Below are 57671 nucleotides of genomic sequence, written 5' to 3'. Positions count from 1 at the left end.
ATGCGCTACTGTTGACTACTTTGCGTCAGTGGTATGCTCTTGAGCGCCTACTTGATACTTTAGCAGATAACAATATCGATGAGATTGAAGTCCGCACTACCATTCAAGTGGGGCTAACCCAGCTGTTATATTTGGAAGTGGCTGACCATGCCGCGATTCATGAAACGGTTGAAGCGGTTAAAGAGATTGATTTTGCCCATGCATCCGGCTTAGTTAATGCTATTTTACGTAAAGTCGTTAAGAACACTAACAAATTCCGTAAGAAATGCGATAAAAACCACAGCTTGCCTAATTGGCTCGCCTATCAGCTCAAGCAAGATTGGAGTGAGGAATACTCAGCATTAACTCAAGGATTACGTCAGCCCGCACCGATGTTTTTACGAGTGAATACCACTATTAATACTGTGGACGGCTATCAACAAGCGCTAGAGCAAGCAGATGTTGAAGCCGAATTGGTCGAAGTGGTTAGTGGTTTACAACTGCCAAATCTGACCGATAAAACGGATACTACTATAACAACCCAAGCGTTACGTTTAGAGCAAACTACAGCCGTTAGTGGTCTACCCTCATTTGCGGAAGGTGCTGCTAGTGTGCAAGATATGCATGCCCAGCTTGCTGCACCACTGATTCACCAAGCGCTTATCAATAAGGCAAATGCTGATGCTATTAATGATAACAATGGCGATGCCAACCAAACCAGTAATACCGAGCTGCATATTTTAGATGCTTGCGCTGCTCCTGGTGGTAAGCTTGCCCATTGGTTAGAGCTGTTAAATGCAGACAAGCAGTCCTCATTGTTTCATGTGAAACCTAGTGAAAATGAAAGTGGTGATATAAATAATTCGGTAGAAAGTCGTGCGATTAAACTAACCGCTATTGATAATGAAGCCCCGCGTATTGGTCGCATTCATGAAAATCTAGAGCGTTTACATTTAGAACACTCTGAGCAAATTAAGCTTAATGTCGTCTGTGCTGATGCGACCAGATGGCAGGGCATCCAGGAATCTAAAAAGCAAAAAGTAGATAAAAATGAACCTGTATTTGACGCTATATTACTCGATTCACCTTGTACCGCTACTGGCGTAATTCGTCGCCATCCTGATATCAGTCTTTTACGTACAGAAGAAGACGTGGATCAAACGGCGTCATTACAGGAAGAGATATTAGACAATCTATGGCCACAATTGAAAGTCGGTGGTTATTTGCTTTACGTAACCTGCTCGATATTAAAGCAAGAAAACGTAGAACAGATGCAAGCATTTTTAAACCATCATACCGATGCTACTGCTATCGAATTTACCGAAGATTGTAGTTGGGGTATTGCTCAAGAAATCGGTCGTCAATGTTTGCCAATAGACAGTGAAAGTGGCGACGGCTTTTATTATGCGCTGCTACATAAAACAGCTTAATTTAAGAAAGATACCGTTAAAATAAAATCATTGTAGGTAGGGAAGCGCTATGAAGTATATTAGTACCCGTGGTCAAACTAAGCCAATGGACTTTAGTGATGTGCTGTTAATGGGGCTTGCACCCGATGGTGGCCTAATGCTGCCTGAGCATTATCCGCATATTGATAGGACTGTACTTGACGAATGGCGCACGCTCAGCTATCCAAAGCTAGCGATGGCAATTATGCAACGCTTTGCCACTGATATCCCTGCTGCTGATTTACAAGATATTATTGAACGTACTTATACCACTGAGGTATTTGGCAACGCTGAGATTACCCCTGTTCGCAAGCTTGAAAATGATATTCACATTTTAGGCTTATCTAATGGGCCAACGCTAGCGTTTAAAGATGTCGCAATGCAATTTTTAGGCAATGCCTTTGAATATGTGCTGAAGAAAAAAGAGGCGCGTATTACCATTATTGGCGCGACCAGTGGTGATACCGGCAGTGCGGCGGAATATGCGCTACGCGGTAAAGACAATATTGAAGTTTTTATGCTATCTCCCCATGGCAAGATGAGTGAGTTTCAGCGCGCGCAGATGTATAGCCTGACTGATGATAATATTCATAATATCGCTATTGACGGCATGTTTGATGATTGCCAAGATATTGTCAAAGCTTTGCAGCAAGATGCTGAATTCAAAGCGGCCTACAATTTAGGTACGGTTAACTCTATTAACTGGGGACGCATCCTTGCGCAGATTGTTTACTACTTTAAAGCTTATTTTGCAGTGACCAGCAGTAATGATGAGCAAGTTAGTTTTAGCATTCCATCAGGTAACTTTGGTAATATTTGTGCTGGACATATTGCCCGCGAAATGGGCTTGCCGATTGGACGCTTGATAGTCGCTACCAATGAAAATGATGTGCTCAATGACTTTTTTAATAAAGGGGCCTATCAGCCACGTCCGACTGATCAAACTCATATAACCTCCAGCCCATCCATGGATATCTCTAAAGCGTCCAACTTTGAGCGTTTTGTTTATCTACTGCTAGATAAAGACAGTGCACGGGTTCATGAGTTATTTGAAGGAGTGAAGTCAGGTCAAGGTTTTGATTTGTCTGATCTAATGGAAGCGGTCAATTCTCGTTATGGCTTTGCTGCGGGTAAATCTACCCATACTGACCGTCTACAAACTATAAAAGCACTCTATGAGCAGCATGGTGAGCTGGTTGATCCACATACAGCTGATGGAATTAAAGTGGCGAAAGAATTACAGCAAGACGGCGAGATTATTATCTGTGCAGAGACTGCGCTGCCGGTTAAATTTGCCGAGACTATTATTGAAGCTATTGGTCCGATGGATATTGCGCGTCCAGCGCACACCGAAGGCTTAGAGGATTTGCCTCAGCACGTGGTTATTTTAGATAATAAAGCTGAGCTGGTCGCTGAGCAAATACGTCAGTATGTTAAAGCAAACCCAGCTTAAAGTTAAAAAGCTGTTCTGACAATGAAGACTTAGTTTCACGTGAAACTAAGTCTTCATTAAGTAATAGGTCTAATCTGAGTTAGTTTAAGGTCAAAAACTTGCTGTAATAAAAGTTACGCTTTTGTAAAAAAGTGTTTAATATTGTGCTATTGTTCATATCATCGTAAATTCAAAAAGCAGTAGCTGGCACTTTGGTTCAGATATCGCTGTAAGAACAGGTCCAGATAAAAAAAGCGTTCTATAAATAGTTGATGATGATTGATTACAATCAACTCCAACAGCGCTAGTGCTAACCCTTACCCATTACGGACATGATAATGAAAATAAGTCTAAACGCCATGGCAAAAGCGCTGCTGATGACTGCCTTTAGTAGTGCGCTGCTGTTGACCACTGCCTACGCTAATAATCCGTCACCAACTATCAAAGCGGATGCTCCCAATCGCTATATTGTCAAAAAAGGCGATACCTTGTGGGATATCTCAGGGCGCTACTTAGACAGTGCATGGCGTTGGAAAGAGATTTGGGCGACCAATAAACAAATCAAAAATCCCAACCTCATTTATCCCAACGACATTCTTATCTTATGCGTGATTCAAGGTAAGACTTTGATCGGTGTCGATACGGGAGAAGGCTGCGCAGGGGTAGAAAAACAACTGATTGGTAATGTGGTCACCAGCACCGTAACGGTCACATCCACTGCCAATAGTATTCCTGCCATTCCGATGTCAGCCATTCGGCATTGGTTAGACAAAACAATCATTGTCAATCCAAAAGACTTTAATACCACGCCTTATATCTTAGCCTCCAAAAATCGCAATCTGATTACGGCGAGCGGTGACAAAGTCTATGCTAAGGGCGTACCGCTTATCATTGGTCAGCGTTATGGTGTCTACCGTGAAGGTGAGATGTACGTTGAGCCTAAGACCAAAGAAGTCATCGGTTTAGAAGTGACGCAAGTGGCGACTGGCTTGGTCACTTCTACGGAAAGTAACGGCGTGACCAGCATACAGCTCATCGAATCTTATGGCAAAGAAGTCCGTGAAGGTGATCGGGTATTTGTTGAGCTGGACAACTCGATCCCACCGGTATTTTATCCTACGCCTGCGACTGTCAATCGTGGCGGCATGATTGTGCGAGTAATGGATTCAATCAGCTCAGCGGCGCGTGGTGGTGTGGTCGCTATTAATTTAGGTAGCAGTCACGGTGCCAAACCAGGGGATGTGTTGACGGTATATCAAAAAGGGCCGTTAGTACGCGATATTTTAGATAATGACACGCCAGTACGCTTACCAAGTGAGCCTAGCGGCATGGTGATGGTATTTAATACTTTTGATAATATCAGCTATGCTTATGTACTCAACTCTGAGCTGCCACTTAATGTCGGTGACCAACTGCTACCGCCCCCTTATTTATAGGCGTTTATAAGCTCTAATCTACCAGCTACTAATAAGAGCCAAGCAATACAAGTCAGTAAACACGATTCAGCCAATGAGAGCTAAGCAACTATGACGGCAAACTCAACTCCTATATCCGATAACCAGCGCGCCGTATTGGCGCTGTGGCATGAGGTGAATGCGTCATTATCCGCTTACCATAAGCTGGTTACTACCTTTGGTAGCGCGCAGCAAGCATGGACGGCCAAGGTTGAAGCGTGGCGACAACTGGGTATTCATCCTAGTCATATTAAGCGTCACGAGCAGCAAGAGCAGACTCTAACCAGCATCGATACTATCGAGAAGGCATTAAGAGCTGATAAATACCAGCTGCTTTTTGCTGATCAGCCTGACTATCCTGCGCAGTTGCTACAAATCTATGATCCACCGCCGCTACTATTTTATCGTGGTAATAGTGCGTTGCTACATCAAGCGCAAATCGCTATCGTTGGCAGCCGAAAGCCAAGCACGCATGCGCAAAAAATTACCTTTGATATAGCACAGTATTTGGCGCAAGCTGGCTACATTATCACTAGCGGCTTGGCTATGGGCGTGGATAAACGCGCACATTTCGGCGCTTTAGCTCAAGCTGATCCTGAATACCAAGGTCGCACCGTTGGGGTGATGGGCACCGGTATTAATGTTTGCTACCCCAACCATCATGATCATTTATTTACTCAAATTATTGAGCAAGGTGGCTGTCTAATCAGTGAGCTATTGCCGCACACTCAGCCACATAAGCATACTTTTCCGCGGCGTAACCGCTTGGTTGCTGGTCTCAGTTTGGCAACGATTGTCACTGAAGCAACTATCAAAAGCGGCTCGTTAATTACTGCTCGGCTCACCTCTGACCAAGGCAAACAAGTCTTTGCTATCCCAAGCCATATCGATAATAGTAACGCTGAAGGCTGTCATCATCTGATACGTGAAGGCGCAACTTTGATATATCATCCGCAGCAGGTACTGGATGATGTCAACGTACAACTTAATATTTATCCTAGCGATCTTAAAAGCATCGAACTCAACCAATCAGCAGATACCTCATCCAAATCTAATACTGAGCAGCTTACCAATAAGCAAAAAACCAGTATCGCCTCTAAGGTTGCTATCCCTGAACACTTAAAAGTCGTTTATAAGCAACTTGATTGGCACGGACAAGATTTAGATGCCTTACTGGTATCCACAGAACTAACGGCACCGCAATTAATCGGCCAGCTGATGGAGCTTGAATTATTAGGTGCTATCAGCGAACAAGGTGGACGCTATTTACGCGTTTAGTTATCTATTTAAATAAACTCCTATGTTTGTTTATTTAGTCTTATTGCCACATGTCATTTATTCTTCTCTTTGAAAATTCAACCGTACACTATGAAATCATCCATGCTCCCAGTCACGGCTTTAACGACTAATTCTGTCACTCAAGCTACTCAATGCTTAAAGGTAGGTCAGTTACTTACTTATCCAACCGAAAGCGTGTGGGGCATCGGCTGTGATCCGTTTAATCAGCTAGCAGTACAACAGCTACTTGCTATTAAACAGCGCCCAATGGATAAAGGCATGATTGTAGTGACCGATAGTGCGGCACGTATTGCGCCATTATTAGAGAGCTTAAGTGCTGAACAGCGCCAAACCGTCCTCGACAGTTGGCATATCTCGCCTAATGTTGTAGCCCAGCAAGCGCATACTTGGTTATTACCTTTATCTCAACCCCAATCATCTCAGTCGCTTAGCGTGCCGATTCCATCTTGGATTACCGGTGCTCATGATAGCGTAGCGGTACGTGTTATCGCTCATCCGTTGATTCAACAGCTGTGTGCACAAATGGTTTCAGCAAGCAATCCTTATGGTTTTATTGTTTCGACCAGCTGTAATCCTTCGGGACAACCGCCAGCATTATCGTTAGCACAGGCGCAAGGGTATTTTATAAATAGTGAGTTTGCTCAGCAAGTTGCTTATTTGCAAGGCGATACGTTAGGTTACGAGTTACCTAGCCAAATACATGATGCGCTTACGGGACAAGTCATTAGATAGCATTTCATTTCAATATCCAATACTCTTTTATATTTTAACCCCTACAATTGTACTCTTGTTTTTATAGCACGTTTTTTGTCACACTCAATATAATAACGCTAGAAAATATAAGGATAAGAGATGATGAATATTTTAATCAGTGGTGGATCCGGGTTTTTGGGTAGCGCGTTCAGTGATGAGCTTATAAAACGTTATCTTGCGCAGGATAAGGATTTACACATCACCTGGCTAACACGCGATAGCAGTCAGACGCATCCCAGTACAGTTAGTATGATGACGTATGATGAGCTGACAAAAACGGATAAAAGCTTTGACGTTATCTTAAATCTTGCGGGCGCTGGTATCGCTGATTCGCGTTGGAGCGATGAGCGCAAAGAGGCGCTGCTTGCCAGTCGCATCAAGCCTACAGAGTCGCTACTTGAGTTTATCGCTCGTACTAGCGTTAAGCCTAAGCTATTAGTTAGTGGATCAGCGATTGGTTGGTACGGTACGCAAGGTGATAAGTCGTTAACTGAAAGTAGTCAATCCGAGACTGATTTTTCACACAAGTTGTGTGAGGAGTGGGAGCAGCTCGCGCTAAAAGCCACTGAATATAGTGTGCCTGTTGCTATCGTGCGTACCGGTGTGGTCATGCATCCAGACGGTGGCATGCTCGGTAAACTTCTAACGCCTTTTAAGATGGGTGTTGGTGGTCAACTGGGTGATGGCAAGCAAATCATGAGCTGGGTCAGCCGTGATGACTGGGTAGGGTCAGCTATCTTTATTATTGAGCAGCATCTTGCTGAAGAAACCAACGAGCAGAAGATCAGCAGCTCAAGTACTAATGACAATACTTTAATAACAGAAAATGATACGCCAGCGGTGGTGTATAACCTGACTGCGCCCAATCCTGTGACTAATCGTACTTTCACCAAAGCGCTTGGGTCATGGCTGCATCGCCCGACGTTTTTTACTTTACCAGATTTTTTACTCAAGCTGATGTTTGGTGAGATGTCGACGCTGTTAATTGATGGACAGAAGGTACTGCCACAAGCTTTACTTGATGCTGGTTATGAGTTTAAGCAACCAACGCTTGAGCAAGCGTTAGCAGAGCAGAAATAGTAAGTGGGTAAATCAGTAAAATAGGCATTGTTTCATGTGAAACATAACTAAGGGGCTTGTTTATCAATTATCAATGTCAGAGTAGTTATTATTCAGGTTAATAATACTCAGTGTTAATTATTAAGACTTGTGGAAAATTGATGAAAATACCTAATTGATATAGTGAGCCACAAGGTTTTGGCTTAGGATGTCGCTATCTTCATATGATTAGATTTTATTATGTGGCTCTTTATTATCCTAACCCAGTTATTGGCGTTAATGACCAGCGTCATTCTCTGGTGGCTGATTCAACCAAAGCGCCCTGTTAACAAAACATGCATGATCCTAAGCGTTTTTATCCTTAATAACATTGCACTTATTTATGGGCTGAGTGAATTTTGGCGCGACCGCTTCTATGTTTATTTAGTCGTCAGTATTTTGCAAGGCTTTATGGCTTATGCTGCCTTAATAACTGCAGCTATTGCGCTATTTTATTGTCAGGTACTCAAACAGCAAGCACGTCCCAAGCTTATACGGGCGATTGCTGCTGTGAGTTTTATTGGTATCGTTGGTTTGGCAGTGTTTAATGCGTATTCACCAGTAGTCCATCGTTTGACTGTAACTACGGATAAGCCACTGGATAAACCGATGACCATAGCGTTAGCATCTGATACGCATTTGGGCAGATGGTTTGGCAATCGGCAGTTGGATAAATTAGTCAGTCTCATTAAGGCACAAAATGCTGATGTGGTAGTGCTGGCAGGCGATATTATGAACGACAGTACGGACTATTATGACAAAACCAATATGCATAAGCGCTTGACAAAATTAGATGCGCCGCTTGGCGTTTATGCGGTACTGGGCAATCATGATTATTCAGGCAATCAAGTAGAGATTGCCCGAGCAGTTACGCGTGCTGGGATAAAGGTGATTGATAACCAGAGTGTGTTATTGGATGACTCTGTATGGCTAGTGGGGCGCTCGGATATTACTGACCCTAGGCATCGTCAACCAGCAGTAGATTTATTAGCGCAGGTAGACACAGACAAGCCGATAGTATTTTTGGAACATAGCCTCCCATCAACGAATGAAATAAGTGCTTTACCAATAGATTTACATTTATCAGGGCACACGCATGGCGGGCAGATATTTCCTATGAATACTTATATGCAGTGGGTTAGAAAAATATTAGTGCAGGGTGCCAATCAGATTGACGATACACAGTTTCTAGTGACTTCAGGATATGGGTTTGGTGCTGTGCCTTTTAGGCTGGGCACTCGGGCTGAAATTTGGGTAATTACACTACAGCCTGCTACTTTATAGTCGGCAGATTAAAAATCAGGATCTAATAGCCTTCTAAATCTTATAAATGTAAGAATACGGCAGTAGAATCTCCATAAAAGAACGCTAAGGTTAAGTCATCCTGTTACAGCGGTAGCGTTGTGATTGTTAGTCTCAAGAGACTGTTATAATAGTGACTATAAAGTAGGACAGACCATGCGCTACATATTTTTTACAGTCATTATATTATCGTTACAGCTGTTTAGTTTGGGAGCCGCACTGAGCTTGCAATGGTGGCTACAGCCTTGGGCAACGTCAATATTATTAACAGTGGTATTTGTCGCTGTATTCGTAATCACTAACGGCCTATTATTGCTAAGCGTTAGTAAGCTACTTGCAAATAGCTATCGCTGGGTAAGCGGTTGGATGTTGGTAATGCACTTTATAATACTCACCGCTGTAGCGACTTGGCTATTGTATGGTGGTTATTGGCTAGTAACCTCAGTTTTTGATAGTTCGCTTCTTAGTAGTTCAATTAATGATTCAGAAATGGTCATGTTTTGGATTCGTATATTTGCTGTAATAGTATTTGTGGGGCTATTTTTTTATACGTTATATAGCGCTTATATCCCTGTAGTGCGAAAATTGTCAATCAACATTTATAAGCCCATGCAGGGCCAACTACGTATCGCAGTGGCCAGTGATTTACATCTAGGGCGATTATTTGGTAGCGGCGCTATCGATAGGCTACGGAACCTTGTCACCCAACATCAAGCCGATATACTGCTGATGCCAGGTGATATTATGGATGATAATACGCAAGCGTTTACTGCTTATAATATGCAGGAAAATCTCACCAATCTAATCGCTAGTCTGCCATATGGTAGCTATGCCACCCTTGGTAATCACGACTTATATGGTCATGAGCAGCCAATCAGTGAGTCCTTACGCGCCGCTGGCGTGCAGTTATTAAATGACGAGGTAATGTGCTTAGAGCATCAAGGCCAAGCGATTTGGTTGGTTGGTCGCTTTGATAACCACAAACGTCAGCGGGTGGCGACGACCGAGCTATTATCGCAAGTCAACACCGCTGAGCCAGTAATACTGTTGGATCATAGACCTAGTGATATTGCTGAGCATAGTGAGCTACCGATTGATTTGCAGGTCTCAGGACACACGCACAATGGGCAAATATTTCCAGCCAATTTCATTGTCAAAGCCCTCAATCGTTTGGGCTACGGTTATGAAGCTATTGGCCGTGGACATTTTGTAGTGTCATCTGGCTACGGATTTTGGGGCATACCGTTTCGCTTAGGATCAAGGTCTGAGATTTGGTTTATTACGCTAACAGGTACAGAAGCTACGCCTGCAAGCATCCAAGAGTATTAAGATGCATTAAAGATGCTAAATCTCAATGCCATTAATAACTGTCTTAATACTCACTCTTATTTTTTTATTCGGTCGGCAACACACGCGCTTCTGTGCTAATTATCTGCCGGACAAACGTGGCGAATTCATCGATAATATAACCAGTCTCGCGCCCGATACCCTGATGAACGCTCATTAAATGAATAAAGCCATGCGGTGCACCTAGCACAGTATAAGTTCGCACGTTAATGCCATTATCTTGTAGCTGTTCTGCATAAGCCAACCCTTCATCTCGCAAGATATCTAATTCAGCCGCAACGACGTAGCTCGGACACATTTGTGTATGGTTGCCATGAATCGCTGAGACCAGAGGATGTGATTGGGGCAAATCACTGCGTTTAATGTAGGCGGTATTGAATACTTCAGTATCTTCGTGGTCGAGCAATAACCCTTGGCCATATAGCGCCCAGCTTGGATATTCGGCTTCATAGTCAGTAACAGGATAGAGTGGCAGCTGTGCCAATGGTCTTGGTAACTCTTGCAACATATCTATAAAGTTATCATCGGCTAGGTCATCCTCACCAGAACCTTGCCACTGGGTTTTGTTCGGGACAGTAACTTGCTGTGCGACTAACGCGGCCAAACAGCCACCTGCGCTATCGCCTGACAATACAATACGTGATGGTAACGTACCAAGCGTATGACAATGCTCAGTAAGCCAGGCATAAGCGGCGATGCAGTCTTTGAGCGCTGTCGGTGCTGTGTGTTCAGGTGCTAATCGATAATCAACGCTGACTACCGCCCAGTTTGTTCTTGCGGATACCGTATGACAAAATTCATGATGGGTATCAAGGTCGCCAATACAAAAACCACCACCATGAAAAAACAGCATAACGGTTTGATCAGGATTGTGTTGACGGTTCTGTTCATGGTTCTGGGCAGCGTCAGATCCAGCCTGATAACAGCGAACGGTCATGTCACTGCCATCGGCATCAGCAATGGTTTTGTCTTGCCAGCTGACTCTGTTTTTTTGAACGTCTAATTCAGTATCAGACGTTTGCCAGACGCTAGGTGCTTGCAATGAGACCGCATCAGTACCAAATTTCCTTCTTAACTTAGGCAACTTTTCGAATGTTAAAGGCTGCTTGAGCTTGTTGCTAATAGCCAGTATCAGGCGTAAATGGGCATCGGCATGAGGATATTGTTCAGCAGTTGATGCTTTTAGATGGTAGTTAAGACGTTCAAGCACTGGTGTCGGTAGCTTACCCAATCCCTTCAATATATAGTGCATGGCATGCTGTTGATAGGCAGTTGCAGGTACCTTAGTTTTAACAGTCTTAACTGTTTTTTTCACTAAAGTATTGAGCGAGGGCACTGGTAAAATAGGCATAACATTCCTTGTTAGTTAATGTTTAATCAAAACCCAATCTGTTTTAGCACAGGTTTTGATTAAACAGTCCTTATTTGATTTAGCAAATCGGTAATGAGTACTATAGTAAAAGTTAATCACCATTTAGTCATTGTTTATTCATTGTAAATTATTCATGACAAAGTTAAGAGCGGCTTGACGGTAAAACCATAACCAAGATACCAAGCTATAGTCGATTCAATTTAAAAACGATACAGGGCTACTTATACTTTAAATAGAATAACTATTTTATCTAAAGTAAAAAATTCATCGTATTAGGCTTGAAATTTACCCTCATCACCTTTATTAAGCAGCTATCGAGTCCTCTTTATAAGACATAAGCATAAGATGTCACCATAAAACATAAGTGGACTAGCAGCAACCCATTTGCAAAAATGCTTTAACGGTCAACAAATATATACTACGTCCGACTTTAAATTAAAGAATTCCCATTAAGAAACATCATTAAAAGCTATTAAAAAACATAAGGAGTTATCATGAGCGAGCAAGCCCCCAACCACGAATTTGACACCCAAGACCCAAAAGCGGCGCAAAGCAACATCGACCGTGAAGAGAGCGTGTTAGAAGAAACCTTGGAAGAATTCGACCCACAAGCCAACTCAGGCGCGAATAAGACCCTCGAAAACGAAATTGATGTCGATGCTTTTGCGGCTCGTATCGCTGAACTAGAAGGCGAAGTCAAGCAAGCCAAAGAAGGAACGGCACGCGCCAATGCCGAAGCTTATAATGCGCAAAAACGCATGGAACAAGAAGCGGATAAAAGTAAAAAATTCGCCTTGCAAAAATTCGCTAAAGAGCTGCTAGAAGTGGTGGATAACCTAGAGCGTGCCGTTGAGAATGCAGATGCGAATGATCCTGTTGCTGAAGGGGTGACACTCACTCATAAGGCGCTGCTGAGCGTACTCAATAAAAATGGCGTAGAGGCGGTTGATCCACAAGGCGAGAAGTTCGACGCAGATTTTCATGAGGCGGTGGGCATCGACCCAGACGCTGAAGCGGATACGGTCGGTACAGTCTTGCAAAAAGGCTATAGCTTAAATGGTCGCCTATTGCGTCCTGCTATGGTACGTGTCGGTCAGTAGTATTATAAGCAGCAGACTGCTTATTACGTCTAGCCCTTACTAAAAGTAAGGATATTCACAAAAATTCACACAAAAGAAAATATTTGCGCTGCCAATGCCTTGAAAAAACACAGACGCAAACCGATATAAAGCAACAAGTGACCAGTTATGGTCTGATAAGCCTAGCTTATTACAGTTAATTCAATAGGAATAATCTAGTTTTATATCTAATTGGATTAAATGAGTAACGCTAGCAAACAATATAGCAGCAACTTAAGTAAAGTATTTTTAAAGTAATTTATATAAACAGCAACTTAGAACATATTGGAGTAATTAATTATGGGTAAAGTAATAGGTATTGATTTAGGTACAACCAACTCATGTGTAGCAGTGATGGAAGGCGATAAAGTCAAAATCATTGAAAACGCTGAAGGCACACGTACCACACCATCAATTGTCGCTTATAAAGATGATGAGATCCTGGTCGGTCAGTCAGCCAAGCGCCAAGCCGTGACTAACCCAAACAAAACCTTGTTTGCGATTAAGCGTTTGATTGGTCGTCGTTTTGATGACAAAGTCGTGCAAAAAGATATTGGCATGGTTCCTTATAAAATTGTCAAAGCCGACAATGGTGATGCTTGGGTCGAGATTAATGACAAAAAATTAGCGCCACCTCAGGTTTCTGCTGAAATCTTGAAAAAAATGAAAAAAACCGCTGAAGACTATCTTGGCGAAGCCGTTACTGAAGCAGTCGTTACCGTTCCTGCTTACTTTAATGACTCACAGCGTCAAGCTACTAAAGATGCGGGTAAAATTGCTGGTCTAGATGTAAAACGTATTATCAACGAACCAACTGCCGCTGCTCTTGCCTACGGTATGGATAAAAGAGAAGGCGATCGCACGATTGCTGTCTATGACTTAGGTGGTGGTACTTTTGACGTATCAATCATCGAAATCGCTGACGTTGATGGCGAGCAGCAGTTTGAAGTATTGGCAACCAATGGTGATACCTTCCTTGGTGGCGAAGATTTTGACTCAGCCTTAATTGATTACTTGGTTAGTGAATTCAAAAAAGACCAAGACGTCAATCTAAAAGGGGACTCTCTAGCGATGCAGCGTCTCAAAGAAGCCGCAGAAAAAGCTAAAATTGAGTTATCAAGTGCCCAAAGTACTGAAGTCAACTTGCCATACATTACCGCTGACAGCAATGGTCCTAAGCATTTAGTAGTGACGATTAGCCGCTCAAAATTAGAGAGCCTAACCGAGGCGCTAGTTGAGCGTACTATGGGTCCTTGTAAGATTGCTATTGATGACGCGGGTCTAAAAACCAGTGAAATTGATGATGTTATCTTAGTCGGTGGTCAGACTCGTATGCCACTCGTACAGCAAAAAGTACAAGATTTCTTCGGTCAAGAGCCACGTAAAGACGTGAACCCTGACGAAGCCGTAGCAGCAGGGGCTGCGATTCAAGGTGCAGTATTGTCTGGCGACAAAACTGACGTTCTATTGCTTGATGTGACGCCGTTGACCCTAGGTATCGAAACCATGGGTGGTGTGATGACGCCAGTTATTGAGAAAAACACGATGATTCCTACCAAGAAATCACAAGTATTCTCAACCGCTGAAGACAACCAGCCAGCAGTGACCATTCAGGTCTATCAAGGTGAGCGTAAAATTGCTAACCAGAATAAACAGCTTGGCCGTTTTGACTTAACTGACATTCCACCAGCACCACGTGGTTTGCCGCAAATCGAAGTGACCTTTGACATCAACGCTGACGGTATCATGAATATCTCAGCGACTGATAAAGGTACTGGTAAAGCACAAAGTATCCAGATTAAAGCAGATTCTGGCTTGTCGGACGAAGAAGTTGAACAAATGGTACAAGACGCTGAAGCCAACGCTGCTGAAGATGAAAAATTCGCAGAGCTTGCGCAAGTGCGTAACGAAGCGGACGGTCGTATTCATGCCGTACAAAAAGCGCTAAAAGATGCGGAAGATAAAGTATCTGATGATGAAAAATCAACAGTAGAGACCGCTATCTCTGAGCTTGAAATGGCTGCGAAAGAAGACGATCATGACGACATCAAAGCCAAGCTTGAAGCATTAGACAATGCCTTCTTGCCCGTTAGCCAAAAGATTTATGGCGATGAGAGTGCCGGTGCTGAAGGTATGGATCCAAGCCAGTTCCAAGACGGCGCGGATGCAGCAGCTGATAGCAGCCAAGCTGATGATGACGTAGTTGATGCTGAGTTCACGGAAGTTGACGAAGAAGAGAAGAAGAAGTAGTTTTTCTTAAAAGCAATTTCTTAAAAGCTTAGTCTCTAAAAACTTAGTTTCTAAAAGCTGGTAATAGTTAAGAATAAAAAGCGCACCTTTCGAGGTGCGTTTTTTTATGGCTAAGATAAAGGCTTACGGTAACTAAAAACATTAGATCGGAAAGCGATAGTTTTATGACTTAAAAGCACTGACCATAAGCACTTCATAAGTCAGATTGACACAGGGCTGACCATTGGCATCTTGCGCTGCAAATTGCTGCCAATAGGCAGTCTCAAACTGTTGTAAACGAGTTTTTGTCCAAAAAAAAGGTTTAGTCCTTGATCTTGGTGTAGATTGGTCTTGCGTTTTTTTTTGTATTTGAACCGCTGTCTGAGTTTGATTGGTGGAGACCCCAGTCAGTTTCATGTGTTTAAGCACATCGTAGGGACGTGCAAATGGCAAATCGAAACGATGAGTCGATAACTGAATCTTCTCAAAGCCAGCGCGCTTTAATGCCAGTTGCCATGCCTCGATAGAGGGATACGCCAACCCTTGTTCTGTTAGCGTTTTAATTTGCAAAAAGTTATTGGCAGTAAAAGTATTAAATAGTAGCTGCCCGCCAGATTGCAGGCGCGCATACGATTGCTGAATGAAGCTCAATGGTTCATCAAACCACTGCACCGCATTGGCACTAATGATCAAGCTATGTGTATCCCCTAAATCCATGGTCTCAGCATCGCCAATGGTTATTTCTGCTGCTGGTAATAGTGACTGTAGAGTCGCTGTTTTCTGAGTGACTAGCTCATTAATGAGCCAGCGTTTGCTCTCTAGGTGGGTGGCTAATAAGCGGGTCATCTGTCCTGTACCCGCGCCAATCTCTAACACACTTTCTTGGCTATGTTGGGCAATACTGGCTAATAAAAGCTGACAGACTTGCTGCTGAACATCGGCGTGCCTTTCATAATCGTTAGCACGAGAAAAACGATGAGCGATGGTCTGTTTTCTAATACTGAGATCGTACGGTGCAGAATGATTTTCCATAGGTTTATTGAATCCCAGTAAGCCTGTTATTGCTTAATAATATGACGGAGGTAGCTATTATAGCGGTTGAGTTATAACTGTTGTATTAGACGCTCGCAGTCTTGGGTAGTCAGCGCAGCATTCATCACCAATCGAATACGAGCGGTGTTCGCAGGAACAGTGGGCGGTCTAATGGGCAAGGCATAAAAACCAGCATCTTGCAGCTGTTGTGCTTTGGCAATAGCGCTGGCGTTATCACCCAATATATAGGGCACAATTGGCGAATTATAAGTCATTTGTGATGTTGTTTCGGGTATCGTTGACGATACCCTGTATTGTGGATCAATCGCTTGTCGAAGCTGTAAGGTCAGCGTAGATAAATGCTCACGTTTATTATTTAACTGTGGCATTTTTGCTAGAATAAAGCGCGTCCATGCGTGATTGATTGGTGGTAACGCGGTACTAAAGATAAGCGAGCGCATGTGATTAATTAGCCACTGTTTGACCACGTCGTCACAAAGAATATAAGCACCGACTGAGGCAAAAGCCTTACCAAAAGTGCCGACCAAGTAATCGATATCCGTTAGCGTTTGGGTCTCTTCTGCCAATCCCAAACCTTGACTGCCTAACACCCCAACGGCATGCGCCTCGTCCACATACAGCTCAATGCGACTGTCTGCGGCTTTTAGTTGTACCAATTTATGCAAGTCGGCGCGGTCACCATCCATACTAAAGATGCTTTCGGTCACGATAATAATGCGCTCAACGGTAGCCTCAGCTTGCTCAATCATAAGCGCCAAGTGCTGATAGTTATTGTGTCGATAACGCCGATAAGTGCACAGCTTGGTTTGGCTGAGACGTATCCCATCTATGATACTGGCGTGCACTAACTTATCCGCTAAGACAAGCGTTTTGACGGGCAAAGCAGTTAATGCTGGCAAGATACCAATATTAGCATGATAGCCACTGTTTACCACCAGAGCAGATTTTGGGAGTAAGTCGACTTTAAGGATGCCTACTGCTGCCTGATACCACTGTTGCAACTCGCTCTCAAGTGCTTGCAACTGTTTATCGTTGCCCGTCAGTAGCCGCGAAGAAGTAGCACTCATTTTAGGCATTGACTGCTGTTGTATCTGCGCAAGAAATGCCAGTTGCAATTCACTATCGCCGCCTAATCCTAGATAATCGTTACTGGCAACGTTCAGTAGTTTTTTTTCTTTATAAGTTACATAGTGGCCTTGATGGTCAAGGTTAGGTAACTGGCGGTATTGCTGAGAGACTTTAAGAGAATCAAGCGCTTCTTGTAAACGAGTGATGATAATGTTGGCCATTTGTTGTTGTCCTTTGATATTTTTTCCATGTTCAAACTTGATAGCCGTTAAAACATCTCTGAATAGATAGAGAGTATTACACGAATCTGGCGGTTGTAACAAAAGATTTCATATCTAAGCCTTTGTAACTTAAACGATGATAAACGCTTTCAAAAGTTAACTCTCATACTATTAAACACTGACAGAGCTTACGAAATAGTTTGTTACTATGTATACATCGTTAGCAGACAAGGCGATATGGCTATAACAGCCTGTATAAATAAATAACTTGTTTGTCAAAATTGATTTTAAGGAGATGACGATGAAAACTCTACAAAAAACTTTACTCGCACTAGCAGCTGGTTCTTTATTGAGTGTTAGCGCACAAGCGGCCGTCTCTTATGGTAACGGCTATACGGGTCAACCGTATGTCGGCGTAAAAGTCGGTCAGTTTGACTTAGACGTAGACGGCGCCGATGATCCAACCGCGTACGGTATATACGGTGGTTACAACTTTGATCCTAATTTCGGTATGGAAGTCGAGTACGTAGGTTCCGATGACGCTGATTACAGAGGTGGTGACATCGACGCCAAAACATATGGTGCTTATGGTACCTACCGTTATGCTTTCCCAAACACTGGTCTATACGCCAAAGGTAAATTGGGTATTGCAAAAACTGAAGTAGAAGCCTCTAATACTACTCTAAATGCATTTAATGGTTCAGACAGCGATACCAGTCTTGCTGGTGGTGTTGGTCTTGGTTACTCAGTTAACCCTGACTTTAGTGTCGAAGCTGAGTATGACATGTTAGGCAGCGACGCAGATCTTATGACTGTTGGTGCACATCTAAAATTCTAAGTCTATCAGCACAGGTTACCTGATAGGTAATCATACTGCTTAATAAATAAGATTTTAGAAACCAAAAAACGATCATTATTAAGTGGTCGTTTTTTTTGTTTTTCGCTTCTACGAATAGTTTTCATATTTTTTATTCTATTAAGCCGTTGATAACTGCATATGATTGATTTTTAAAGCAATGTGAACCTCAAAACTATGCTACATTGAAAGCTAGAAATATAAAGGAGGGTACGGCAATGATTGAGACTATCTGGATGATTGAACCTTGGCATTGGTTGGTATTGGGATTTTTGTTAATGATTGCTGAGATATTTATCCCGACCTTTGCCAGCCTTTGGTTCGGTACCGCTGCGGTGATTGTTGCGGCCTTATCATGGTTACTGCCTATTCCTTTAATGTTACAAGTCCTAATTTGGTTGGCCCTATCCGTGTTGTTTATGTTTGCTTGGGTCAAGTACATCAAGCCGTTGTCGGTGGATCGTACTAAGGCAGGACTTGGTGGTAGTGTTATTATCGGTGAGACCGGAATGATTGTACTCAAACCACAGTCAGATGAACTTGGGCGTGTACGCTTTAGTGTGCCGATTGTAGGTGCTGCTGAATGGTTTTGTCGCACAAATGACGAAGAGGTTGAAGTAGGTGACCGTGTGGTAGTAACCGATATTATTGGTAATGAACTTATCGTTGCACTTACTAAACGAATTGCAGCACCTATCATTGCTAATCGTCCTTCGATTGATAGACTTAAGATCAACGACGTTGATTATCATGAAATTAAGCATAGTAAACTGAGTCTGAATAAAACGGGTCTTGATAGAACCCGTCTCAAGAAAAAGTTTACTGACAACTAAGCTATTAAGGCTCTTGTTCAGCATAACAAAGAATTACCGCATTTTAGAATAACAGATATATAACACTACCGCAGCGTATATAGTAATGGATTAGGGAGAGCGTCATGAACAGCATCATTAACAGCATGAATAGCGTTAGTATCGTTATGTTGGTATTAGCCGCCTTAGTGGTCTTCACCGTTTTCAAAGGTGTGTGCATTGTCCCGCAAGGCTATAAATGGATTGTCCAGCGTCTTGGTAAATATGAGCAAACTTTAGAGCCAGGGTTTAGTCTTATTATTCCTTTTCTTGATAAAGTTGCTTATAAAGTCACCACCAAAGATATAGTGTTGGACATCCCATCGCAAGAGGTTATTACCCGCGATAACGTAGTTATTATCGCTAACGCAGTAGCCTATATTAATATCGTTCGTCCTGATAAAGCGGTTTATGGTATCGAAGACTATGAATATGGCATTCGCAATCTAGTACAAACCTCTTTACGCTCAATCATTGGTGAGATGGATCTTGATAGTGCTCTGTCTAGCCGTGATGAAATTAAAGCCAAGCTCAAACATGCGATCTCAGAAGATATTGCTGATTGGGGTATTACTTTAAAAACAGTCGAGATTCAAGATATTAACCCCTCAGCGACTATGCAAATGGCGATGGAAGAACAAGCTGCAGCCGAACGTCAGCGCCGCGCTACAGTTACTCGTGCTGATGGTCAAAAGCAAGCCGCTATCCTAGAGGCCGATGGTCGCTTAGAGGCCTCACGCCGCGATGCTGAAGCACAGGTAGTCCTTGCTAAAGGGTCAGAGGAGTCAATTCGCCTCATTACTGGTGCGGTAGGAGAGGAAGACATGCCGATCATCTACTTACTCGGTGAGCAATATATCAAAGCGATTAAAGATTTGGCTGAGTCTGATAACTCTAAGATGGTGGTCATTCCTGCTGATATTTTAAGTACGGTTAAAGGGATGGTAGGCGATAAATTAAAAGCGTAATAGCCGCTGCTTTAAGCTGGTTATATGAGCTCAATACATCAAAGTAAGTCTACAGAAATAGGCGGTTAGTAATATACTAACCGCCTATTTTATTGCTAGTAAATTTGGACTAAATTACTTTAGAGAAGCGATTTTTGTGTTTCTTCTCAAGATACTCATCGAATACCATTGCCACGTTACGGCCTAGTAGGCGACCTTTGGGTAAAATACGAATACCAGCTATATCCATATCGACCAGCTTATCTTTTTGCATCTCACCGAGCTGTTGAATTTCATTAATAAAGTAAGTAACGGCATCGATACCAAATTTTTGGTTTACGTCTTTAAAGTCAATATAATCATGGCACAATAAATTCATGATCACATATTCACGTAAACGGTCTTTGATTGAGGTTTTGATATATTTTACCGCTGGCATGACAGTAGAATTATTACGCGCGGCATTAATATTGTCCTGATACACTTGCAAGTCAGTGTGGTTTTGTAAGATATAACTACTATTAACGTTGGTAATTTGGCTGATAGCTGAGACCCCAAAACCTAATAAATCGCAGTCACCCATGATGGTATAACCTTGAAAGTTACGATGCAATTTACCCTCGCGCTGTGCCACTGCCAGCTCATCATCAGGCTTAGCAAAGTGATCAATACCAATGAACTGATAGCCCGCTTCAGTTAAAGTGTTGATAGTATTACCGAGCATGGTAATTTTTTCGGCTGGATCTGGTAAATCTTTCTCTTTAATTTGGCGTTGGGCTTTAAAACGCTCGGGTAGATGCGCGTAGTTAAACACTGATAAGCGATCCGGTGACATCTCAATAATACGGCGAACGGTCTTGTCCAAGGTCGCAGGCGTTTGATGCGGCAGTCCATAAATCAGGTCGATATTGATAGAATGAAAGCCCAAATCACGTGCTTCATTTAAGATATTAGCAATCATTTCTGCCGAATGTACCCGATTCACAGCAATCTGTACGGCTTCATCTAGATCTTGCACCCCGAGACTAATCCGGTTAAAGCCGAGATTACGTAGCGTCTGTAAGGTATTATCCCCCAGCTCGCGTGGGTCGATTTCAATAGAATAATCGCCTTCATCTTCTGGCAAAAATTCAAACTGCGTTTGTAAGAACTCCCAAAGCTGCACCAGCTCTTCATCCCGCAAAAATGTTGGCGTACCACCGCCTAAATGGAGCTGCTTGACTAGGGGTTTGGTGCTGTCCTTTGGTATGGATAATAGGCTGCGTTTGTGCTTAATCTCAGCGATAAGATATTGCAGATAATCGCCTGAGTCGCTATTTTTCTTGGTAATAATTTTATTACAAGCGCAGTAGTAGCAAAGATGTCGGCAAAATGGAATGTGAAAATATAAAGATAGCGGCGCGTACGCTTCCCGATTCTGCAAAATTTTGGTCTCCAGATCATCAGCTATCGGCAAAAATTCTAAAGCGGTCGGGTAGGAGGTATAGCGCGGCCCTGAACGATTGTATTTATTGACAAGCGCTTCGTCGAATGCTGGCAGCTGCTTACTGCCACTAGTGCCTCGTAGACTAGTGTAAGGGCTAGTTGCTTGAACAACAGGGCGGTCAGTGGTGGGTTGTTCGTTTGAATTATTATAAGGCTGTGGTGGGATGTTATCAGATTTTGACATGCAGTTTTCCTTATACTAGCGCTATTGCTACCCAATGAATGGACTACCCTTTGCTAGCAATTTTAAAGTAGGTTATAAGCACTTTTATAGTGATCTTTTTGGCTTAATAGATAATTATAGTATAACAAATCCTTGCTTATAGTGGGGTGGTCGGCGAGTTTTCTTCTGTGTCCATGGAAATAAACAATCTGAGCCCAACACGCTCTTCAATAACAAGACACGACATTTGCGTGTAGATAGATAATGCTCTATCATCAATAGCACTCTATATCAGCTATGATAGGTATATCTCATGTCGTTCGCTCAAGTCTACACCCGCTCAGTCGTTGGCTTGCACGCGCCGCAGGTTATTATTGAAGTACATCTATCTCAAGGCTTGCCAGCATTGACGATTGTTGGCTTACCCGAAGCGGCAGTACGAGAAAGCAAAGATCGGGTACGCTCTGCCATTCTTAATTCTGGTTTTCAATTTCCTAATCGCCGCTTAACCATCAATTTAGCCCCAGCTGATTTACCTAAAGACGGGGCGCGGCTTGATTTGCCTATCGCAATTGGTATTTTGGCAGCCAGTGATCAGCTTGAGCCGGATGTGCTATCGGCATTTGAGTTTATTGGGGAATTGGCTTTGAATGGGGAACTTAGGCAAGTAACAGGTAGCTTAGCAGTAGCACGGGCGATAAAGGCTGAGGTGTTAGAATTAAAATCTGAACAACAGTCTCGGCAATTAATAGTACCTGCTAATAACGGTGCAGAGGCCAGCCGCGTTGAAGGCGTGACAATATTAGCCGCTCAAAGCTTAAAAGCAGTTTGCGACCATCTGCAATCGTTAGCAGACCTTAATGCGACGGATAGGCGTTTGGATATCGTACCGCCAAGCCCAGCGCCGCAACATGCCAGCTATCAAGTAGACTTAGCCGATGTTAAAGGTCAACATCATGCACGGCGTGCGTTAGAGATTGCGGCAGCAGGCGGGCATTCGTTGTTATTCACAGGGCCTCCAGGTTCGGGTAAGACACTAATGGCATCACGGCTGCCGACTATCTTGCCGGATCTGAGCGCTGAAGATGCGTTAGAAGTTGCCAGCACTTATTCAGTAGCCGATAGCGATTATGATTATGGCACAAGGCCGTTTAGACAAGTTCATCACACGATATCGGCAGTTGCACTAGTCGGCGGTGGCTCACGTCCAAAACCTGGCGAGATTACTTTGGCTAATAAAGGTGTGCTGTTCTTAGATGAGCTTCCTGAGTTTGATCGAAGTGTACTAGAGGTGCTACGTCAGCCATTAGAAGCGAAGCAGATTACTATCAGCCGTGCTAACTCCCAAATGACCTTTCCTGCAAACTTTCAATTAGTCGCCGCGATGAATCCTTGCCCGTGTGGTTACGATGGTGACGCATCAGGACGTTGTCGTTGCCGTCCTGAGCAAATTAAACGCTATCAAGATAAGCTGTCGGGACCGCTACTCGATCGCATTGATCTTCATATTACTGTACCAGCATTACCAATTGCGGATCTACAAAACAGCTCGGCCGGTGAAACATCGGAGAAGGTAAGAAGTAGGGTTTCAACTGCACATAAACAGCAATTGAAGCGGCAACAAAAAGTGAATAACGAGCTTAGCCCCAGTGAAATCGATGAGTACGTTCAGTTAGGCGAGGGCGAACAGCAGCTACTGCAATTAGCACAACAGCGTCTCAATCTATCGGCGCGAGGATATCATCGCGTCTTGCGAGTAGCGCGTACCATTGCTGATTTGGCAGACAGTCTTGATATTACCAGTGCTCATGTGTCTGAGGCACTTAGCTATCGGAGTAAGTGATAGCAACTATAATAAATAGCTTTAATTCATTTTTTAAAAGCAAACTAAAACAAGCCTGTGATATTGCCAACGTCGTCCACATCAATACGTTCGGCTGAAGGATGTTTAGGCAGACCTGGCATTTTCATAATAGAGCCGCAAATCACTATAATAAACCCTGCGCCAGTAGAGATGCTAATATCGTGTACATGGATATCAAAGCCAGTAGGTCGCCCAAGCAGCTTGGCATTATCGCTGAGCGAGTACTGAGTTTTAGCAATACAGATAGGCATCTTATCTAACTTGAGTGCCTCTAGCCGATTTATCTTGGACTGGGCAAGGCTACTGATTGCTATATCCTTTGCCCCATAAATACGCTGAGCAATCGTACGGATTTTATCCTCAACACTGCTATCATTGTCGTATGCTAAGCGAAATTGGCTAGGTAGAGGATCATGGTTGTCGAGTAGTTTTAGTAAAGCATCAGCCAACACTTCACCGCCCGCACCCCCTTTTTCCCATACTTGCGTTAGAGCAACTTCAATGCCTTTTGCCTTGCAGGCTTGTGTTATTAGATCAACTTCAGCATCGGTATCACTGATGAAGTGATTGATAGCGACCACCACCGGCAAGCCATAGACGTTTTGCATATTTTCTATATGTTTGAATAAGTTGGGTAGACCTTGCTCAAGCGCTAGCAAATTCTCAGTCGTCAGCTCATCCTTAGCAATACCGCCGTTGTACTTTAGAGCCCGAATGGTTGCTACCATGACAACGGCATCTGGGGTCAGCCCTGACAATTGACATTTAATATCAAAAAACTTTTGCGCACCAAGATCGCTGCCAAAGCCCGCTTCGGTAAGGGTGTAATCTGCCAAATGCATAGCAACACGGGTGGCGATCACTGAATTACAGCCGTGGGCAATATTGGCAAAGGGACCACCATGAACGACAGCAGGCGTACCTTCGATAGTCTGTACCAAATTTGGCTGCAGTGCTTCTTTGAGTAAAGCAGCCATTGCGCCTTGGGCTTTTAGTTCTTTGGCATAAATGGGCTGCTTATCGCGATTATAGGCAACTAATATATTACCCAAACGTTGTTTTAAATCAGCCAAATCGGTAGCTAAGCAAAAGATAGCCATCACTTCAGAGGCGACAGTGATATCAAAACCATCTTCACGCATGACGCCGTCGGTAGTTTTGCCCATACCGCTGATAGTATTGCGCAGTTGACGATCATTCATATCTACAGCACGGCGCCACAGTACTTGTTTTGGGTCGATATTAAGCTCGTTACCTTGATAAATATGATTGTCTAATAGTGCCGCCAGTAAGTTATTTGCTGCGCTGATAGCATGAAAATCACCCGTAAAATGCAGGTTAATATCTTCCATCGGTAACACTTGCGCATAGCCGCCACCAGCGGCACCGCCTTTAATGCCAAATACTGGACCTAACGAGGGCTCACGTAAGGCAACCATCGTTATCTCGCCAGATTTTTGTTGTTGATGCACACGATTTAAAGCATCCGCTAGACCAATAGTGACTGTGGTTTTACCTTCACCGGCAGGCGTTGGGTTAATAGCGGTGACCAATATTAATTTACTACGCTTGGCTTTAACAGGCTTAGCAAAAACATCATTCGAATTTATCTTCGCTTTGTAGTGCCCATAAGGTTCTATATTATTGGTAGATAGGCCAATTTTTGCAGCTATGCTATTGATGGATTGTAAGGTCGCGTTTTGGGCAATGGCTATGTCGCTAGGTACGGTCGTCATATCAAACATCTCTATAATTTTATAGCACTCACAAAGAAATAGCGCTGTTAAATTCGCTACTTTAATTTTTGAGATGACATCATAAGGGTCTAACGTAAAAACTTATCGGCTTAAATTTTTGATTGTTAGAGTTTTGACTGTAAGCTGCTTAATCTACTAAAAGATAGCTAAGCAATTCTTTGAAGTGATCAAAAGCTTGATTTGGCTTACTATCACGGATATCTTTACCATAATTATAACCGTAAGATAATCCGATGGTATCGATGCCAGCATTCTTGCCCGCTGAGATATCATTGATAGAATCTCCAATCATAATGGTTTGGGCAGGTTTAAAGTTAAGCGTTTCGCAGACGTGTAGTAGCGGCGCAGGATCGGGTTTTTTGACAGGCAGACTATCACCGCCTAACACCATATCGAATAATGGCGTCCAGCCTAAACCTTCCAAAATTTTAGGTACAAAGCGTATGGGCTTATTAGTGACTAAGGCTAAAGTAAAACCCGCCTCTTTTAATTGGTGCAATCCTTTATCGACATTAGGATAAGCAAAGGTTTTACTCCGACTGATATTACTATACGCTTCGAAAAATACTTGCTCGGCATGGTCGGCTTCCTCTTTTGAGACTTCACCTTTTTCTACTGCTGTCTTACCAATCAAAGCTCTTTCTATCAATAATCTTGAGCCATTACCCACCCATTCTTTTATCGTATCAAGCGAATAAGTTGGCTTGCCAAGCTGCTGCAACATATTGTTAGTAGCATCTGCCAAATCTGGTACGCTATCAATCAGAGTGCCATCAAAATCAAATATTAACAGTTGCTTGTTATTAACTCGTTCACTCATTATTTTTCGCCTGTTAGTTAGGTTTTTTATACTTTTTTTAACTTCCATTACCTTAGCACAGCAAACTATTAATTCTAATTTTTTTGACTTATTTAATAGCTTCATTCAATTTCTTTATAGCGCTCACGATGCTCAGCTTTCATCTTTAAATAGTCTTCGTTCTCGCGGCATTTATCCCAAGTCTCCTTAAAGATTCGCGCGGATTCTGCTTTGATTGGGTCTTCCTCTTGGCGCGGTAGCTCTTCACGACCATGGGCGCCACTTTGGCCTTTTTTATCGTCAGGGACTGGGCCTTTATATTTCTTGCCACCTTTATGATTGGCATAGCGTCGCGCTCGCGTATAACCCATTTGGATAAATTTGCGTGCCATATCAGCACCAACAAAGTCGTCAGCAGCCAGATAATCTAAAAACATCTGATAAATCGTCTCGCTGCTTTCGGTTGCGATATCAGGTGTGGCAAAACGCCAATGCGGCAATATCTCAGATTTATACGGTTCAACCAATAATACACCCTGCTCACCGCGACCCACACGGTATAATTCAGGCTGGGCCCGCAGATCTAGATTTTTATAATCTAAATCATAATCAAATTCTCTCATAGTTTATTACCTAATGAATGCTATATTTTCTTATTGTCTCTACTTTGAGTATAATCAGTACGCCGACGTAAAAAACAGCATAAGAGTGTTATCAATTGGTGACAGTAGGGCGTTATCAATGTTCGTTAAAATCATAATTCATAGACATAAAAAAACCCCAAACATTACTGTTCGGGGTTTTTAGAATTCTAATAACGAGATGGTGGCTCGAGGCAGGTTCGAACTGCCGACACACGGATTTTCAATCCGTTGCTCTACCGACTGAGCTATCGAGCCGTCTTCGTTGAGGACGCTATTAAACTAAATATAGGCGCTACTGTCAAGTTATTTTTTCTTTATTTGTATAAAAGACAAGAAATAGCCTGTTATAGAATTATAGTTCAAAACATTCTTATCTGTTATTTAAAACAAGCGCTATTAGTCTTTAACCCGCAATAGCTCGTATTCAGTCATAATGTGATGAATATCAGGATCAACAGGCACGAACTCACGTACCCCTTTTTTGATTTCAGCATCATAAACCAGCTTGATAAACTTAGCATCAATCGCGCGATTGCGGTTTTCTGGATGTACTGTTAAGTATTGCAAGCGCTTGGCATCCGTTTGCCCATCATCAAAACAGCATACGGCTGCGATAGGTTTGTCATTGAACATACCGACATACAAGTATTGTCCCCGTTTAAAACCTTGTTCAATGATGCTCAACACTTCTGCGCCGTCAGGTTGGCTATCATCGGCATCATATAGTGCGTGCAAGCGCTCCGATAATTCATGTTCGCGGGCAGGTTTTTTGATGAGTGGCGCATCCAAGTCGTTGATCGCAATCGCTTCTAAAGGCATAGTTGGTTCCTATTCTTTGCTCATTTGGTGTGGCATAACGAAAGATAATGAGTGTGAGGCAATGATTAATAATACTCAATACATTATTTTAGCAGAATGGCACAAATTTGCGTGCAGTTTACTGCTTGGTCGTGGCAGTAAATCCTAGGGTTTGCTATGATGAAGATAGATAATGATCAGCCTATCTTAATCTCAATTCCGATATTCTTAGATAGGATAGAACGATTTTGACCCGTTTTCACTAATTACTATTTATTATTTTTATATTAGGGGCTTACTCTTAGCCCCATCTCTATTGAATGTTTTTATACTTAACAGAGGATAGCCATGACAGCCAATTCTACTTCACAAGCTCAAGATCAAAGTACCGCTTCATCATCAGGCCACAACCTACATGGTCGTGCTGCACGTACTGCAACCGTTGAGCGTATCACTGCCGAGACCCAAGTGATCTGTACGGTCAATCTTGATGGTACGGGTCAAGGTACTGTAGATACCGGTGTGCCGTTCTTAGACCATATGATCGATCAAATTAAGCGTCATGGTCTTTTTGATTTGGAGATTAAGTGCACCGGCGATACTTTCCTTGACGATCACCATAGTGTTGAAGATACGGGTATTACTCTTGGCCAAGCTTTTGCTAAAGCGCTAGGCGACAAAAAAGGTATTCGTCGTTATGGACACTTCTATGCACCATTAGACGAAGCCTTAAGCCGTGCGGTCGTCGATCTTTCTGGTCGTCCTGGCCTACATATGGACGTTCCCTTTACCCGCTCGCATGTGGGCAGGTTTGATGTGGATTTATTCAGCGAATTTTTCTATGGTTTTGTGAACCATAGCTGGATGACGGTGCATTTGGACAATCTAAAAGGTAAAAACAGCCATCATCAAATCGAGAGTACCTTTAAAGCCTTTGCACGAGCGCTACGTATGGCATGCGAGTATGATGAGCGGGCGTTAAATACCTTGCCATCGACTAAAGAGGCGTTCTAGATGAGCAAAGTAACCAAAATTGCGTTACTAGATTATGGTATGGGAAATTTGCACTCTGCTAGTAAAGCACTATCAGCAGTTGGTGCGGAAGTCTTTATTACCAATGACCCAAAAGTCGTCGCTGCTGCCGATAAGATTTTTTTCCCGGGTGTCGGTGCTATGCGTGATTGTATCGCTGGCATGGTTGATGCAGGTATTGATGAGGTGATACGTCACGCGGTGTTTAACAAGCCAGTGATGGCCATCTGTGTGGGTATGCAGGCGTTATTTGAGCAGTCTGCTGAAAATGGCGGCACACCGTGTCTGGGTATTCTAGACGGGGTAGTGCCTGCTTTTGATCCAGCATGGAAAGATGAACAAGGTGCCCAAATCAAAGTACCACATATGGGCTGGAATACCATTAACGGTATGGATTTTGATCATCCACTGTGGCATGGCATTGAAGACAACTCGCACTTTTACTTTGTGCACAGCTATTATTGCGAGCCAGCAAACAGCACACAAGTAGCCGCTGTTTGTGATTATGGGCAGCCGTTTTGTGCTAGTATTTTGCAAGATAACTTATTTGCCACTCAGTTCCATCCCGAAAAAAGCCATACCGCAGGGCTGCAGTTGTTAAAGAACTTTGTGGATTGGGATATTTAGATAAACGAGGGTTAAATATTTGTTTTAGGATTGGGGTAGGTTAGCAAATGTGTAACCTGAGCGAGGAAGGAGCAAAGCACTGCTTTGCCCTCACGCAAGAGAATTTGCATTGTCGCAAACTCTTTTTTATTCTTATTTTATTATTGGTTATTTCCTATTCCCTTATATGTGGAAAACACAGTGGATTTTTATATCTTTAAGATAGGCATCATGAATGCCACAGGACTAGAAAAAGATGCCCTACATATTTATGTGGGCATCAGCGTTTATCTATTGAGTTTAATCCTACTTCGTCCAATTTTCAGAAAATATAGTATCAGGTCATTTATCGCTTTAATCATGGTGACGGGTATCGCCTTATTAGGCGAGTATTTGGATAACCGCCATACTATTGCAGAGCTAGGTATCTCAGGGATAGGAAGCGCAGAACTAAGAGCAAGCATCCATGACCTAATCAATACTTGCCTGCTCTCTTACGTACTCTATGCGCTCACCCTATGGACAAAGACTTTCCAATCAGTTACGAAACCAACCAGATTATTAAAACAAAGATCATAGACTGGGTTAGTCTATTTTGAGATGAGTTTAAGTAGGATAGGCTGTTACTAGTACTAACCTACTTATTATCATACAGCTCTCTTACCACATCTCCAATGACCTTAATACCATCAATCAGCGTTTGCTCATCAGCCGCGATGCTCATACGAATACACTCATGCGCATGCTTATAGTTGTCTACATCGACACCAGGAAAGAAGTGTTTACTTGGAACAATCAAAGTACCTTTTTCTTTGAGAATCTCATACAGCTCGACGGTAGTAATAGGCAAGTCTTTAAACCATAGCCACAAGAATATCGCACCTTCCGGTTTATGAATCGATAATGGGTAATCACCCAATGCTTCTTTTAATAAACGTACTGCTGTATTTGCTTGCTGCTGATAAAATGGCTTAATCTCATTGTCTGATAACTGCTTAATACGGTCATCTTTTACTAATGGCGTGGCAATCGCAGCACCAAAGCGAGTAGGGGCTAAGTTCACCACCGCATTCATTGCGCTAACGGCAGAGATTACTTCAGGGTGAGCAACGACAATACCAGTACGTACGCCCGGCAAGCCGATTTTGGAGAGGCTAAAACATAAAATCGTATTGTCATCCCAAGTTAAATGCGCATCAGAATAAATGATATTGGGAAACGGCATACCGTAGGCGTTATCGATGATAAGCGGTATGTCATAACGTTTGGCAATCTCGGCTAAATGCGCCATTTCTTCATCGGTCAACACATTGCCGGTTGGGTTGGTCGGACGTGAACAGCAAATCGCTCCAATACGACCTTCAACGAGCGCAGGTAATTGTTCAAGCGCCTCAAAGTCTACCCGATATTTAAAGAATCCTTCCTCGCCATCATGAGTCACCTCATCGATATGCGGTAATACCGCAGTAAAGTGCTGACCATCAATATGCACATCACCATAACCGATATATTCAGGCGCTAATGGCAGTAGGATAGACTTGTCTACGGACTGGCTTCCTTTATCTTGACTGTGCTCATCTGTAAATGCCCCGCCAAATAAATTGAACAAGTAGAAAAAGGCGTTCTGTGAGCCATTGGTCAGAGCGATATTTTCTGCCGTCAGATTCCAATCATAATGACGATTGAAGAAGCCAACTAACGCATCGATAAAGGCAGCATCACCTTGCGGATTGGAGTAATTCGCCATGCTAATAATAGCGCTGCTATTGGATTCACCCGTATCGTTATCATTGCCAAGCGCTTTATAAGTCTCTAAAAATAGCTCATTGACGGCCTCAATTTTGGCAGGATTACCACCGCCCAGCATATTGACTGGCTGATCGCTTTTTAACGCATCGCCTAAGTCATCCATGAGTTGCGAAATACCTGTTGGCTGGGTAAATTTTTGGCCAAATTTTGAAAAATTCATAAGGTTACCGTACTGTTGTAAAGTGATATAAAATAAATCATTTAGACGTTAGTATAACAAATAGCAAACTTTAAGTAAGCCTATACCAATCCTAAAAAAAGCTACGATTATTAGATTTTTGGAGCCTAACAATCGTAGAACTTGGTAGCTTAATACAGGTCTTGATCGTTATCTATAAACTGGCTGCAAGTTAGCTTTAAGTTTTTGGCAATACTATCAAAACGTTAAATCATCGCTCGTACCCGTGCCATAATCCCGCGCCCAATGACTAAGCGTACATAAACAATGGATATGCTAAATAACAAGGCAAGTAATACTAGCGAACCAATACCTATGCTCGCCCACGGCATACTAAACTGTAGATTAAACCAGTAGGTAATCACTGCCCAAGCGCCAAGGCTGGCAATTGTGATGGCGAACACCGCAGCGCTAACCCCTAATAGTCCGATCTCTAGAATATTGAGCATATATAAGTCGCGCTTTTGCATCCCTAACAGACGGAACGACGCACTTTCTTGCATCCTATCTTGCGAAGTAGATAACAATGAGCTGATCAATACCATAATGCCAGTTAATAATGCCAACAAGGTAAAGACATAAACCAAACGACTCATTTGCGTGACCAACCCTTGGATTTGCTCTGCAATGGCAGTGCCGTCAATAGTGGTGACAGCAGGGAATTGACGTACCAGCTTGCCTTGCAGGTCGGGAATGCTATCTGCTGGCACGTGAGTGGTAGCAAATTGAATCTGCGGCGCAGTAGACAACACTGACGGTTCAAATAAGAAGTAAAAATAAGGATTTGGACCACGCTCATAGCGCGAGCGGATACTGGTAATTTGCCCGACAATCTCAATACCTTGAATATTAAAGCGCACCTGATCGCCCATCTCTACGTTGAGCATACTTGCTGCTGTATCTAAGATAGATAGAGGCTGTACTTGTTGCTGGCTTTGTTGTTGATCTTTTTGCTGGACTTGTTCATTAATAGGCGCATAAAGCGAGTCATCTTGCACCGCAGAAGTAATAAATTCGGTCTCCATTACCGTATCTGCATAACTTAAGTTAAATACTCGCGTAGGATCATCAAAGCCCTCAGCAGGCTCAATATCTTGCGCGGGGACGTCGTTAGCGGTCACAACACGCGCACGGATGACTGGATAGTAGCTGACAGGGGCATCAATTATGGCATCAATGGCGTCGTGTTGATCACTTTGGATATCGAGCAAAAATAAGTTAGGCGCATCCTCAGGATAAGCATTCACAAACTGCGCGTTGATGCTGTGGTTAAGGGTGGTAATCAGGGTCAATACCGCTACCGATAGCGATAAAGTAACGAAGAATAACGCAGACTGATTGCCTTTACGGGCAAGATTATGGATAGCAATACGCTGCATCCAGCTTATCTTTGAGACCGTTGCAACGCGCGAAAGTAGCCACAACCAACCGCGTGCCAATGCCCAAAATATGGCAATGAATACCACTAAGCCGATAAGTAACTGTGCACCGAGTACCCAGGAGCCAACTTCGTAGGCAAAAAACGCATACAGCCCTGTTAACATCAGCCCATACCACAATAACGGTAGGCGTCGATACCATGGCAGCTCGCGCGCTTGTTGACTGACACCTTGGTTGAGCAAGGTCGCAGGCCTAGTATCATTAAGCGCGCTAAGACCGCGTTGAGTGATTAATAAAGTGAGCACTAACGCGATCACAAAGGTTTTAATCGCGCTGATTGGCTTAACTACCAAGCCAATATCTGCCGGCAAAATAGCAACAAGATAGGGCTGACCGACCTTGAGTAGGGCGAGACTAAGTATTACCGCTACGATGCAAGCAATGACAGCCGTTCCCATCAATAGGCGATAATAGCTACGTTTAAGTGACCCGATAGGCTCACCTAAAGCTAGGCGAATCGCATTATTGGACTGTTGCTTGGTGACAAAAGCAGTAATCACACCATACATAGCGACAGCAGACAACAGCAAGACGGCAATGACTAATAGCTTTAAAAACATCAATACATTGTCGGAGATGCGCGAGACCGAGGTATCTGCTGACTCGGCATCGGAAAGCTCAATATCGGGATAGTTAGTGATTATCTGCGTCAATTGATCACGCTGGGTCGCCATCAGCTCTGGGTCACCTGCCAGCTCAATACGATAGCTAATACGGCTACGCTGACCTAATAGGTTGGTAGCGGCAAGCGCGTCTTGTTGCATCAGCACGCGACCGCCAAATCCAAACGCGGTCAACGGACGGTCTGGCTCTTTGGTCAGCACGTCGCTAATCGTAAATTGCGCCTCGCCAATCGTAATACGATCCCCGACGCTTACGTTTAAACTGCTAAGAACTTCAGGGGCTACCACCACGCTGTCTTTAGTCAGCTGTTGCCATAACGGTTGACCGGAAGCCAGCTCTACCTCTCCATATAATGGATAAGCAACTGATACGGCCTTAACGCGCGCAAGTAAGGTCTGCTCATCAGTCACTATCATCGCATTAAACTGATAGTCGTAGACCGTTTGGGTATCAGCGACCGTTTGTACTTGCGTTAATACTTCTGCTGGCCAGTCTTGATTACTAGACAATATCAAATCACCGCCAACTAGCGCGCGCTGATTGTCGTTGATATAAGTATTCACCGACTGTTGGATGGAGTCGAGGGTTAGATAAGTGGCCAGCGATAGCGTTAGGGTGATTAAGAACAGTACTGGATAGACCCAACGTCGCCACCAACTGCGGCTTAGCGCCTGCGATCCTAAGGTGCTACCAAATAATCGGTTAATAACGCTACTGTCATTTGATGAAGGCTCTGGTGACTGATTTGCTGACCGCTTTTGTGGACGACTGTCCATTAACTTATTATCCATTAGTCTAGAATCCGTCCATCATGCATGGTAATCACGCGATCGGCCATTTTAGCCAGTGTCGCATCATGAGTCACTACTACCAGTGCGGAGCCAACTTGTTCCCTCAAATCTAATAATAATTGCATGACCTGATTGGCATTTTGTTCATCTAAATTACCGGTAGGCTCATCAGCAAATACAATCTTTGGACGTGATACTAGTGCTCGCGCTACTGCGGTACGTTGCTGTTCACCACCTGATAATTGGCTGGGCAAGCTGTTACGCCTATCACCCAGTCCAACCGCTTCAATCAATTCAGTCACTCGTAATTTATCAGGGCGGCGGGCAATATCAAGCGGGAAAGCAATGTTTTCAGCTACTGTTAATGTGGGCAATAAATGAAACGACTGAAAGACAAACCCCATATCACGCTGACGGATAACAGCCAAGGCATCTTCGTCTAAGGTGTTTAATGCTTGATCGACTAACATCACTGTTCCGCTATCAGGATAATCTAAAGCTGCTAGCAATCCTAGCAAAGTAGATTTCCCCGAGCCTGACTTACCCATAATGACCACGAACTCACCAGCATTCACATAAATGTCCACGTCTTTGATAATGGACAGCGTTTGCTCACCAACATGGACGGTTTTATTTAATTGTGAGGCGGTAAGCAGTGCTTCATTGCCAGTTGATGCTGAGTTTAATTCTGCTTCTGATGCAGTGGTTAAGTCTAATGAGGTCATTGTGTGGTCTCAGTTGGCGTGGCTATTTTTGTGTTTTCTGATGTGTCTACTGGCACGGATAAATCTTGTTGATTCGCTTTTATTTTCTCAAGCTCGGGTTTTAATATTGGTAAGATATTATCATTAACGATAATAGTGTAGCCCTCGGCAGTCGGATGAATAGCATCGGCTTGATTGAGATTTGGATCAGCGGCCACGCCTTCTAATACAAACGGAATGAGCGTTACGTTCATATCTTCGGCTATTCTCGGATACATCGCTGCGAATGAGTTGACGTAATCATTACCTAAGTTGTCATAAATCTGCATACCGCCTAGAATTACTTGACTGCCATTATCCTGTAAACGCTTAACGGCGGTGCGAATATTAGCTTCGACAGTTGCCACGTCAATACCACGAATGCCATCATTAGCGCCGATTGTTAAAATGGTAATATCAGGCTTAGTCTGTAATACCCAGTCCAAACGATTAACCAAACCAGTACTGGTCTCACCACTTAGGCCTGAATTGATAACCTCAATATTTTTATAGCCCAACTCTTGCAAACGCGCTTGTAGCTGAGCAGGATAGTTACCCTCTTTCGCCACCCCAAGACCTTCGGTAAGTGAATCTCCTAATGCCAATATGGTCAGCGACTCACTGCTTTCTTGCTGGCCAGTTTGAGTCGAAGTCTCAGTCGTCGGTTGATTGACCGTAACTTGAGTATTGGTAGTTTGATTGTCAGTTGCGTTAGTTGATTCAGGTTGTTTTTGGCAACCGCTCAGCGTCATTGTTATCATCAGCAACGCCACCGCTACATAGTGATAAGAGCGTTGTATAGCCGAGCGCTTAGCTGAACTAGGGAAGAGATTTATCATGGTTATTTTGTCCTATATACAAGCAGTCCAGTGTAGCAAATATTAAGGCACGTTAAGCATTCAACAAAGTCTATTTGTGAGTGTTTAACGCGCCTTATTTAACAAGCTTTGGGGTAACAAACAATGCGCTGTTCAATCAAAGCCCAATCTTAGCGAATATTGATGACCGATAGTACAGGTAAATAGTTAGTCTGTTGCAACTAACATCAGCGTATGTGTCACAACTCTATATATCTTATATTCGCTTACCATCGACCATAACCGGACGACTAACCATCCATGCAATAGCAACGTTACCAATCATCAAAACTAACATGATCAATAGCGGTAAGTCCCAATTGCCAGTTGCTTCATGTAGCCAACCGGTGCCGAGTGGGCCAAAAAATGCAATGATGTAACCGACTGCTTGCGCCATACCCGATAACTCGCTGGCCTGATTGGCCGTATAAGTGCGTAGTGAAAATAGCATCATACTCAAAGTAAAAATCGCAGAACAGCCAATGCCCATGATTCCTGACCATAACCATGCCAAATCAGCAGACAGATAGGTAATGCCCAATACGCCAACAACGTTCAAAACAGCTGCGAATACCGCTAAGGCTTGAATAGGACGACCACGATTGACCAGCCAAGTTAAGCTTAAAATAGCTACTGGCGCCATAAATTGAAACACCGAAGCCATTTGCCCAGCGGTAACCGCAGATAGGCCTTTACTCAGCCAAATAGACGGTAAAAAACTGGCTACGGTATAGAATAGCAACGACTGCAAGCCCATAAAAATAGCAATCTGCCAAGCAAATGGCGTCCGCCACATTGAGATATTTGAAGATCCTGACGGAATAGGGATGGCGGCCTGATTATTGGACGAACCCAAACGCAGGCGTAAAAATACCCAAATAATAATCGCAAAGAGTCCTAAGAATGACCAACCACCCAGTGCCCACTGCCAGCCAATATATTCAGATAGCGGCAATACCACGCCGGCGACTATACCTGCGCTTACCGTCATGGTCAGACTGAACAGACCTGTAATTAGCGGAATATGATTAGGCGTACGCTGCTTAATCACTGGCGCAGCTAAGGTATTGGCAAAACCGATGGCTAAGGTCAACAGCACCGTACCACCCAAAAACCCAATCCAAGTCGGAATGAGCGTACGGATAACCATACCAAAAGTTAGGAGTGCAATCATCGCAATCAAGGTATTCTCAAGACCAAAACGCTTACCAATCGTTGGGGCAATAAGCGCACCAACCGCAAAGGTTAGCATTGGTACCGCACCCAGCCAACCGATTTGGGTTTCAGAGATATTGAGGGCCTCTTGAACTACTGGCGCAATAGAACCGAGCGCGACGATGGGCGCGCGCATATTGGTGGCCAGTAAAATCATGGCACATAACACGAGCCAAAAAGTAAACTTAGAGGAAGGGAGGTTGAGCGGTTGAGCCGCATCCGAGCGGGGCTTGGAATGCAAATCAGAAGGGGTGGACATAGCAGCACGACTATTAAAATAAGAAAAAGGACACATCATTAGAGAGCGCTGGAGAACCGCCACTCATAAAATAACACCAATAAAATTTCACCCAAGAGGTGACTGACAGTTTATTCAGAATTAGAAAAAACGTGTGGAGCTTGTAGAAAACGGATAATAAAAGACTGAATAAAATTTTTGAATAAATCTATTCGATACTTGTATTTATAAAAAAATATTTTATAAATAGGGTAAAGCATTTTATGTAGATAACTGGCGCAGAAAGCACCTGAGGTTTATCTAATCTAAATAGGGATTGGATAACAATTAACGCTATTATAAAAGCAAACAGCAGACGAGTACTACCAGCGTATGGTAACCAACGGCCACTACGGACAAACTATAGAATTCTCAAAGGTGCTATAAGAAAGCATTTTTGGCTATAAGAGAACACCTTTGAAAAGTATTTGATTGGACTTATAAGTCAGTAATTACTGAACAACAAAAAACTATAGTGCAGATTTGCCCAATTGAGCTGCTTTAATAGCATCTATCTGCTGATCAGCAACTGTAGACTCACACTTATTGGGGTCATCGCCACAATAAGAGCATTTTTCGTTGCCCATTAGTTTGGCAACACCACCGCAGGAGCCTCTAAGCGGTTGTTTTTTGAACATATAACCAATACCCATAAAGATAAAAAATAGTACGAATACGGTAAAGGTAATGGCAAGCATGGGAAGTAATTGGCTAAACATGGCGCGACCTCGTTTTAAAAAAATGAGACAGTCACTAATAACAATGACTCTCTCATAGTATAACAAAATTTTGACCTGCCCGTTTGTTCAAACGGTTTGTTATCAGTAGCCTACTATTTACACTGAAGGCTTTTTATCTGCCCGTAGGTCTTGCATCGCAGGGGTCTGGATGATTATCCAGTCCTCTAAATCGTCAGCAGGTGCACTTAGCTTGACATCATCAGCCAATATGACAAACATCGCCGCCAGTTTTTGCTGTTTAGCGGTCGCTAAGGCTTTACTATAAGGCATGGCGGTCAATGCAGTAGCCCAAGCATCAGCGACTGCCACTGAATCCGCAGCAACGGTTACTGATGGTGCACCGCCAACGATAGGCTCACCAGTTGAGGGATCAAGAGTGTGACTATAGCGCTTACCATCGAACATAATAGAGTTGCGATAATTGCCTGAGGTTGCCAGATGCATCTGGTTGCCATTATTCATAGGTTGACGAATAGCAGCGATTGTTTGGCGCGCACTAACCGTACTACCTTCAATCGGGGCATCGATAGCGATTTGCCACGGTTGCTGTTGACTACTAACCCCTGATGTTGCTACCTCACCGCCAATCTCCACCATATAATTACGAATTTGGTAGCGATCTTTGAGCACATTTGCAATGACATCGACGCCATAACCTTTGGCGACTGCCGAAAAATCAAGCCCGATGCCGTCTTTGGTTTTATGGATAGTTGTATCGTTTTGTACCACGCCTCCAAAATCTACTAAAGCAAGTGCTTGAGCTATTTCAGCAGTGCTTGGCGGACTTTGTAGACGTTCAACCGTCATGGTGCTACCAAAGCCCCAAGTATCAACTAAGGGCATAACGGTTGGATCAAATGCGCCATCTGATTGCTCATAAACTTGCCGAGAGACACTCAGTACATGACTAAAGTCAACATCAATAGTGATCGGCGTATCTTTTCCTAACTGATTAAATTTCGAGATGGTCGAATCGGCCTGATAAGTCGACATACTGTCATTGATTTGTTTTAAGCGCTCATCTATCGAGGCTTGTATAGCGTCTTCGTCAGCGTCTTCTGGCAACTGATAACTAATATGGTAGCTAGTGCCCATGGTCTCACCATTCAGGTAATTGTAATCAGGAGGTTGCTGGCAAGCGCTAAGGCTCAAAAGACAAGCAACACCAATAGCAGCAAAAATGGCTTTCTTACTGCTTGTGTGATTGATTGTGCTACTAAGCGTATTATCGTGTGAAAACTTCGTTAAATTTATCATAAGTACTATTGATGTAAAGTAGGAGGTATAAAATAAGGAGTGTTATTGCAAATGTATCCTGCTTATCTTACACGCCCTAATCGCAATAAGCTCGTCGCAGATTGATTATTTCAATGATTTAACTTGGTTATTTAACTTAATTATTTGACTTGAGAGCGGCGAATCAGTTTATAAAGCTTTGGCGGCGAAACTCGATTAATCCTCATAGCTAGCTTTTCTTTTCTACCTGCGACAACAATATATTCTTCACCTTTAATTAATGCTTTTCTGACTTGCTTAGCAAAGGCCTTAGCGGTTAAGCCCTTATTGGTAGCGTCATCCATAGTGCCTTGCGCCGTACCATCCCCCGTTAAGGCATTGATGGATACATTGGTTTGGATAAACCCTGGGAATATATTTGCCACCTCTATCCCTTGATCGTGTAATTCAGCACGTAGACTGTCTGCCCACATGTGGATAGCAGCTTTGGCTGCTCCATATCCTCCGCGGTATTGGGTACCGATCATGCCAGCTATACTGGATACCATCACCACTTTGCCCTGTCCTTGAGCAATCATATCTGGCAACACCAATCTTGTCAGACGAGTTTGCGCAAAGTAATCGATCTCCATTAATTGACGCTCAACTTCCTCGGTTGTTTCCATGATTAACGAACGTTGACTGACGCCAGCATTATTAATTAACCAATCGATTTTTCCTGCTTGCGTTTTCACAGAGCGATAAGCCTCTTTTGCTTGGTCGGTATCACTGATATCAAAAGGCACAACTATATGTTTTTTTGATTGTTTGCACTGTTTCTTAACCGCTTCTAGTTTTTCACTATTACGGCCACTCAAAATAATTCTGGCACCTTGTTTGGCAAACTCAACGGATAGAGCTTCACCAATGCCACTGGAGGCGCCGGTTATCCAAATGGTGAGGTCTTTAAATTTAGTCTTCATAAGAGTCCTTTCTTTAAGCAATAGGTAATTAACAATATAGGAGACGAGGAATTAAATTATTCTTCAGATTTATAATTCTAGGATTTAAAGTTAGTGTTGAATTAGAATCATAAAAAAAGAGCCTCAGTTGAGACCCTTAATTTAACATATATTATCGAACTTATAGTATTTGCTTAGCCACATAATTAACTAGCCGACTTAACCACCAAAGTCATCAAGCGCGATATTTTCGTCTTCTACGCCTAAGCTATGTAACATATCGATTACTGCCGCGTTCATCATCGGTGGCCCGCACATGTAATACTCACAGTCTTCTGGGTTTGGATGGTCTTTTAGATACTCTTCTAACAAGACATTATGGATAAAGCCGGTGTAGCCATCCCAATTGTCTTCTGGTAATGGATCCGATAAGGCCACATGCCATTTGAAGTTAGAAAAGTTTTCTTGGAGCTGGTCATAATCTTCCACGTAGAACATCTCGCGAATAGAACGTGCACCGTACCAAAAAGTGATTTTACGATCCGTGTTTAAGCGTTTAAGCTGATCGAAAATATGTGAGCGCATCGGTGCCATACCAGCACCACCACCGACAAAGATCATTTCAGCTTCGGTTTCTTTGGCGAAGAACTCACCATAAGGGCCAGATACTGTGACTTTGTCACCAGGCTTCAAGCTAAACGTCCACGAAGACATTTTACCCGGTGGAATACCGTCAGGGCCGCGCGGTGGAGGAGAAGCAATACGAATATTAAACTTAATTAAGCCTTTTTCTTCTGGATAGTTGGCCATTGAGTAGGCACGAATGACCTCCTCATCAACTTTTGAGACATAATCAAAAATGCCAAACTTATCCCAATCTTCTCGGTATTCTTCATCGATATCAAAATCTTTATAGTGTACTTCGTGCGGTGGCGCTTCTAACTGCACGTAACCACCCGCGCGGAAGTTGACTTCTTCACCATCTGGAATTTTGAGTACCAACTCTTTAATGAAGGTGGCGACGTTATCATTAGAGACAACTTCACATTCCCATTTTTGTACATCAAAGAATTCAGGTTCAATCTCAATTTTCATGTCTTGCTTGACAGAAACCTGGCACGCGAGGCGCATATGATTGCGAATTTCACCTTGAGTAAAATAGCCTTCTTCGGTGGGTAAAATAGAACCACCACCTTCAATAACACGGCAGCGACACTGGGCACAGGTACCACCACCACCACAAGCTGAAGATAAGAAGATACCTTCACCTGCAAGAGTTTGTAGTAGCTTACCGCCTGCTGGCGTCACCACATCGTTGTCGGGATTATCATTGATATGAATGGTAACATCGCCTGAACTGACCAGTCTTGAGCGCGCCGCCAAAATAATGGCAACTAAGCCCATGATGATCAAGGTAAACATAGCAACGCCACCAATCGCTGTAGCATAATCCATGATAGATATCCTTAATCTATGGGGTAGGGGTGCGGGTTAATATAAATGGTCCCGAACCTCTACCGAATAAATGAATTAATTAGGTCAAATAACTGAGTATGGTTTTGAGCAAAGCGGCCTAAATTGACATACCACCGAACGACATAAAGCCCAGTGACATGAGGCCAACCGTAATAAAGGTAATACCCAGACCACGCAGCGGGGCTGGAATGTCTGAGTATTTAAGTTTTTCACGGATACCAGCCAATACGGTGATGGCAAGCGCCCAACCAAAACCAGCACCTACGCCATATACCATAGACTCACTAAAGTTATAGTCACGCTCAACCATAAATAGCACACCACCTAAAATGGCACAGTTAACGGTAATCAGCGGCAAGAACACCCCAAGGGCGTTGTAAAGACTCGGGACGAACTTATCTAAGAACATCTCTAAAATCTGGACAACGGCAGCAATGAGACCGATGTAACTGAGCAAGCCTAAAAAGCTTAAATCGATATCAGGAAAACCGGCCCACGCCAGCGCGCCATCTTTGAGGATGAACTGGAACAATAGATTGTTCAGCGGTACGGTGATACCCAGAACAAAGATCACTGCGACCCCAAGGCCAATAGCTGTGGAAACTTTTTTCGATACCGCTAAAAAGGTACACATGCCTAAGAAGTAGGCCAGCGCCATATTTTCGATAAAGACTGAGGTTATAAATAAACTAACATAATGTCCCATTAGTGTCCGCCTCCATGTGCCATGCCTTTAGATTGTGGCTTCATTACGAACTCAGCATCTTCAACCTGTTCAGGTTTCCAAATACGCACAACGACGATAAACAACGCAATAATAAAGAATGCTGAAGGTGGCAATAATAATAAGCCATTGGGTACATACCAACCGCCATCAGTAGCCGGCTGTAATAACGTCATACCAAACCAGCTGCCTGAGCCTAAGATTTCACGGATAGTAGCAACGAATAATAGTACTGCAGAGTAGCCAAGGCCGTTACCAATACCATCCAAAAAGCTGGGTACTGGTGGATTGCTCATAGCAAAAGCTTCTGCACGGCCCATCACGATACAGTTAGTGATGATCAAACCTACGAATACCGACAATCCTTTACTCACATCATAAGCGACCGCTTTTAATACCTGATCGACCAAAATAACCAAGGAGGCAATAATAGTCATCTGCACAATAATACGGATGCTTGATGGAATTTGTTTACGGATAATCGAGATAAAGAAGCTCGAAAATGCAGTTACTAAGGTCAACGCCACACTCATGACCAACGCGTTAGATACAGTAGTAGTAACGGCTAAAGCCGAACAAATACCTAGTATTTGCAAGCCAATAGGGTTGTTGTCAAAAATGGGTGAAACTAAAATACTTTTTGTATCAGCCACGTTAAGCCTCCTTGCCGTTTGCTGCTGGTGCTATAGATGCCAGCTCGGTTACGGGATGCGCCTGTTGTTGAGCAGAATTTTGAGCGAGGTTTTGATGTGAGCTTTGACCTAGCTTTTTATATGAGACTTGCTTTGCTTGTACGTCACTATTATCAATCGTCCGACCGCTTTCTTCACGCACATGATCTAAATAAGGCTTGTAACCTTGCTCACCCAACCAAAACTGAATCATGTTACTGACGCCGCGGCTGGTCAAAGTGGCACCACTGATACCATCAACCCAATTTTCTTTTGAACCTGAAGTAGACACACCGGTGGCAACATCGCCGCTCTCATCATAAGAGTGGATACCCGTCCACATTGCACGCCATTTTGGCTCTTCAATACGAGCCCCTAAGCCTGGGGTTTCTTTATGCTCATAAAAGCTAATACCTTTAATAGTATTCATATCGCCTTCAAGTGTCAAGAAACCATAGATAGTACCCCATAGGCCGTAGCCTTGAATCGGAAGCACCACCATTTCAGGTTTACCAGCATCGTCATTTTTTACGTAAACTTTAGCGTATTTAGGTTTACGACCGATACTAGCAGGGTCGTTATCCCCTAAATCTTCACTTAGCGCCTGATTTTTAGTCGCCTGACTGGCATCATAAGTATTACGATCGGCAATACCAACGGCGCTTAGGGCGTCATCATCTAAATAGTTACCAGCGTTTAAGTCAACAATTTCTACATCGAAATCTTTAAAACGCTCAGCCACATCTTCATTGGTATCAGAAGCAGGATCAAACATGCCAGCGGCGACTAAGATATTCTTGTTACGATCCAATCGAGCATTCTCGACTTGCGCCGGCTTGAGACCGACGGCTGCTGCTGAAACCAATACGGAACACACCAAGCATAGCGTCAACGCCACGCTGATGGTTTTCGTATTATTACTTTTGGGCTTGGACATAGCGAACCCTCCGTGCAGTTTGGCGTTTGATATTTGCTTGGGTGACAAAATAGTCAAACAAGGGGGCAAATAAGTTGGCAAAAAGAATAGCGAGCATGATGCCTTCTGGGAATGCTGGGTTGACTACTCGAATTAATACGGTCATAAAGCCGATCAAAATACCATAAGCCCAGCGGCCTTTATTGGTATGAGCAGCTGATACAGGGTCGGTTGCCATAAACACCGCACCAAACGCAAAACCACCAATGACCAAGTGCCAATAGAACGGCAGATTCATCATAAGGTTGTCTTCAGAACCAATCATATTAAAGATAAGTGAAGTAGCAATCAGACCAATAACACAACCTGACATGATGCGCCAAGAGGCAATACGCGTCCACAGTAGAACAGCGGCACCAAATAAAATAGCAAAAGTCGATACTTCACCAATACTCCCTTGGATATTGCCAAAAAAGGCATCGCTCCAAGTAATGGCTTGACCATAGATATTAGTAAAATTCTCTGGTGTCACCCCAAGAGCAGCTAAGCCAAGTGGCGTGGCTCCTGAGAAGCCATCAACGGCGGTCCATACTGAGTCACCTGAGATATAGGCAGGATAGGCAAAATATAGGAACGCACGACCCGATAGGGCAGGATTCAGGAAGTTTTTACCGGTACCGCCAAAGACTTCTTTGGCCACAACTACCCCGAAGATAATACCCAAGGCGACTTGCCATAATGGAATATCTGGCGGCATAATCAACGCATACAGTACCGAGGTTACAAAGAAACCTTCGTTCACTTCATGACCGCGAACCACGGCAAAGATAATTTCACATGTAATACCTACTGCAAAAGTGACGATATAAATCGGTAAAAATTGCATGGCCCCATAGACAAAGCAAGCCCAAATGCTATCTGGATTATAGCCTGCCATACCGGTGACGATAGTACGCCAGCCATCAGCTTGTAGACCTAGCTCTGCTATGGCAGTCAATGCTTGATGACCGACGTTGTACATACCCCAAAACATGGCTGGGAAGGTACACATCCATACGGTGATCATAATACGCTTAAGGTCGATACCATCACGTACGTGTGATGAAGTAAAAGTCGTTGAGCTTGGTTGACGTAAAAAAGTATCAAACATCTCAAAGAGAGCATAATATTTTTCGTGCTTGCCACCCTTAGTAAAGGACGGCTCCATACGATCGAACATGTTATGTAAAAATTTCATCGTGGTTAGCCCTCCAGTTCGATACGCGTTAAGTTATCACGCAAAATATCACTGTATTCATATTTGCCAGGAGAAACGAAGGTACACAAGGCTAAATCTTCTTCGTCCAGTTCAAGGACACCTAAGTCAACCGCGGTGATAATGTCTTCGATAATTAGTGCACGCAAAAGCTGCGTTGGTAGATAATCTTGCGGCATAATCTTTTCATAAACCCCAATCGGTACCATAGCGCGCGGTGAGCCATTAGTAGTCGTAGTAAAGTCATACTTTTTACTACTAAAGAAATGGGAGATATAAATAGGCAGTTTAGAGAAACGGTTTTTACCGGCTCTTAAGAAATGAAATGCGGGACGCTCATGTCCTTCAGATAACACACTGATTTGATCATGAAAACGGCCAAGATAGGAGATGTTGTCAAATACTTTACGGCCCGATAGTACCGAACCTGAAATGATACGGTTCTCGCCTTCGAGCAACTGACCTTTGGTCAAAGCTGTAATATCAGCACCGCGTTCGGTGGCAATCAGATGTGGGTTCTTGACAGCAGGGCCTGCCAAACTTAGTAGGCGGCGCGTATATAAATGACCCGTGGTAAACAATTTACCAATAGCAATTACATCCTGATAGCCGATCGTCCAGACGCTTACACCACGAGCAATAGGATGCAAAAAGTGAATATGCGTGCCCGCTAGACCTGCTGGATGCTTACCAGTAAAGCTATGATACTCAGTGACATTATTAGTAGCTGTCTTCGGTACTGGCGTCAGCTGAGCATCACCATGATGGCAAACAAAGGTCTTTGGACTTAAGGTTGATAGTACGGCTAAGCCGTCATTGAACGCTTCTATCTGCTCATTAATTAGCAGCATAGGATCGAACGCTAATGGATTGGTATCCATAGCGGTGACAAAGATAGCGTGTGGACGGGCACCGATATCAGGGGAGCGGCTAAAGGGACGCGTGCGAAATGCGGTCCACTCACCAGAGGCAAGCAGTTGGGTTTCAACGATTTCAGAGTCTAAGTCAGCAAGTTGCTGGGAGTCATAGCGTTGAAAATCTATTTCTTCACCGTTTGGGTCAACCTGAATCACCAGACTTTCGAACACACGACGTTCGCCGCGTTTGAGCGCGACGATTTTGCCAGCAGCAGGAGCAGTATAGATAACGCCCACTCGTTTTTTATCTTCAAAAACGGGCTGACCTTTGGCTACGATGTCACCTTCTTTGATGTTCATCGTGGGTTTCATTCCCACATAATCGTAGCCAATAAGTGCCACATGTGCGGGTCTGTGCTCAGTTATCTCGCGGGAGGGCTCGCCAGCGATGGGCAAATCCAAACCTTTTTTGATGGTAATCATAAGCGAAAACTTAGTCCATAGTCTAAAACGATACCAGACGTCCTGTTTGGTATATCGGCAGCATGGATATCAGCATTAGTAAAAGTACTTAACCCTCTATTGCCCATAGAAGGGCAAGAGTAACGACTTTTAAACACAATGCTTGATCATGACTGCAAGTAAGAGTATTAACGCTGACCTTAGACTCCTTAACAACACGTTAATGTCTTATTCGAATTACCAAAGTGGCGACTGGCTACCAGGATGCATGATAAAACTCTCTAATTATAGTCAAAATTAAAAGCTATTAACTATAGTAGAAGTTAGTCCCATCATACCTTCTATAACAAATACAAGAATTGTAATACCAGTGTGATTTAATTAGAGCTATTCAGTAAAATTGATATGGGGTTAAATGTTAGTAGAACCAAGTAGTTACCCGTCTAAATAGGTAATAAATTGGTAAAACGACAAATTAATTAAGTGAGTGGTGGATGGCTTGTTGATGCCTTATGAAAAGGTATCTAAGCGCAATTTAGTGACCTATGATAGCATCTATAAATACCTCACATGTGAGCACTTGAGGTCATCCATTTGTCAAAAAAATAAGTAACATGACGACCAATACAGCCCTGTTATTTACCATATTCTAACTACAAAACATCGTTAAACCATCTGTAGATACAGAACGGTCGAGTGTTATCACATAGAAACAAATACAAATTTACCTAGGATTATACGCTAAATTAACCTAAAATTGCCAGTCAGTAAGTGAATTTACCTAATATTAGTGGTGATCTTAGATGTTAAAACTTATAGTTATGAGTGTCTGGTTTTAAGACTATTAGCGCTAAGTATCGATCAAATGTACTAGCCAAAGCTTCTCTCTAATTTTTGACCGCTTTTATAGGTTAAACCACTTTTCGAGTGGTATTTTTCAATCATTGTTTTATTGTCAAACTTATTGTTACAACTGTTTCTAATGTTTCGTTTTATAAGGAGTGCTATATGTGTGCTGTGCCTGTCATTATTCCGGCTATTGATCTAAAAGATGGTAAGTGTGTGAGATTAAAACAAGGCCGTATGGAAGATGATACGGTTTTTTCTGATGACCCAGTAGCTATAGCAGCGCGTTGGGTAAAAGAAGGCGCACGGCGGCTACATTTGGTTGATTTAAATGGTGCATTTGATGGTGTACCGGTTCATAAAAATGTGGTTCATGATATTGCCAAAGCTTTTCCTAAGCTGCCTATCCAGCTTGGTGGTGGTGTCCGTAATATGCATACCATTGAGCAGTATATTACCGCTGGTTTGACCTATATTATTATCGGTACTAAGGCGGTCGAAGATCCTGCGTTCGTTGCTGAGGCTTGCCGGGAATTTGCCGGGCATATCATCGTTGGTATCGATGCCAAAGACGGCATGGTGGCCACTCATGGTTGGGCAAATGTCACCGATACTAAGGCAACAGAGCTTGCCAAGCGCTTTGCTGATGTTGGCGTGTCTTCAATCGTCTATACTGATATTGCTCGTGATGGCATGATGCAAGGCGTCAATGTTGAGCAAACAGTTACTCTAGCGCGTGAAGGTGGTCTACCCGTCATTGCCTCAGGTGGCGTCACTGATATGCAAGATATCAAATTACTTAAGCCTTATGGCGACTGCATCGAAGGTATTATCACTGGTCGTGCCATTTATGAGGGCACGTTAGATCTCGGTGAGGCACAAAGCTATTTGGACAGTCACAAATAGATAGGTAAGTTGACCCAGCTTATCATTCAATAGCGCTTAATAAAGGATGCTTATGACCGCTTATTTTGACCACCACTCTATACGCAGGCAGATGCTCGCGTGCGGTCAATGTTTGTTGCTTATAAGCTTCTTTTATGGACTGCCAGTTCACGCAGCGGGTGAGGAGCTGGCAGGCGTAGCAAACGTATTGGAGATAGAAAGTACCCAATTAACTGCTGAGCCAACCACCTCACCTAGTGTTTCTAACGATTCGGCTAATAGCTCTTCTAGTGGAGACCCTACTACTAATAATGTTTCAGATAGCAGCGCATTACCCACATCTCCTGCGCCAACTACGCCGCCGCCCAGCATAAGTGGTGAGAGCACCAATAACGCCCAAATTGAGACCACACCCACGCTGCAAAAAGACGATGACATTCGTCAACGTATCAGTGGTATTTTTTCTGAAATTGAAGGTTTAAAAACTGTTAATGTCAGCGTCACTCAAGGCGTGGTGACTTTGACTGGCGAGACACCAAACGAGAAAAAAGCTCAACAGGCTATTAATCTTACGAATCGTTTGACTGACGTCGTTACTGTAGATGACAAAATCGATCGTACTCTAGATGTACAAGACAATGTTACCACTGTATATCAAGGTCTAAAAAATCAGGGTAAAACGCTAATCAAAGCCTTGCCATTGCTTTTTGTCGGCATCATCATTTTCGGTATGGTTACCTGGTTCGGCAGTTGGTTGTCCAATCGAAAAAAAATGTGGCAGCACCTGACACCCAATCCATTCGTCGCTGAACTATTGTCACAAACGGTTAAAGTAATATTTATTATTTTCGGTTTAATCTTAGCTTTAAGTCTGATTGGCGCAGAAACCATTTTGGGAACACTACTTGGCGGTGCTGGCGTCATTGGTATCGCCGTCGGTTTTGCGGTAAAAGATACTATTGAAAACTACATTGCCTCCTTGATGCTCAGTATCCGTCAGCCGTTCCGCGCGCGTGATCAAATCGTGATTAATGGGCAAGAAGGTATTGTTGTACGCTTGACTTCAAGGGCAACGATTTTAATGACCTTAGATGGTAACCAGCTACGTATACCTAACGCTGAAGTTTTTAAAGGTACGATATTAAATTATACCAAAAACCCTGAACGCCGCTTTACTTTTGAGTTGGGCGTGGATGCTAATGATGATCCACTTGCAGCTATCAAAGTTGGCCTTGATGCAATAGGTACGTTAGATTTTGTCTTAGCGAAGCCCAAGGCTATTGCGATCATTACTGAGGTTGGCGACTCCAACATTGTTCTTGAATTTCAAGTGTGGGTCGACCAATCAGAGACCGATTTTTTGAAAGCCCGCAGTATTGCCATTCGTGAAACTAAGCACGCTTTAGAGAATGAAGGCTTTAGCTTACCTGAACCTATTTACCGACTACGCTTTAATCATAAGTTAGAAAAAGCCTTTGAGCATATGCAAAATAGTAATAGTACGGGTAAGGCCAGTTCTGAAATCACTGTTACATCGGCTACACCTGAACAGGTGGATGAGGCACATAATGAGAACACAGTGGATGATAACGATAAAAAGCAGGCCAAAGCGCGCGCGAAACATATCTTACAAGGGCGTGATGCCGATGACGTACTTGATGCGCGTCCCGATGAAAAGCTGATGGAGAAAGTTGAACAAGAGATTGCTGAAAATTCTGATGAGACTGATTTATTGGATAAAAACAGTCCGCAAGAGTAGGCATGAAAAATGCAGCGAACTTAGCATAGCACTCAATATTCAAGAATAATCTTGGAAATAATAGTCTCAAACATTAGAGAGAGTCACTATGCAAGTAAAACATCTGATTGTCTTCGCATTAGCGGGCATAGTCTTGTTATTGGGTTTTAATATGATTAATGGCAGTCGTCATGAGCAAAATATAGCGGTTGCGGTTAATAATGACCTGCCAGAACAGTCTACCGACGCTGCTGTAAATGAGCCTGATATCAGTTCAAATCAGTCGGTAGATGTAGCCAGCAAGCCTTTGGGTGAGCAACCTAAAGCCATAATCGACAATGTAACTACCCAGATAGATCGAGCCCAGCAAGTTGATAAAGAACGTCTTGAGCAAATGGACAGCGCGCAATAGTGAGTTCAGTTTATACAAAGTTAGAAGCACAATACCAAACACATATAATCAGGCGCACAAAAAAAGGCTAACGATAACGTCAGCCTTTTTTATTACATTCTAGTACTCAAATTGCGTTAGTCTTTTTTGCTATTACCGTTGCTGTTACTGCGGCGACGTTTTTTCTTAGCTGGGCTAGCTTCGGTTTGGTTCATCTCACTAGATTGCAGCTTAGCTTTCAGATCAAAGTCAATCTGTAGCAAGTCCATATTAACACCAGCGACTTTAACTCGTACAGAGTCACCAAGCCCAAATAGTGTACCTTTATCTTTACCGACTAGCTGTTGTTGTCTTTCGTCATAGACAAAGAAGTCATCACCAACATTAGATATGTGAACTAAACCATCAATATAGAGGTCTTTTAAAGTCACAAATAGGCCAAAGTTAGTCACAGTTGTGACCACACCCTCGAACTCTTCGCCAACATGGTCTTTCATGTAATGAGATTTGAGCCATGATTCTACATAGCGTGAAGCTTTTTCAGCGCGTCGCTCGGTATCTGACGTTTGCGTGCCAGCACCTTCAAGAGAGAACTCCATTTCCGGCTGCTTACTATTAGTCACTTTGGCTTTAAGAGCACGGTGTAACATTAAGTCAGGATAGCGGCGAATCGGTGAGGTAAAGTGACTGTACTCATCATATGCCAAACCAAAGTGACCGATATTATCTGGTGCATATTTGGCCTGCATCATAGAACGCAGCAGCATACTATGAACACTGATGGCATCAGGACGGTCTTTAGTGGCTTCAATAATGCGCTGATAGTCTGCTTGGGTTGGATTTTCTTCTGGAAAGCTTAGGCCAAAGTTCTTCGCGAATTCATGAATACGCATTGACTTTTCGCCGTCAGGTTTATCATGGTTACGATATAGGACGGGTAGCTCATGTTTGAGCGCAAAGTTTGCCGCACAAGTATTAGCAAGCAGCATGCACTCTTCAATAAGCTTATGTGCATCACCACGAGTACGCGGCAGGATCGCTGCGATACCGCCTTTTTCGTTGAACTCGATATAAGTTTCAACGGTCTCAAATTCCATCGCATGACGTTCTTCGCGTTTTTTGAGGAGAAGATCATATAGTTGATGCAAAGTATCGACAGATTTCTTGACCGCTTTATTATCAGTCAACGACTTAGGAATGCTGTCATCTTTTGGATTGGTAAAATAATCATTCACTTGGTCATAAGTTAGACGCGCTTGTGAATTCATAACCGCTGGATAGAACTCATAACCAGTGACTTTACCAGCGCGTGATACTTTAATATCCGCAACCATACACAAACGATCAACGTCAGGGTTCAATGAACACAGACCATTTGACAATACTTCAGGTAGCATCGGGATTACGCGATGCGGGAAGTATACTGATGTACCACGCTCATAAGCTTCTTGATCGAGCGCAGAGTTTGGCGTCACATAATAGCTAACATCAGCAATAGCGACTAATACGCGATAGTTACCACCACTGCGTTTTTCAGCGAATACCGCATCATCAAAGTCACGTGCATCTGCACCATCAATAGTAACTAGCGGCAATTCACGTAAATCAGTACGACCTTTTAAGTCTTTTTCGGTTGGCTCTTTATAGTCATTGGCTTGCTTGAGTACCGCTTCGCTAAACTCAGAAGGAATATCGTAGTTGAGTAGAGTAGTCTCAATAATTAATTCACGGTCATTGTCATCATTGAGCAATTCAGTGATTTTGCCGGTGGCAAACTCATGCTGATTGGGCCAATCGATCACATCGACTTTAACTGGATCACCAAGCTTAGCTCCCAATGCTTGTACACTGTCATCAGTAACCGTAATCGGCTGATGATTGTTAGGGCTACCCAGCTCGACGCAATAACCATCTTCGTCTTGAGCAAGCGTACCAATAAACTGGTTTTGGTGACGCTCAGTAACCTCAACGATACGCCCTTCGGTACGTCCGCGATTGTCAGTCGACGTGCCAATAGCATTGACCTTATCACCATTAAATACCCAGCGCATTTGCTTTTCATGCAAGAATAAGTCAGGCATATCACTTAACAGTACAAAGCCAAAGCCTTTAGCATGGGCGGACACTGTGCCGCTGACAACATCCTGTTGCGTCACTGTGCGATAGCGATAAGGACGACCGTCGCGATTAACTTGGCCATCACGAGCCATAGCTTTTAGACGATTGCCTAAAGCATCGAACTGATCAGGATCATCGATGTTAAAAGCTTTTGCCAGCTGTTGATGTGTGAGTTCACCCTGTTCGTTAATCGTGCTTAATATCAGCTCGCGACTGGGGACAGGGTTGTCATATTTTTGTGCTTCAGCCGAGGCGTTTGGATCATTCCAACTCATAAAATACCGTATCTGTTTTTTAAAATTATTAATAGGGACTATCTTAACACGAACAACGTAATTTGACACGAATGCCGCAGCAATATCTTGCGTCAAAGGACTTATAGGCATCCGTTGACATATACTATATTGTTCGTTCAACAACTACTATAAAAGCACTTTAAATATCAATATTACCAGAACTGGACTTATCAGTTACCTTTTTACTGTCCAATTCTTTCGAGACTTCAAGCACCGTAGTCTGGTTCGATTTATCTAAATATTTTTGCGCTTTATCCACTTCTGTGGTCAAAGTATTGACGGTTTGCTTCATATTTTCTAGCGCTTCAATCTTATAGTTACTAATCATATCCATAGTGTCATAGACGTTATTGAAGGCATTTTGTAATTTATCAAGCTCAATCGTACTGCTAGTTGCTTGCTCATGAATCTCACCCGACTGACGCTTGAGCATCGCAGAAGTAGACTCAATCAAGCTGCTGGTGGTTTTATTCAACGCTGTAATTTGATCAAGCACCAGCTTTTGATTGGTCATTGCTTGAGCCACGATGACCGCTGTACGTAAAGCTGAGACAGTGGTAGTGGTGGCTCGATCCACCCCTTTAATCAACTCTAAGTTATTTCTGCGAATCGTATCAAGGGCTAGATAGCCCTGCACATTGACTGCTAATTGGGTCAAAAAGTCTGTGTTTTTTTGGCGTACATAAAACAGCATTTCTTCTTTAATGATACGCGCTTTTTCAGGATCAGTGTCTTCAATCGCATAAATTTTTTGTTCAAGCTGCTCATCAATTTTTTTGCCAACGTAGATATATTGACGAATAGACTGCATCAAATCCCACATATTGACTTTTTCTTGCTCAATCATCGCATTGTCTTTGAGTAGCTCATCTTTACCGTTATATAAACTGGTCACTACCGCATTGATGTGTGATTGTGCTGATTCATATTGGCGAAAGTAATCCTGTACTTTATTGCCATAAGGAATCAAACCAAACAATTTGCGTGAGCTGGTCAATTCTTTTTTACTAGGGTCTAAGTCATCGACGATACCACGCAGTTCAGTCAGCGACTTTGCAATTGGCGAGTTATCAAACAAGCTATCATTAAGGCTTTTAGCCGGTAGCTCTAACATCCGATTGGAGATTTGCGCGGATTCACGTATTTCTTTATTACCTAAATTATGGATAGACTGCACGTTTTCTTTAAATTCAGGACTGTGAACAGAGCTGGTAAGGACATGATCTACAAAAGCATCAACTTTAGCATCGAGCTCTGGAATTTGGCTTTTATCTAACGTGACCATCTGGTCCGCCTCACTTTTTTGTACTTCTTTTACTGCAGCTGGAGGTGTTAATGAAATGCTTGGGACACTGGCGTTTTCTGGTGGGGTCAGCTCTTGCATAAACTTTCCTATAGTTATTGAAATTTTGGCTGTTTTTTTTGATTTTACGAATGCTTATTGTGTTTGTTTTTATTGAAGGTACTTTTATACTGAGAGCAAAATACTGAGAGCAAAGGATTATCGATTTAATATATGGTATTAATCTAAGCAAACAATTGATTTAAACTGAACGACTCAAACGGAATACGGTGACCGTCAGTTTAATAGTAGTAGATGAATACTAAGCAATGATTAAGATTATCGTGTTCTTAGATGCTAATGAAGGTTGGTTTTGTAAAGCAATGCTGGATAAAAGTAATGCTAGATAAAGGTTGTACAAGAATTAAAAACGCTTAGTACAAGCCAGATGGCAAAAAACCATCAATATCCCGCAGCATATTGATGGTCAAAAAATACAAATACGTTGTTGTTGCGGCTGAAATTTACCGTCTGCCTATTTTTTCTTCGTAGGTCCTAGTAGCATACCCATTTGTCGACCTTCCATTTTTGGGTATTGTTCGACGTTTGAGATATCAGCGGTGTCTTCAATGATGCGATCGAGCTGCTTACGACCGATATCTTGATGTGCCATCTCACGACCACGGAAGCGGATGCTAATTTTAACTTTGTCTTGGTCTACTAAGAAACTGACGATTTTTTTCAGTTTGACCTGATAATCGGCTTCTTCAGTACTAGGACGCAGTTTCATCTCTTTGAGCTGAGTTTGCTTTTGGTTCTTCTTAGCTTCTTTAGCCTTTTGCTTTTGATCATAGAGGAAATGTTTATAATCCATGATTTTGCATACTGGTGGCTTGGCATCAGGGACTAACTCGACCAAATCTAGATTGTCTTCACGGGCCGCTTTCATCGCGGTATCGATATCGACCACGCCCATTTGTTCGCCATCTTCTTTAACCAGACGGACTTCTTTGACGCTAATATCTTCGTTGATGTTCAAACGGTTTGACTGTTTAATAGGTATTACTCCTGAGCTGTTTTTTGATTGTGTCGGCCTTTTTCGGCGACGGCTGTCTCTACTAATGTAATAAACTCAGCAACGCTCATAACGCCTAGGTTTTCACCTTCGCGGGTTCGGACGTTAACGCTGCCTGATTCGACTTCTTTATCCCCTAATACTAGCATATAGGGAATACGTTCTAATGTTTTCTCTCGTATCTTAAATCCAATCTTTTCGTTACGCAAGTCGCTAATGGCCCGTAAACCTGCTTTTTTTAACTCATTAACAACATTTTCACAGCTTTCGGCTTGTTTATCAGTGATATTCATTACCACCACTTGCTGCGGCGCAAGCCATACAGGCATCCAGCCGGCATAGTGTTCGATGAGCATACCAATGAAACGCTCGAACGATCCTAAAATAGCACGGTGCAACATAATAGGTACTTCACGCTCGCCATGCTCATTAACGAACTCGGCATCAAGGCGCTCAGGCATATTAGGATCGACCTGAATCGTACCGCACTGCCATACTCGACCTAAGCAATCTTTAAGACTAAATTCAATCTTAGGACCATAAAAGGCGCCTTCACCGGGCAGATATTCCCAATCTAGTCCTGAATTGTCTAAAGCATCAGCAAGGGCTTTTTCAGCAAAGTCCCAAGCTTCTTCGCTACCCACACGTTTTTCAGGGCGGGTAGACAGCTTCATAATAATGTCTTTAAAACCAAAATCATCATAAACATCAAGAGTCAGCTTAATAAAGTCAGCCACTTCTTGTTGAATTTGCGCTTGAGTACAAAAAATATGCGCATCATCTTGAGTAAAACCACGTACCCGCATCAAACCATGTAACGAGCCTGACGGTTCATTACGGTGACAGGAACCAAATTCGGCCATCCGTAGTGGTAGATCACGATAAGATTTTAAACCTTGATTAAATACTTGCACGTGACAAGGGCAGTTCATTGGCTTCACCGCATAATCACGGCTCTCACTAGAAGTGGTAAACATATTGGTCGCATAGTTGCCCCAATGACCAGAACGCTCCCACAAGCTACGATCCACGATTTGTGGCGTTTTAATTTCTTCATAGCCGTTATCATTTTGTACTTTGCGCATATATTGCTCAAGTACTTGATAAATTGTCCAACCATTCGGATGCCAAAACACCATACCTGGCGCTTGTTCTTGCATATGGAATAGGTTTAACGCTTTACCAATTTTACGGTGATCGCGTTTCTCTGCTTCTTCGATACGCTGGATATAAGCTTTTAATTGTTTTTTATCTGCCCAAGCTGTGCCATAAATACGCTGTAATTGCTCGTTTTTGGCATCACCGCGCCAATAGGCACCTGACATTTTGGTCAGTTTAAAGACTTTCAAAAACCGAGTATTCGGTACGTGGGGGCCACGGCACATATCGACATATTCTTGATGATAATATAACCCAAAGGCATCTTCGCCAGGCATGTCATTAATCAGCTTGAGCTTATAGTCTTCGCCGCGTGCTTTGAATATCTCAATAACCTCATCACGTGGGGTTATTTTCTTAATAACATCATAGTCTTGTTTGATCAGCGCCATCATACGCTTCTCGATAGCTTCCATGTGTTCAGGGGTAAATGGGGTTTCACTATAAATGTCATAGTAAAAACCATCATCAATTACCGGACCGATAACCATTTTTACCTCAGGATACAGCTGTTTGACAGCATGACCCAGTAGGTGCGCACAGGAGTGACGAATAATATCAACACCATCATCGTCTTTTGCAGTAACGATTTCAACCTTGGCATCAGCAATAATAGGATCAGATGCATCCACTAAATGCCCATCTACGCGACCAGCGACTGTTGCTTTAGCAAGTCCTGCTCCAATACTTTGCGCCACTTCCATGACCGTAGTGTTGCCTTCGAATTCTTTTACGCTACCATCGGGTAAAGTAATCGCTACCATAATCTATACACCTATTTTGAGTCTGTTGGCAGTGATGATTGCAACCATCAATCATATGACCGTAAGACCGCATCAATTATAACCACTCATCGCGGTATGTTGTGAGCCAATAGCATGACTTAAATGTGTTTAATGGATACTATAGATAGTTACTCGTCTTAATTATAAACAACTACCAAAGTATCAAACACAGCGACCCACCCTTTAAATACAGTTAACTGGCAGTGCCATTGAGTCATGCTATAAAAGCGGCTATTATAGCAAAAACTGTCTATAAACACTAGACAGTAAGGGATAAGCATCCCCCAAACTGTAGAATCTAAGTAGTAAAAGTCAAAACGCGCTATTAGTAAGGTAATAATCATATGATAGGTGAGTTAACCGTACCATGATATAAGTCACATATAAGAAGGTCTGTAATGGACACCGACTATAGCCGATAAGGTAATGCACATTATATTAATGTCATGTACACTAGATAACTATAGAAAAAGCTAAATTATTAAATGAAGTAGGGTATATAAGATAAACAGCAAATTAGTTGAAGCTGACAAACAGGCTTTGATGGCTATCTTTATAATAAAGGGATAATAAAGGCGTCTAAGTTACCTTATATAAGGTCATTAGCAACTAAATGCAAATATCTTAAAAAAGACCCTTGACACCAGCAACAGATTCTATATAATACGCCCCTCAGCAAGGGAAGCCAGCGACATAAGTAAATTACTTATACTCTGACAAACTTACTGAAACGAAATAGAACAAAGGGTTGACAGGGTATCAAACGATGCTATACTAGTCAGCTCGCTAAACGAGACAAGCAAATCGCTTTAATCGAATAGCAGAAACATTATTTACTGGACGACAGTGAATAACACTATTTAAAAGCATAACTAAAGAACAACTTGTGTGGATTTTTGCTGATTCAGAA

At 43.0% G+C, this 57671-nt stretch carries 45 protein-coding genes, 1 tRNA gene and 1 pseudogene (1 of these 47 running past the window's edge); 20 read left to right on the top strand and 27 right to left on the bottom strand.

Features of this window, described 5'->3' with window-relative positions; translation table 11 throughout:
- The 8 genes from JMX97_RS08590 to JMX97_RS08555 form a co-directional block, all read left to right on the top strand.
- On the top strand, positions 1–1409 hold the 3' portion of the coding sequence (locus tag JMX97_RS08590; RefSeq protein ID WP_201556959.1) for a transcription antitermination factor NusB. The gene continues 184 nt to the left of window position 1, outside the view; 1409 of the gene's 1593 nt are visible here — the last part of the coding sequence; its start codon lies beyond the left edge, outside the window; the stop codon is at positions 1407–1409.
- 49 nt (positions 1410–1458) lie between these two features.
- Positions 1459–2880 carry a threonine synthase gene (thrC, locus tag JMX97_RS08585; RefSeq protein ID WP_201556957.1) on the top strand — a complete coding sequence of 474 codons (1422 nt, stop codon included), beginning with the start codon at positions 1459–1461 and terminating at the stop codon, positions 2878–2880.
- Positions 2881–3197: 317 nt separating this feature from the next.
- On the top strand, positions 3198–4295 hold the full coding sequence (locus JMX97_RS08580) for a LysM peptidoglycan-binding domain-containing protein (protein ID WP_201556955.1): 1098 nt from the start codon (positions 3198–3200) through the stop codon (positions 4293–4295).
- A 90-nt stretch (positions 4296–4385) separates the two neighbouring features.
- Positions 4386–5591 (top strand): DNA-processing protein DprA, encoded by a 1206-nt coding sequence (gene dprA / locus JMX97_RS08575; protein WP_201556952.1) that lies wholly within the window; start codon positions 4386–4388, stop codon positions 5589–5591.
- Between the two features lie 102 nt (positions 5592–5693).
- Complete coding sequence (locus JMX97_RS08570; protein ID WP_201556943.1) at positions 5694–6344, top strand: Sua5/YciO/YrdC/YwlC family protein; 651 nt, start codon at positions 5694–5696, stop codon at positions 6342–6344.
- A gap of 120 nt (positions 6345–6464) precedes the next feature.
- Positions 6465–7445, top strand: coding sequence for a TIGR01777 family oxidoreductase (locus JMX97_RS08565; RefSeq protein WP_265089450.1), 981 nt, complete (start codon positions 6465–6467; stop codon positions 7443–7445).
- 219 nt (positions 7446–7664) lie between these two features.
- The gene (locus JMX97_RS08560; protein ID WP_201556935.1) at positions 7665–8747 is read left to right on the top strand and encodes a metallophosphoesterase; all 1083 of its coding nucleotides are present in this window, start codon (positions 7665–7667) and stop codon (positions 8745–8747) included.
- A gap of 174 nt (positions 8748–8921) precedes the next feature.
- Entirely contained in the window at positions 8922–10094 is a 1173-nt protein-coding gene (locus tag JMX97_RS08555) for a metallophosphoesterase (RefSeq protein ID WP_201556933.1), read from the top strand.
- Between the two features lie 64 nt (positions 10095–10158).
- Here the strand turns inward: JMX97_RS08555 and JMX97_RS08550 are convergent, their stop codons facing one another.
- On the bottom strand, positions 10159–11463 hold the full coding sequence (locus JMX97_RS08550) for an alpha/beta hydrolase (protein WP_201556931.1): 1305 nt from the start codon (positions 11461–11463) through the stop codon (positions 10159–10161).
- A 515-nt stretch (positions 11464–11978) separates the two neighbouring features.
- Here JMX97_RS08550 and grpE point away from each other — a divergent pair.
- Positions 11979–12584 carry a nucleotide exchange factor GrpE gene (gene grpE, locus JMX97_RS08545; RefSeq protein WP_201556929.1) on the top strand — a complete coding sequence of 202 codons (606 nt, stop codon included), beginning with the start codon at positions 11979–11981 and terminating at the stop codon, positions 12582–12584.
- Positions 12585–12902: 318 nt separating this feature from the next.
- The gene (dnaK, locus tag JMX97_RS08540; RefSeq protein ID WP_201556927.1) at positions 12903–14852 is read left to right on the top strand and encodes a molecular chaperone DnaK; all 1950 of its coding nucleotides are present in this window, start codon (positions 12903–12905) and stop codon (positions 14850–14852) included.
- A gap of 162 nt (positions 14853–15014) precedes the next feature.
- Here the strand turns inward: dnaK and JMX97_RS08535 are convergent, their stop codons facing one another.
- Both JMX97_RS08535 and JMX97_RS08530 read right to left on the bottom strand, forming a co-directional pair.
- Positions 15015–15863: a methyltransferase domain-containing protein gene (locus JMX97_RS08535; protein WP_201556919.1), complete on the bottom strand. Its 849-nt coding sequence runs from the start codon at positions 15861–15863 to the stop codon at positions 15015–15017.
- 71 nt (positions 15864–15934) lie between these two features.
- A complete protein-coding gene (locus JMX97_RS08530; protein ID WP_201556916.1) occupies positions 15935–17173 on the bottom strand; it encodes an 8-amino-7-oxononanoate synthase in 1239 nt (412 codons plus the stop codon).
- Between the two features lie 301 nt (positions 17174–17474).
- Between JMX97_RS08530 and JMX97_RS08525 the strand changes: the two genes are divergently transcribed.
- The 3 genes and pseudogenes from JMX97_RS08525 (at position 17475) to JMX97_RS08515 (ending at position 19848) form a co-directional block, all read left to right on the top strand.
- Entirely contained in the window at positions 17475–18011 is a 537-nt protein-coding gene (locus JMX97_RS08525) for a porin family protein (RefSeq protein WP_201556914.1), read from the top strand.
- A 236-nt stretch (positions 18012–18247) separates the two neighbouring features.
- Positions 18248–18700, top strand: a pseudogene (locus JMX97_RS08520) (NfeD family protein); the annotation flags it as partial.
- Positions 18701–18987: 287 nt separating this feature from the next.
- Entirely contained in the window at positions 18988–19848 is an 861-nt protein-coding gene (locus JMX97_RS08515) for an SPFH domain-containing protein (protein WP_201556974.1), read from the top strand.
- 109 nt (positions 19849–19957) lie between these two features.
- Here the strand turns inward: JMX97_RS08515 and hemN are convergent, their stop codons facing one another.
- Positions 19958–21496, bottom strand: coding sequence for an oxygen-independent coproporphyrinogen III oxidase (gene hemN / locus JMX97_RS08510; RefSeq protein WP_201556911.1), 1539 nt, complete (start codon positions 21494–21496; stop codon positions 19958–19960).
- 292 nt (positions 21497–21788) lie between these two features.
- On the opposite strand from hemN, the gene JMX97_RS08505 reads away from it, so the two are divergent.
- Positions 21789–23318, top strand: a complete 1530-nt coding sequence (locus JMX97_RS08505; RefSeq protein WP_201556909.1) for a YifB family Mg chelatase-like AAA ATPase — start codon at positions 21789–21791, stop codon at positions 23316–23318.
- A 44-nt stretch (positions 23319–23362) separates the two neighbouring features.
- On the opposite strand, the gene JMX97_RS08500 is transcribed toward JMX97_RS08505, so the two are convergent.
- The 5 genes from JMX97_RS08500 to JMX97_RS08480 form a co-directional block, all read right to left on the bottom strand.
- Positions 23363–25075 (bottom strand): formate--tetrahydrofolate ligase, encoded by a 1713-nt coding sequence (locus tag JMX97_RS08500; protein WP_201556901.1) that lies wholly within the window; start codon positions 25073–25075, stop codon positions 23363–23365.
- 148 nt (positions 25076–25223) lie between these two features.
- Positions 25224–25916 carry a phosphoglycolate phosphatase gene (locus JMX97_RS08495; protein ID WP_201556899.1) on the bottom strand — a complete coding sequence of 231 codons (693 nt, stop codon included), beginning with the start codon at positions 25914–25916 and terminating at the stop codon, positions 25224–25226.
- Positions 25917–26017: 101 nt separating this feature from the next.
- The gene (locus JMX97_RS08490) at positions 26018–26518 is read right to left on the bottom strand and encodes a DUF4385 domain-containing protein (RefSeq protein WP_201556897.1); all 501 of its coding nucleotides are present in this window, start codon (positions 26516–26518) and stop codon (positions 26018–26020) included.
- A 200-nt stretch (positions 26519–26718) separates the two neighbouring features.
- Positions 26719–26794, bottom strand: a tRNA-Phe gene (locus tag JMX97_RS08485).
- A 141-nt stretch (positions 26795–26935) separates the two neighbouring features.
- Entirely contained in the window at positions 26936–27358 is a 423-nt protein-coding gene (locus tag JMX97_RS08480; protein WP_201556895.1) for a hypothetical protein, read from the bottom strand.
- Positions 27359–27685: 327 nt separating this feature from the next.
- Between JMX97_RS08480 and hisB the strand changes: the two genes are divergently transcribed.
- The 3 genes from hisB (at position 27686) to JMX97_RS08465 (ending at position 29554) form a co-directional block, all read left to right on the top strand.
- Positions 27686–28351, top strand: a complete 666-nt coding sequence (hisB, locus tag JMX97_RS08475; protein WP_201556893.1) for an imidazoleglycerol-phosphate dehydratase HisB — start codon at positions 27686–27688, stop codon at positions 28349–28351.
- Complete coding sequence (gene hisH / locus JMX97_RS08470; RefSeq protein WP_201556891.1) at positions 28352–28996, top strand: imidazole glycerol phosphate synthase subunit HisH; 645 nt, start codon at positions 28352–28354, stop codon at positions 28994–28996.
- 210 nt (positions 28997–29206) lie between these two features.
- Positions 29207–29554, top strand: a complete 348-nt coding sequence (locus JMX97_RS08465) for a hypothetical protein (RefSeq protein WP_227671531.1) — start codon at positions 29207–29209, stop codon at positions 29552–29554.
- Positions 29555–29612: 58 nt separating this feature from the next.
- Here JMX97_RS08465 and JMX97_RS08460 read toward each other — a convergent pair whose 3' ends face one another.
- The 14 genes from JMX97_RS08460 to JMX97_RS08395 form a co-directional block, all read right to left on the bottom strand.
- On the bottom strand, positions 29613–30944 hold the full coding sequence (locus JMX97_RS08460) for a valine--pyruvate transaminase (protein WP_201556889.1): 1332 nt from the start codon (positions 30942–30944) through the stop codon (positions 29613–29615).
- 224 nt (positions 30945–31168) lie between these two features.
- Positions 31169–33817: an ABC transporter permease gene (locus JMX97_RS08455; RefSeq protein ID WP_227671530.1), complete on the bottom strand. Its 2649-nt coding sequence runs from the start codon at positions 33815–33817 to the stop codon at positions 31169–31171.
- Positions 33817–34542, bottom strand: coding sequence for an ABC transporter ATP-binding protein (locus JMX97_RS08450; protein ID WP_201556887.1), 726 nt, complete (start codon positions 34540–34542; stop codon positions 33817–33819). Before JMX97_RS08450 ends, JMX97_RS08455 begins: the two co-directional genes overlap by 1 nt.
- The gene (locus JMX97_RS08445) at positions 34539–35399 is read right to left on the bottom strand and encodes an arylesterase (RefSeq protein WP_201556885.1); all 861 of its coding nucleotides are present in this window, start codon (positions 35397–35399) and stop codon (positions 34539–34541) included. Before JMX97_RS08445 ends, JMX97_RS08450 begins: the two co-directional genes overlap by 4 nt.
- Before the next feature lie 235 nt (positions 35400–35634).
- Positions 35635–36891: a CynX/NimT family MFS transporter gene (locus JMX97_RS08440; RefSeq protein WP_227671529.1), complete on the bottom strand. Its 1257-nt coding sequence runs from the start codon at positions 36889–36891 to the stop codon at positions 35635–35637.
- 488 nt (positions 36892–37379) lie between these two features.
- Positions 37380–37628, bottom strand: coding sequence for a (Na+)-NQR maturation NqrM (gene nqrM / locus JMX97_RS08435; protein WP_201556881.1), 249 nt, complete (start codon positions 37626–37628; stop codon positions 37380–37382).
- 117 nt (positions 37629–37745) lie between these two features.
- On the bottom strand, positions 37746–38906 hold the full coding sequence (locus JMX97_RS08430; protein WP_201556879.1) for an FAD:protein FMN transferase: 1161 nt from the start codon (positions 38904–38906) through the stop codon (positions 37746–37748).
- 140 nt (positions 38907–39046) lie between these two features.
- Entirely contained in the window at positions 39047–39847 is an 801-nt protein-coding gene (locus JMX97_RS08425) for an SDR family NAD(P)-dependent oxidoreductase (RefSeq protein ID WP_201556861.1), read from the bottom strand.
- A 198-nt stretch (positions 39848–40045) separates the two neighbouring features.
- Positions 40046–41281, bottom strand: coding sequence for an NADH:ubiquinone reductase (Na(+)-transporting) subunit F (nqrF, locus tag JMX97_RS08420; protein ID WP_201556852.1), 1236 nt, complete (start codon positions 41279–41281; stop codon positions 40046–40048).
- Between the two features lie 118 nt (positions 41282–41399).
- Positions 41400–42008 carry an NADH:ubiquinone reductase (Na(+)-transporting) subunit E gene (gene nqrE, locus JMX97_RS08415; RefSeq protein ID WP_201556850.1) on the bottom strand — a complete coding sequence of 203 codons (609 nt, stop codon included), beginning with the start codon at positions 42006–42008 and terminating at the stop codon, positions 41400–41402.
- A complete protein-coding gene (locus JMX97_RS08410) occupies positions 42008–42679 on the bottom strand; it encodes an NADH:ubiquinone reductase (Na(+)-transporting) subunit D (protein WP_201556848.1) in 672 nt (223 codons plus the stop codon). The genes nqrE and JMX97_RS08410 overlap by 1 nt, the downstream gene beginning before the upstream one ends.
- A 1-nt stretch (position 42680) precedes the next feature.
- Positions 42681–43634, bottom strand: coding sequence for a Na(+)-translocating NADH-quinone reductase subunit C (locus tag JMX97_RS08405; protein ID WP_201556846.1), 954 nt, complete (start codon positions 43632–43634; stop codon positions 42681–42683).
- Positions 43615–44850 (bottom strand): NADH:ubiquinone reductase (Na(+)-transporting) subunit B, encoded by a 1236-nt coding sequence (locus JMX97_RS08400; RefSeq protein WP_201556844.1) that lies wholly within the window; start codon positions 44848–44850, stop codon positions 43615–43617. Before JMX97_RS08400 ends, JMX97_RS08405 begins: the two co-directional genes overlap by 20 nt.
- Positions 44851–44855: 5 nt before the next feature.
- Positions 44856–46208, bottom strand: a complete 1353-nt coding sequence (locus JMX97_RS08395) for a Na(+)-translocating NADH-quinone reductase subunit A (protein ID WP_201556842.1) — start codon at positions 46206–46208, stop codon at positions 44856–44858.
- 987 nt (positions 46209–47195) lie between these two features.
- Between JMX97_RS08395 and hisA the strand changes: the two genes are divergently transcribed.
- The 3 genes from hisA (at position 47196) to JMX97_RS08380 (ending at position 50068) form a co-directional block, all read left to right on the top strand.
- Positions 47196–47939, top strand: coding sequence for a 1-(5-phosphoribosyl)-5-[(5-phosphoribosylamino)methylideneamino]imidazole-4-carboxamide isomerase (gene hisA, locus JMX97_RS08390; RefSeq protein WP_201556840.1), 744 nt, complete (start codon positions 47196–47198; stop codon positions 47937–47939).
- 52 nt (positions 47940–47991) lie between these two features.
- Positions 47992–49677, top strand: a complete 1686-nt coding sequence (locus tag JMX97_RS08385) for a mechanosensitive ion channel family protein (RefSeq protein ID WP_201556832.1) — start codon at positions 47992–47994, stop codon at positions 49675–49677.
- A gap of 88 nt (positions 49678–49765) precedes the next feature.
- On the top strand, positions 49766–50068 hold the full coding sequence (locus tag JMX97_RS08380) for a hypothetical protein (protein WP_201556823.1): 303 nt from the start codon (positions 49766–49768) through the stop codon (positions 50066–50068).
- Between the two features lie 116 nt (positions 50069–50184).
- On the opposite strand, the gene rnr is transcribed toward JMX97_RS08380, so the two are convergent.
- The 4 genes from rnr to thrS form a co-directional block, all read right to left on the bottom strand.
- A complete protein-coding gene (rnr, locus tag JMX97_RS08375) occupies positions 50185–52440 on the bottom strand; it encodes a ribonuclease R (protein WP_201556821.1) in 2256 nt (751 codons plus the stop codon).
- Positions 52441–52600: 160 nt separating this feature from the next.
- Complete coding sequence (locus JMX97_RS08370) at positions 52601–53845, bottom strand: toxic anion resistance protein (RefSeq protein ID WP_201556811.1); 1245 nt, start codon at positions 53843–53845, stop codon at positions 52601–52603.
- A 433-nt stretch (positions 53846–54278) separates the two neighbouring features.
- A complete protein-coding gene (infC, locus tag JMX97_RS08365; protein ID WP_201556809.1) occupies positions 54279–54782 on the bottom strand; it encodes a translation initiation factor IF-3 in 504 nt (167 codons plus the stop codon).
- A gap of 23 nt (positions 54783–54805) precedes the next feature.
- Complete coding sequence (gene thrS / locus JMX97_RS08360) at positions 54806–56740, bottom strand: threonine--tRNA ligase (protein ID WP_201556807.1); 1935 nt, start codon at positions 56738–56740, stop codon at positions 54806–54808.
- Positions 56741–57671: the final 931 nt, after the last annotated feature.

It is taken from the genome of Psychrobacter sp. 72-O-c (assembly GCF_904846605.1).
Classification (GTDB): domain Bacteria; phylum Pseudomonadota; class Gammaproteobacteria; order Pseudomonadales; family Moraxellaceae; genus Psychrobacter.
Note: the sequence above shows the minus strand (reverse complement) of the source record. Positions and strands in the feature narration are given on the sequence as shown.

What these genes read in the sequence shown, in the direction of transcription:
- thrC (WP_201556957.1), top strand. Translation starts at nt 1,459, where the DNA reads ATGAAGTATATTAGTACCCGTGGTCAAACTAAGCCAATGGACTTTAGT.
- JMX97_RS08580 (WP_201556955.1), top strand. Translation starts at nt 3,198, where the DNA reads ATGAAAATAAGTCTAAACGCCATGGCAAAAGCGCTGCTGATGACTGCC.
- dprA (WP_201556952.1), top strand. Translation starts at nt 4,386, where the DNA reads ATGACGGCAAACTCAACTCCTATATCCGATAACCAGCGCGCCGTATTG.
- JMX97_RS08570 (WP_201556943.1), top strand. Translation starts at nt 5,694, where the DNA reads ATGCTCCCAGTCACGGCTTTAACGACTAATTCTGTCACTCAAGCTACT.
- JMX97_RS08565 (WP_265089450.1), top strand. Translation starts at nt 6,465, where the DNA reads ATGATGAATATTTTAATCAGTGGTGGATCCGGGTTTTTGGGTAGCGCG.
- JMX97_RS08560 (WP_201556935.1), top strand. Translation starts at nt 7,665, where the DNA reads ATGTGGCTCTTTATTATCCTAACCCAGTTATTGGCGTTAATGACCAGC.
- JMX97_RS08555 (WP_201556933.1), top strand. Translation starts at nt 8,922, where the DNA reads ATGCGCTACATATTTTTTACAGTCATTATATTATCGTTACAGCTGTTT.
- JMX97_RS08550 (WP_201556931.1), bottom strand. Translation starts at nt 11,463, where the DNA reads ATGCCTATTTTACCAGTGCCCTCGCTCAATACTTTAGTGAAAAAAACA.
- grpE (WP_201556929.1), top strand. Translation starts at nt 11,979, where the DNA reads ATGAGCGAGCAAGCCCCCAACCACGAATTTGACACCCAAGACCCAAAA.
- dnaK (WP_201556927.1), top strand. Translation starts at nt 12,903, where the DNA reads ATGGGTAAAGTAATAGGTATTGATTTAGGTACAACCAACTCATGTGTA.
- JMX97_RS08535 (WP_201556919.1), bottom strand. Translation starts at nt 15,863, where the DNA reads ATGGAAAATCATTCTGCACCGTACGATCTCAGTATTAGAAAACAGACC.
- JMX97_RS08530 (WP_201556916.1), bottom strand. Translation starts at nt 17,173, where the DNA reads ATGGCCAACATTATCATCACTCGTTTACAAGAAGCGCTTGATTCTCTT.
- JMX97_RS08525 (WP_201556914.1), top strand. Translation starts at nt 17,475, where the DNA reads ATGAAAACTCTACAAAAAACTTTACTCGCACTAGCAGCTGGTTCTTTA.
- JMX97_RS08515 (WP_201556974.1), top strand. Translation starts at nt 18,988, where the DNA reads ATGAATAGCGTTAGTATCGTTATGTTGGTATTAGCCGCCTTAGTGGTC.
- hemN (WP_201556911.1), bottom strand. Translation starts at nt 21,496, where the DNA reads ATGTCAAAATCTGATAACATCCCACCACAGCCTTATAATAATTCAAAC.
- JMX97_RS08505 (WP_201556909.1), top strand. Translation starts at nt 21,789, where the DNA reads ATGTCGTTCGCTCAAGTCTACACCCGCTCAGTCGTTGGCTTGCACGCG.
- JMX97_RS08500 (WP_201556901.1), bottom strand. Translation starts at nt 25,075, where the DNA reads ATGACGACCGTACCTAGCGACATAGCCATTGCCCAAAACGCGACCTTA.
- JMX97_RS08495 (WP_201556899.1), bottom strand. Translation starts at nt 25,916, where the DNA reads ATGAGTGAACGAGTTAATAACAAGCAACTGTTAATATTTGATTTTGAT.
- JMX97_RS08490 (WP_201556897.1), bottom strand. Translation starts at nt 26,518, where the DNA reads ATGAGAGAATTTGATTATGATTTAGATTATAAAAATCTAGATCTGCGG.
- JMX97_RS08480 (WP_201556895.1), bottom strand. Translation starts at nt 27,358, where the DNA reads ATGCCTTTAGAAGCGATTGCGATCAACGACTTGGATGCGCCACTCATC.
- hisB (WP_201556893.1), top strand. Translation starts at nt 27,686, where the DNA reads ATGACAGCCAATTCTACTTCACAAGCTCAAGATCAAAGTACCGCTTCA.
- hisH (WP_201556891.1), top strand. Translation starts at nt 28,352, where the DNA reads ATGAGCAAAGTAACCAAAATTGCGTTACTAGATTATGGTATGGGAAAT.
- JMX97_RS08465 (WP_227671531.1), top strand. Translation starts at nt 29,207, where the DNA reads ATGAATGCCACAGGACTAGAAAAAGATGCCCTACATATTTATGTGGGC.
- JMX97_RS08460 (WP_201556889.1), bottom strand. Translation starts at nt 30,944, where the DNA reads ATGAATTTTTCAAAATTTGGCCAAAAATTTACCCAGCCAACAGGTATT.
- JMX97_RS08455 (WP_227671530.1), bottom strand. Translation starts at nt 33,817, where the DNA reads ATGGATAATAAGTTAATGGACAGTCGTCCACAAAAGCGGTCAGCAAAT.
- JMX97_RS08450 (WP_201556887.1), bottom strand. Translation starts at nt 34,542, where the DNA reads ATGACCTCATTAGACTTAACCACTGCATCAGAAGCAGAATTAAACTCA.
- JMX97_RS08445 (WP_201556885.1), bottom strand. Translation starts at nt 35,399, where the DNA reads ATGATAAATCTCTTCCCTAGTTCAGCTAAGCGCTCGGCTATACAACGC.
- JMX97_RS08440 (WP_227671529.1), bottom strand. Translation starts at nt 36,891, where the DNA reads ATGTCCACCCCTTCTGATTTGCATTCCAAGCCCCGCTCGGATGCGGCT.
- nqrM (WP_201556881.1), bottom strand. Translation starts at nt 37,628, where the DNA reads ATGTTTAGCCAATTACTTCCCATGCTTGCCATTACCTTTACCGTATTC.
- JMX97_RS08430 (WP_201556879.1), bottom strand. Translation starts at nt 38,906, where the DNA reads ATGATAAATTTAACGAAGTTTTCACACGATAATACGCTTAGTAGCACA.
- JMX97_RS08425 (WP_201556861.1), bottom strand. Translation starts at nt 39,847, where the DNA reads ATGAAGACTAAATTTAAAGACCTCACCATTTGGATAACCGGCGCCTCC.
- nqrF (WP_201556852.1), bottom strand. Translation starts at nt 41,281, where the DNA reads ATGGATTATGCTACAGCGATTGGTGGCGTTGCTATGTTTACCTTGATC.
- nqrE (WP_201556850.1), bottom strand. Translation starts at nt 42,008, where the DNA reads ATGGGACATTATGTTAGTTTATTTATAACCTCAGTCTTTATCGAAAAT.
- JMX97_RS08405 (WP_201556846.1), bottom strand. Translation starts at nt 43,634, where the DNA reads ATGTCCAAGCCCAAAAGTAATAATACGAAAACCATCAGCGTGGCGTTG.
- JMX97_RS08400 (WP_201556844.1), bottom strand. Translation starts at nt 44,850, where the DNA reads ATGAAATTTTTACATAACATGTTCGATCGTATGGAGCCGTCCTTTACT.
- JMX97_RS08395 (WP_201556842.1), bottom strand. Translation starts at nt 46,208, where the DNA reads ATGATTACCATCAAAAAAGGTTTGGATTTGCCCATCGCTGGCGAGCCC.
- hisA (WP_201556840.1), top strand. Translation starts at nt 47,196, where the DNA reads ATGTGTGCTGTGCCTGTCATTATTCCGGCTATTGATCTAAAAGATGGT.
- JMX97_RS08385 (WP_201556832.1), top strand. Translation starts at nt 47,992, where the DNA reads ATGACCGCTTATTTTGACCACCACTCTATACGCAGGCAGATGCTCGCG.
- JMX97_RS08380 (WP_201556823.1), top strand. Translation starts at nt 49,766, where the DNA reads ATGCAAGTAAAACATCTGATTGTCTTCGCATTAGCGGGCATAGTCTTG.
- rnr (WP_201556821.1), bottom strand. Translation starts at nt 52,440, where the DNA reads ATGAGTTGGAATGATCCAAACGCCTCGGCTGAAGCACAAAAATATGAC.
- JMX97_RS08370 (WP_201556811.1), bottom strand. Translation starts at nt 53,845, where the DNA reads ATGCAAGAGCTGACCCCACCAGAAAACGCCAGTGTCCCAAGCATTTCA.
- thrS (WP_201556807.1), bottom strand. Translation starts at nt 56,740, where the DNA reads ATGGTAGCGATTACTTTACCCGATGGTAGCGTAAAAGAATTCGAAGGC.